Annotated in this window: 36 protein-coding genes and 1 pseudogene; 17 read left to right on the top strand and 20 right to left on the bottom strand. The window is 63.4% G+C overall.

Features of this window, described 5'->3' with window-relative positions; genetic code table 11:
• The coding region (locus tag Q362_RS0114235; protein WP_028319231.1) for a transposase at nucleotides 1–275 on the top strand (275 nt) is incomplete at its 5' end.
• Here the strand turns inward: Q362_RS0114235 and Q362_RS20870 are convergent.
• The 10 genes from Q362_RS20870 to Q362_RS20845 form a co-directional block, all read right to left on the bottom strand.
• On the bottom strand, nucleotides 276–791 hold the full coding sequence (locus Q362_RS20870) for an SDR family NAD(P)-dependent oxidoreductase (protein WP_035216885.1): 516 nt from the start codon (nucleotides 789–791) through the stop codon (nucleotides 276–278).
• Between the two features lie 60 nt (nucleotides 792–851).
• The gene (locus Q362_RS0114225) at nucleotides 852–1,259 is read right to left on the bottom strand and encodes a carboxymuconolactone decarboxylase family protein (protein ID WP_028319230.1); all 408 of its coding nucleotides are present in this window, start codon (nucleotides 1,257–1,259) and stop codon (nucleotides 852–854) included.
• A 285-nt stretch (nucleotides 1,260–1,544) separates the two neighbouring features.
• Nucleotides 1,545–1,748: a hypothetical protein gene (locus tag Q362_RS0114220; protein WP_028319229.1), complete on the bottom strand. Its 204-nt coding sequence runs from the start codon at nucleotides 1,746–1,748 to the stop codon at nucleotides 1,545–1,547.
• Between the two features lie 264 nt (nucleotides 1,749–2,012).
• Nucleotides 2,013–3,266 carry an MFS transporter gene (locus Q362_RS20865; RefSeq protein WP_084312780.1) on the bottom strand — a complete coding sequence of 418 codons (1,254 nt, stop codon included), beginning with the start codon at nucleotides 3,264–3,266 and terminating at the stop codon, nucleotides 2,013–2,015.
• Nucleotides 3,267–3,359: 93 nt separating this feature from the next.
• On the bottom strand, nucleotides 3,360–3,788 hold the full coding sequence (locus tag Q362_RS20860; protein WP_051554351.1) for a MerR family transcriptional regulator: 429 nt from the start codon (nucleotides 3,786–3,788) through the stop codon (nucleotides 3,360–3,362).
• A gap of 92 nt (nucleotides 3,789–3,880) precedes the next feature.
• A complete protein-coding gene (locus tag Q362_RS0114205) occupies nucleotides 3,881–5,578 on the bottom strand; it encodes an ABC1 kinase family protein (protein ID WP_028319228.1) in 1,698 nt (565 codons plus the stop codon).
• 6 nt (nucleotides 5,579–5,584) lie between these two features.
• Nucleotides 5,585–5,893, bottom strand: coding sequence for a phasin family protein (locus Q362_RS0114200; RefSeq protein WP_028319227.1), 309 nt, complete (start codon nucleotides 5,891–5,893; stop codon nucleotides 5,585–5,587).
• A 72-nt stretch (nucleotides 5,894–5,965) separates the two neighbouring features.
• A complete protein-coding gene (locus tag Q362_RS20855; protein ID WP_051554350.1) occupies nucleotides 5,966–6,334 on the bottom strand; it encodes a RapZ C-terminal domain-containing protein in 369 nt (122 codons plus the stop codon).
• Nucleotides 6,335–6,369: 35 nt separating this feature from the next.
• Nucleotides 6,370–8,151 (bottom strand): chloride channel protein, encoded by a 1,782-nt coding sequence (locus Q362_RS20850; protein ID WP_035216861.1) that lies wholly within the window; start codon nucleotides 8,149–8,151, stop codon nucleotides 6,370–6,372.
• Nucleotides 8,136–9,350 carry a deoxyguanosinetriphosphate triphosphohydrolase family protein gene (locus tag Q362_RS20845; RefSeq protein WP_051554349.1) on the bottom strand — a complete coding sequence of 405 codons (1,215 nt, stop codon included), beginning with the start codon at nucleotides 9,348–9,350 and terminating at the stop codon, nucleotides 8,136–8,138. Before Q362_RS20845 ends, Q362_RS20850 begins: the two co-directional genes overlap by 16 nt.
• Nucleotides 9,351–9,586: 236 nt before the next feature.
• On the opposite strand from Q362_RS20845, the gene Q362_RS0114180 reads away from it, so the two are divergent.
• Together Q362_RS0114180 and nifJ are read left to right on the top strand one after the other, a co-directional pair.
• Complete coding sequence (locus tag Q362_RS0114180; RefSeq protein ID WP_028319226.1) at nucleotides 9,587–9,766, top strand: hypothetical protein; 180 nt, start codon at nucleotides 9,587–9,589, stop codon at nucleotides 9,764–9,766.
• A gap of 590 nt (nucleotides 9,767–10,356) precedes the next feature.
• Nucleotides 10,357–13,932, top strand: coding sequence for a pyruvate:ferredoxin (flavodoxin) oxidoreductase (nifJ, locus tag Q362_RS0114175; protein ID WP_028319225.1), 3,576 nt, complete (start codon nucleotides 10,357–10,359; stop codon nucleotides 13,930–13,932).
• Nucleotides 13,933–14,083: 151 nt separating this feature from the next.
• Here nifJ and Q362_RS20840 read toward each other — a convergent pair whose 3' ends face one another.
• Entirely contained in the window at nucleotides 14,084–15,040 is a 957-nt protein-coding gene (locus Q362_RS20840; protein ID WP_035216860.1) for a YkgJ family cysteine cluster protein, read from the bottom strand.
• Nucleotides 15,041–15,337: 297 nt separating this feature from the next.
• Here Q362_RS20840 and Q362_RS0114165 point away from each other — a divergent pair, with 297 nt between their 5' ends.
• Both Q362_RS0114165 and Q362_RS0114160 read left to right on the top strand, forming a co-directional pair.
• On the top strand, nucleotides 15,338–15,535 hold the full coding sequence (locus Q362_RS0114165; protein ID WP_028319224.1) for a hypothetical protein: 198 nt from the start codon (nucleotides 15,338–15,340) through the stop codon (nucleotides 15,533–15,535).
• Between the two features lie 50 nt (nucleotides 15,536–15,585).
• Nucleotides 15,586–16,371, top strand: a complete 786-nt coding sequence (locus Q362_RS0114160; protein ID WP_028319223.1) for a histidinol-phosphatase — start codon at nucleotides 15,586–15,588, stop codon at nucleotides 16,369–16,371.
• A gap of 42 nt (nucleotides 16,372–16,413) precedes the next feature.
• Here Q362_RS0114160 and Q362_RS0114155 read toward each other — a convergent pair whose 3' ends face one another.
• The 5 genes from Q362_RS0114155 to Q362_RS22370 form a co-directional block, all read right to left on the bottom strand.
• The gene (locus Q362_RS0114155; protein WP_028319222.1) at nucleotides 16,414–18,042 is read right to left on the bottom strand and encodes a HEAT repeat domain-containing protein; all 1,629 of its coding nucleotides are present in this window, start codon (nucleotides 18,040–18,042) and stop codon (nucleotides 16,414–16,416) included.
• A 32-nt stretch (nucleotides 18,043–18,074) separates the two neighbouring features.
• Nucleotides 18,075–19,802, bottom strand: coding sequence for an FAD-dependent oxidoreductase (locus Q362_RS0114150; RefSeq protein WP_028319221.1), 1,728 nt, complete (start codon nucleotides 19,800–19,802; stop codon nucleotides 18,075–18,077).
• A 118-nt stretch (nucleotides 19,803–19,920) separates the two neighbouring features.
• The gene (locus Q362_RS0114145; protein ID WP_157470161.1) at nucleotides 19,921–23,328 is read right to left on the bottom strand and encodes a hypothetical protein; all 3,408 of its coding nucleotides are present in this window, start codon (nucleotides 23,326–23,328) and stop codon (nucleotides 19,921–19,923) included.
• Nucleotides 23,329–23,431: 103 nt separating this feature from the next.
• Complete coding sequence (locus Q362_RS20835) at nucleotides 23,432–24,040, bottom strand: response regulator (protein ID WP_084312778.1); 609 nt, start codon at nucleotides 24,038–24,040, stop codon at nucleotides 23,432–23,434.
• Nucleotides 24,016–25,203 (bottom strand): sensor histidine kinase, encoded by a 1,188-nt coding sequence (locus Q362_RS22370; protein WP_169737436.1) that lies wholly within the window; start codon nucleotides 25,201–25,203, stop codon nucleotides 24,016–24,018. Before Q362_RS22370 ends, Q362_RS20835 begins: the two co-directional genes overlap by 25 nt.
• A gap of 367 nt (nucleotides 25,204–25,570) precedes the next feature.
• Here Q362_RS22370 and Q362_RS20825 point away from each other — a divergent pair, with 367 nt between their 5' ends.
• The 10 genes from Q362_RS20825 (at nucleotide 25,571) to Q362_RS0114085 (ending at nucleotide 38,331) form a co-directional block, all read left to right on the top strand.
• Nucleotides 25,571–26,059: a hotdog fold thioesterase gene (locus Q362_RS20825; RefSeq protein ID WP_084312774.1), complete on the top strand. Its 489-nt coding sequence runs from the start codon at nucleotides 25,571–25,573 to the stop codon at nucleotides 26,057–26,059.
• Nucleotides 26,056–27,594, top strand: a complete 1,539-nt coding sequence (locus tag Q362_RS0114125) for a hypothetical protein (RefSeq protein WP_028319219.1) — start codon at nucleotides 26,056–26,058, stop codon at nucleotides 27,592–27,594. The genes Q362_RS20825 and Q362_RS0114125 overlap by 4 nt, the downstream gene beginning before the upstream one ends.
• Nucleotides 27,595–27,945: 351 nt before the next feature.
• Nucleotides 27,946–29,133: an efflux RND transporter periplasmic adaptor subunit gene (locus tag Q362_RS20820; RefSeq protein ID WP_084312772.1), complete on the top strand. Its 1,188-nt coding sequence runs from the start codon at nucleotides 27,946–27,948 to the stop codon at nucleotides 29,131–29,133.
• Nucleotides 29,134–29,139: 6 nt separating this feature from the next.
• Nucleotides 29,140–32,325: an efflux RND transporter permease subunit gene (locus Q362_RS20815; protein ID WP_035216858.1), complete on the top strand. Its 3,186-nt coding sequence runs from the start codon at nucleotides 29,140–29,142 to the stop codon at nucleotides 32,323–32,325.
• On the top strand, nucleotides 32,318–33,817 hold the full coding sequence (locus tag Q362_RS20810; protein WP_084312770.1) for an efflux transporter outer membrane subunit: 1,500 nt from the start codon (nucleotides 32,318–32,320) through the stop codon (nucleotides 33,815–33,817). Before Q362_RS20815 ends, Q362_RS20810 begins: the two co-directional genes overlap by 8 nt.
• Nucleotides 33,818–33,825: 8 nt before the next feature.
• Entirely contained in the window at nucleotides 33,826–34,578 is a 753-nt protein-coding gene (locus Q362_RS0114105; protein WP_245590239.1) for a DUF3313 domain-containing protein, read from the top strand.
• A 220-nt stretch (nucleotides 34,579–34,798) separates the two neighbouring features.
• Nucleotides 34,799–35,482 carry a paraquat-inducible protein A gene (locus Q362_RS0114100; protein ID WP_084312768.1) on the top strand — a complete coding sequence of 228 codons (684 nt, stop codon included), beginning with the start codon at nucleotides 34,799–34,801 and terminating at the stop codon, nucleotides 35,480–35,482.
• On the top strand, nucleotides 35,479–36,108 hold the full coding sequence (locus Q362_RS0114095; RefSeq protein WP_028319216.1) for a paraquat-inducible protein A: 630 nt from the start codon (nucleotides 35,479–35,481) through the stop codon (nucleotides 36,106–36,108). The genes Q362_RS0114100 and Q362_RS0114095 overlap by 4 nt, the downstream gene beginning before the upstream one ends.
• A complete protein-coding gene (locus Q362_RS0114090) occupies nucleotides 36,105–37,736 on the top strand; it encodes a PqiB family protein (protein WP_028319215.1) in 1,632 nt (543 codons plus the stop codon). The genes Q362_RS0114095 and Q362_RS0114090 overlap by 4 nt, the downstream gene beginning before the upstream one ends.
• A complete protein-coding gene (locus Q362_RS0114085; RefSeq protein WP_028319214.1) occupies nucleotides 37,729–38,331 on the top strand; it encodes a PqiC family protein in 603 nt (200 codons plus the stop codon). The genes Q362_RS0114090 and Q362_RS0114085 overlap by 8 nt, the downstream gene beginning before the upstream one ends.
• Before the next feature lie 113 nt (nucleotides 38,332–38,444).
• Here the strand turns inward: Q362_RS0114085 and Q362_RS0114080 are convergent, their stop codons facing one another.
• Entirely contained in the window at nucleotides 38,445–39,110 is a 666-nt protein-coding gene (locus tag Q362_RS0114080; RefSeq protein WP_028319213.1) for an O-methyltransferase, read from the bottom strand.
• 93 nt (nucleotides 39,111–39,203) lie between these two features.
• Here Q362_RS0114080 and Q362_RS0114075 point away from each other — a divergent pair, with 93 nt between their 5' ends.
• Nucleotides 39,204–39,836 carry a TetR/AcrR family transcriptional regulator gene (locus Q362_RS0114075; RefSeq protein WP_028319212.1) on the top strand — a complete coding sequence of 211 codons (633 nt, stop codon included), beginning with the start codon at nucleotides 39,204–39,206 and terminating at the stop codon, nucleotides 39,834–39,836.
• A 218-nt stretch (nucleotides 39,837–40,054) separates the two neighbouring features.
• Here Q362_RS0114075 and Q362_RS0114070 read toward each other — a convergent pair whose 3' ends face one another.
• From Q362_RS0114070 to Q362_RS22945, 3 genes are all read right to left on the bottom strand, one after another.
• Nucleotides 40,055–40,465 carry a type II toxin-antitoxin system VapC family toxin gene (locus Q362_RS0114070; RefSeq protein ID WP_028319211.1) on the bottom strand — a complete coding sequence of 137 codons (411 nt, stop codon included), beginning with the start codon at nucleotides 40,463–40,465 and terminating at the stop codon, nucleotides 40,055–40,057.
• The gene (locus Q362_RS0114065; protein ID WP_028319210.1) at nucleotides 40,462–40,701 is read right to left on the bottom strand and encodes an AbrB/MazE/SpoVT family DNA-binding domain-containing protein; all 240 of its coding nucleotides are present in this window, start codon (nucleotides 40,699–40,701) and stop codon (nucleotides 40,462–40,464) included. The genes Q362_RS0114070 and Q362_RS0114065 overlap by 4 nt, the downstream gene beginning before the upstream one ends.
• Before the next feature lie 257 nt (nucleotides 40,702–40,958).
• Nucleotides 40,959–41,333: a tyrosine-type recombinase/integrase gene (locus Q362_RS22945; RefSeq protein WP_281172893.1), complete on the bottom strand. Its 375-nt coding sequence runs from the start codon at nucleotides 41,331–41,333 to the stop codon at nucleotides 40,959–40,961.
• A gap of 126 nt (nucleotides 41,334–41,459) precedes the next feature.
• Between Q362_RS22945 and Q362_RS25015 the strand changes: the two are divergent.
• Nucleotides 41,460–41,679 (top strand): annotated as a pseudogene (locus tag Q362_RS25015) (IS1380 family transposase); the annotation flags it as partial.

Genomic DNA, 41,679 nt, shown 5'->3' with positions numbered 1-41,679 from the left:
TCTGCCTTGATGCAGCATATGTGGGCAAGGAGGATACTGTACTCTCCAATGGCTTCATCCCCCACATCCGCCCACGAGGCGAAGAGAAAAAATTGATCGAAAGAGATCCTTCGTTCAAGGCACGGCGCTGGGTCGTTGAGTTAGCACATTCATGGTTCAACCGGTTTCGCAAATTGATACCACGATACGAGAAGACAGATCTCTCGTACATTGCACTCAACACATTGGCAGCCGCCATGATTGTCCTGAACAAGGTCATGGTTATTTATGGATAATCACTTGGTCGAGCCGTACACCGCGCTCACCGGCGAGATCTGGCGGCCGACCACCGAACCGAGTGCCACGATGTCGCCGCTCCGCCGCTGCATGAGATAGCGCCCGGCCTGCCGCATCAGGTGGGCCGCGCCCAGGACGTTGGTTCGGTACAGGGCCTCCCACTGGGCCTCGTCGCTGGTCAGCACGCTGCCCGCCAAACCCCGGCCGGCATTGACCACCACAATATCGTATTTGTTGCCGCCATCGGCCCAGGCCAGGGCCTGTGCGAGCAGGGCATCGATTTCCTCCGCCCTGCCGGCGTCGCCGGGCACCACCAGGGCTGTGCCCCCCTGGGCGGCAATGACCGCCGCCACTTCGTCGAGCCGTTCCCGCCGCCGGGCGTTCAGCACCACCGCCGCACCTTCCCCGGCCAAGGCCAGGGCCGTGGCCCGGCCGATGCCGGCGCTGGCGCCGGTGACGATCGCCGTCTTGCCGCCCAGTCTCTTGCCGCCTGCCTGTTGCGTTGCGTTTGCCATGTGCTTGCCTCCGTTCTTTTCCGCAGAAAAAATATTGTGTTTTCTTCCAGAGGTGGGCCGTTATGATTGGCTCCGTTCCGCCTGTCCGGCCTCGTCGCGCTCCCGGAAAACCTCCCTGGCCGCGGACAAGCCGTTGAGGGCGGCGGGAAATCCGGCATACACCGCCATCTGCATGATGACCTCCACCACCTCCTGCCGGCTGCAACCGACGTTGAGCGCGCCGTTGATGTGTACCTTGAGCTGCGGCGCCGCGTTGCCGAGCGCCGTCAACGCCGCCACCACGGCGATCTCGCGCGACTTGAGATCGAGCCCCGGCCGCGAATACACGTCGCCGAAAGGAAACTCGATGAGATACCGGGCAAAATCCGGGGCAATATCGTGCAGTCCCGCCACCACCCGCTCGCCCGCCGCGCCGTCGATCTCGCGCAGTTTGTCCCAGCCGCGTTGATACCGATCCTGATTCTCCATGGCACACCTCCCTGAATATGAACGGGGACATTCGCCCCCTCTTTTCCTGCCCTGCACAGGCGCAGGGCGTTTTTTCGGGGCCATTTCGACGCGCGCAGCGCGGGAAAATGACGGATTCCCCCATCTGGTCGAGTTGTCCACGCCACGCCGCCTCTTCCGGTCCTTCACCCCGTCCTTGGCGGCAGAGAGTCCTTCTTCTCTTTGTGCCAACCTGCAATCCATACGGGTGCGCCGATGCTGCGCAGCAGGCGCCGGAAAAAGCGGCGTGCGCCGGGCAAGGGCAACTCAGCCTTTGACTCTCTTGATGGTGCCGTTTGCGATCATCGTCTGGAATTGGGCCAGGAGGGCTTGTTCCTCTTTATCGATATGGCCATCGGAGTGGGCACACTCCATGATCTGCTGGTATTCCGATGGCGTGACCTCAAGGTCTGCGATGGCATGTTTGATAAGTTTCTTCAGGTCGCCGGCCGACTCGCTCACTTTTTTCATCAATGTGTTCTCCCTGGACTCTGTCCGAAATAAAGTGGTTGGTGAAAAGAGAAAGACAACGCCTCAAATATAACCCATCGTCGGGCTCCGATAAAGAGGGGGGGAATACTTCTCCTTGGCATGTGGCGCCACTTGCGGTTTCCCGAAGCGTCTCCGCCCCTTGGGATGACAGCAGTCTCCATCCTTCCCGATCAGGTCATCGTTGGCAGCACAACTGAGCGCGTTGCGGCGAAAGGCCGCACCGCCCGGCGGATGCCCTGATATTCATTCCGTTTCTCCCCGCTCCTCTTTGTTGCGCCTCTGCCGGACCATCGCGCCCAGCACGGCTCCTGTCCGCGATCCGGACAGGAGCCAGCCGGCCACCAGGGCCGCCGCCATCAGCAGGCTGCCGAGCAGGCAGACCCCTAGCCAGCCGCCTTCGTGCCAGGCCAGGGTTCCGGCCAGCGAACCGCCCGCGCCACCGACGAAGAACGAGACGATGTAGATGGTGTTGATCCGGCTCCTCGCCTCGGGCCGCAGGGCGAAAATTCGCGTCTGGTTGGCCACATGGCCGCCCTGCACGCCGAGATCGAGCAGGGCCGCGCCGCAGGCCAACGCCACCAGGGAGGTACCGCCCAGCCCCATGATCAGCCACGATGCCAAGACGATGCCGCTGCCCACGGCGACAAGCCGGCGCGCGCCCAGACGGGGCGCCATGCGCCCGCTGAAACTGGCGGCCAGGGCGCCGGCCGCGCCGACCAGACCGAAACCGCCGGCAACCTGCGCGCCGAAATTGGCCGGCAGGCTTTCGAGCTGGAAGACCAGGGTGCTCCAGAAGACGCTGAAGGCGGCGAACAGCAGGGCGCCGCTGACGGCGGCCTCGCGCAGAACCGGAAGTTCGCGGAGCAGGCCCGGCAGCGAGGTGAGCAACTCGATATAGGGCGGCCCGTTTTCCGGACGGCTGGCGGGCAGCATGAGGCGCAGCAGCAGCGCGAAGACCAGCATGAGCGCGGCCGCAAAGAAATAGACCGCCCGCCAACCCAGGTACTCGCCGATGCAGCCGCTCACCGTCCGGGCCAGGAGGATGCCGAGGAGCAGGCCACTCATCACGGTGCCGACATTTTTGCTTCGTTCTTCCGGCCCGGACAGGGTGGCGACCAGGGGCACGATGGCCTGGGGCACCACGGACAGGAGCCCGATCAAGAGATTCAGCCCCAGCAGGAGGACGGCCGAGCGAACAGCGCCGGTGACGGCCAGGCTCAGTGCGGCCAACAGCGTCAGCACGACGATGAGCCGGCGGCGTTCAGCCCGGTCCCCCAACGGGGTGATCAGCAACAGCCCAAGGCCGTAGCCGATCTGGGTGAGGGCCGGAATCAGCCCGACCTGCGCGCCGGTGAGGCTGAAATCGCGGGCGATTTCCGCCAAGAGCGGTTGGCTGTAGTACAGATTGGCGACCACCGCCCCGGAGGAGGCGGCCATCAGGGCGAGCAGGGAGCGCGAGACCTGGGGCTCCGTGGCAGCGGGATTTGATGCGGACATATATTTTTCTCCTTGGAGAGGTGTGCGGTACAGGACGGCAACGGAGCGCGCTCCGGAGGGGGAGCGCAGCTTACATGCTTTTTGCGAAAACGTTCACCCGTTGGCCAGAGAAGGCGGCCCGGTTTTCCCGTCAGGCTCGTCCTCCAGACCGGCGACAATGGTTTCCAGGCGGGCGGCGTTCGCCTCGCAGTCTTGTTTGAACGCTTCCAGATGCCTGATTCGTTCATCCGCCGACGCGACGTGCGCCCTGAGGATCTCGATCACCTTCCGCTTGCCCTCGACCACCTTGCCATCGGTGAAATAGAGGTCGATGACCTGGGCGATTTCCTCGAGCGAAAGCCCGAGCCGCTTGAGCATCTGGATTTTCCTGAGCCGGGCCACATCGCGCTCGGTAAAGGTCCTGCTCTTGCCGGCAAGCCGCTGTTCCCGCGGCCCCATCAATCCCAGTTCCTCGTAATACCGGATGCAACGGGTCGTCAACCCGGCCCGTTTTGCGGCTTCGCCAATCTTGAACTGTGTCATGGTCCTTTTTCTGTTTTTAACGTTAACGTTAAGAATATATGCGGCTGAATATGTCGCCTGTCAACCCGCGGGCGGGATGCCGGCGCCGGTCGCTACATCCGGCTATGGCGGAGGATGGAGAGCAGGAGGCGGAATCCCATCAGGCCGGCCACGATGAAGCCGACCAGGCCGATGATGGGGATGCCGCGCCAGAGGGGTGGCAGGCCGGAATGGAGGATGAGGGAGCTGCCGATGATCAGGGCGGCGAGGACAATGGCGAAGCTGATGCGGTTGGACACCTGGTCGAGGGTCACGCTCAACGATTGCAGGCCCTTGTGCTCGAATTCGAGCCGCATCCGGCCGCTACGCAACTGGTGCAGGATGGTGCGCACTTCCTCGGGCAGGTCGCGCAGCAGATTGAGGTAGGAGAGGCCGGTGTCGGTGAGCGCCGAGGCCAGGCGGCCGGGCTGCATCCGGCCCAGGCGGATCTTGCGCATGAACGGCTCGGCCAGGCGGATCAGCTCCAGCCTGGGGTCGAGCATCAGCCCCAGCCCCTCCACCGTGGTCAGGGCCTTGAGCATCTGGTAGAAACTCGGCTTGAACGACAGCTTGTGCCGGGAAACCAGGTCGAGCAGGTCCTGGAGGATCTTGCCGGCTTCCAGGTCCCCCAGGGGGCGATAGAGATACATGTCCATCAGGCCGGCCAGATCCCTGGCCAGGTTGTCCCGGTCGATCTCGCCCAGTTGCACCGTGACCTTGAGCACGCCGGTGACGATGTTCTGCTCGTTGCCGGCCACCAGATCGAGCACCAGGTCGGTGAAATCCTCCCGGTCCCTGAGCGACAGCCGCCCCATCTGGCCGAAATCGATGAAGCAGACCACGTTGTCCGGCAGGATGAAAACGTTGCCCGGATGAGGGTCGGCATGGAAGAAGCCGTGCACGAAGATCTGCTCCATCACCAGATTGGCGCCGCGCTCGGCGATCAGGGAGAGATCGTAGCCCTGCTCGCGCAGCGCCCCGACCCTGGACGACTTGATGCCGAGCACGTACTCCATGACCAGCACCCGGTCGGTGCTCAGCTCCGGATAGACCAGCGGCACATGGATGGCGGGGTTGTCCTCGAACTGGCGGGCAAAGCGCTGGATGTTGGCCAGCTCCACGGAAAAGTCGATCTCCCGGCTCAGGCTGCGGGCGAACTCGTGGACGATGGCCATGGGCTGGTGCCCCTGCACCTCCTCCAGGTACTGCTCCATCAGCTCGGCGATGTGGGCCAGGATCTCCAGGTCGACGGCGATGACGTTCTCGATGCCCGGCCGCTGCACCTTGACCACCACCTCGGCGCCGTCGTCCATCCGGGCCCGGTGCACCTGGCCGATGGAGGCGGCCGCCAGCGGTTCGACATCGAAATAATGAAAAATTTCCTCGGGGTAGCGCCCCAGCTCCTCCTTGAGGATGGTACGCACCTCGTCCACGGAAAAGGGCGGGATGTCGTCCTGGAGCTTGGCCAGTTCGCCAAGGAAATCGGCGGGAATCAGGTCGGGCCGGGTGGAGAGCAGTTGGCCGAGCTTGATGAAGGTCGGCCCCAACTCCTCGAACACCAGCCGCAACCGCTCCGGCCGCGAGAGCCGGGCGATCTGCTCCCGCGGCTTGCGGTTGATCATTTGCAGGCCGGACTCCAGGTACTGATCGATGTGCAGCCGGTCGACCAGGTCGTTGAAGCCGTATTTGAACAGCACCCGCAGGATGCGGTGGTAGCGGTTGAGGTGGCGGTAGGTCCGCCCGATGGCTCCGAGCTTCCTGATGCTGAACATGGGCGATCAGTCGCCGTTGCCCCGATTGATCGCCACCTGCAATTCCTCGATCTTGCGCTGCAACTCGGCGATTTCGTCCTTGGTGGCCAGGTTGAGCTGCCTGATCCGGTCCTCGACCCGCTTGTTGATCCACAGATCGAGCTGGTCCTTGGCCTTCTCCGACCTGCGCAGGAGATCGTCGACAAACTGTTTGCCCTCCTCCTGCGACATCTTGCCCTTTTCAATCAGGTCGCCTTTCAGCTCCTCGATCTTCTCCTTGGTGAGGAACGCGGCGCCGATACCGGCATAAAACACGTTTTTCAACAGTTCCTTCATGGTTGCCTCCACTGTGCATGAAAGGGGAATGCCATTTCTTCCACTATAGGACCTGTACGCCGCCAGCGCACCCTATTCCTTGCCGATATCGCGATGACACACCTCGGGCGCATATCCCTTTGCCGCCAACAGCGTCCGCAGATGCTCCACCACGGCCACCGAACGATGCTTGCCGCCGGTGCAGCCCACAGCCAGGCTGAGCGATGCGCGCCCGCTGGCCGCATATTCGTCGATCAGGAAGAGCAACAGGGGATCGAGCAGGGCCAGAAACCGCTCGCCGGACGCATTGGCGAGCGCATAGTCGGCCACCTCGGGCTCCAGGCCGGTGTGGGGCCGCAGTTCCGGCTCCCAGTGCGGATTGGGCAGGAAGCGGACATCCCACATCAGGTCGGCCTGGGGATGGCCGTGCTTGAAACCGAAGGAAAACAGGGTGATGTTCACGATAGATTCCTTTGCGGCGTGGCCGTCGTCCGCGGTCAGCCGGCCGAGCAGATCATGCGGATGGACTCGGCCCGCTCGTTGATGCCGCGCTTGAGCATCTCGTGGTTGTAGGCGGTGATCACGTCCTGGCGCTTGAGCATGCCGAGCACCCAGGGCTCCGCCAGGCTCTCCACCACCGGAATCTCGTCGATCCCCTTGATGTCGAACAGTTGCATGGCCTCGTAGCAGTTGGTGTCCGGGGTGAGCATGATCACGTCGCGGGCGCAGATGGCACCCACCAGGTGGCAGACGCGCTCCTCCTCGCTGTGAAGGATGGTCTTGACGTCCTGCATCGACACCACGCCCACCATCAGCCCCTTGTCGTTGACCACCGGAAAGTAGAAACTGTTGCGGGCGAAGCGGAACAGTTCGAGCAGGTGATTGATGTTGGCGTTTTCGCTGATGAAATCGACATCCTCGGTGATCGCCTTGCCCACCCGGATCGATTTGAGGATCGCCACCTCGCGGCCCTCGTGGATGTCGATGCCCTCGCGGGTGAAGTCGACGGTGTCCATGGAGTCGCCGTAGAGCCAGGAGGAGGTGACGGTGCCCACCACCGCGGCCACCATCACCGGGATGATGATCATGTAGTTGCCGGTCATCTCGAAAAGGAGAAAGATGGCGGTCAGGGGCGCGTGGGTGGTGGCGGCGAGGAAGGCGCCGATGCCCACCGTGGCGTAGGCCCCGGCGGCGGCGGTGGTTTCGGGGAGAAAGTGGTGGACGATGCCGCCGTAGGCTCCGCCGAGGACCGCGCCGATGAACAGGGCCGGGGCGAAGACGCCGCCGGCGCCGCCCGAACCCAGGGTGAGGGCCGTGGCCAGCGACTTGAGAAAGACCAGCACCATCATCCGCCACACCAGGGTCTCGCCGGCCAGGGCCTTGGCGATGTAGTCGTAGCCGTTGCCCATCACCTGGGGAAAGAAGATGCCGATGCAGCCGACCAGCAGGGCGCCGAGGATGGGTTTGATCTGGTCGTGGAGACGCAGCCGCCGGAACCGGTCGCGGATCAGGTAGAAAAAGCGGATGTGCAGCACCGCCGTCACCCCGACGATCACCGCCATCAGGGTGTAGAGCGGAATCTCGACAAAGGCGTTGACAATGGTGTAGTCCGGAATGGGAAAGGCGGGCACCGTGCCGTAGTAGGCTCGCGACACCACGGTGGACAGCGCCGAGGCGATCACCAGCGCGGAGAAGGAGGAAATCTCGTAGGTACCGAGCAGGACGATCTCCGCGGCGAAGAACATGCCGGCCAGCGGGGCGTTGAAAATGCCGGCGATGCCGCCGGCGCATCCGGCGGCGATGTAGACCTTCATCCGCTTGCCCGAGACCCGGAACCGCTGCCCGACCTGCGAACCGAGGGCGCCGCCGATCTGGGCGATCGGCCCTTCCACCCCGGCCGAATTGCCGCTGCCGATGGTCAGGGCGGTGGCGATGATCTTGATGAAGATGTTGCGGGCCCGGATCACCCCGTTTTCCAGGTTGACCCGGCGCAGAAAGGCCGTGAAGCCGTAGCCGTTGACCCTGCCGGGAAAGGCCAGGGACAGCGGAATGAGCAGGGCCGCGCCGGCCATGGGCAAAAACGGCAGCAACAGCCGCCGCCAGCCGCCCTCGCCGATCCGGAGAACCTCGTGGCCCCAGACGAAAATGATCTCGTGGACGAGATCCACCGCCTCGCGGAAGACGATGATGGCCACCCCGGACATGACGCCGATGCAGGCCGCGATCAGGATCATCCGCGCCCGCTCTCCCGGAAGGAATCGTTTCATTTTGGTAAGCATAGCCGCTCCGGAATGGCGCAGCCGATGGCTGCGGCCTGGCGCAGGAAATAGGCGTCGGTCATGCCGGCCAAGTAGTCGCGCACCATGGCGGCCGGGCTGTGGCTGGCCACATAGGCGGGCGACATCGATCGGAGGAAGCTTCGGTCGATGCCCTCGTGCGCCGCCCGCTGCGCCAGATCGAGGTAATGGGCGAACAATCGCTCGTAGCACTCCTGGATTCTGTCGAAATCGGGCTTGAAGGCCGGGTTGGCGTAGATCCGCCGGTAATTGAACTCCTTGAGCTGGCTAAGCGCCGCCCCCACCTCCTCGCTGAAGCCGATGCAGTCGCTGTCGGCATCGTCCGCGGCCGCCCCGCGGACCTGGGCGCTGCTGGCCAGGAGATCGGTCACCAGGGTGTAGACGATGGTGCCGTTGCTGGCGCCGAGCACGCGACGGCACGGCTCGGGAATCTCGTCGCGGACGACCAGCCCCAGTTCGATGGCATCCTCAAAATCGCGGCCGATATAGGCGATGGTGTCGGCCAGCCGGACCACGCATCCCTCCAGGGTCATCGGCACCAGCGGCAGGGCGGGATCGGCCAGCTTGGCCGCGATCTCCCGGTCATGGCCGGCGAAATCCTTGCGCCGGTCGGGCCGAAGATGCCGGGCATGGACCTCGCCGTCGTGGCAGAGGATGCCGTCCAGCACCTGGAGGGTGAGGTTCCAGCCCGCGCCGCCGCGCTCGAACCGGTCGAGAAACTGCACCGACTGGATGTTGTGCTGAAAGGATGCCAGGCCGTGGCGCCGGCAGATTTTCGACAACATGCGCTCGCCCTCGTGGCCGAAGGGCGGATGGCCGATGTCGTGCCCCAGGGCGACGGCCTCGATCAGGTCTTCGTTCAGCCCGAGGAACCGGCCGATGGTGCGGCCGATGCGCGACACCAGCTGCACGTGCAGCACCCGGTGGCTGATATGGTCGTTGTCCACCAGGGAGAAAACCTGGGTCTTGTCGATGTAGCGGGTGTAGGCCCTGGAGTGGAGGATGCGGTCCGCATCCTGGGCAAAGGCCTGGCGATGGTCGGCCAGCCTTTCCTCGACCCGGCGGACGGCCTGGCGGCTGGCGCAGGCCAAGGGGGCGAGCACGGCTTGTTCGCGCTCGTCCAGCTCCCGCCGCACGGCGTGCAACCAGTCCTGATGATGTCCTGCCTGTCGTTCGATCATACCTCTCTCTCCGGCCGCCTCGCGGAAAGCACGAACATACCAAAAACCCCTGGCGAATAAAACAGATTTCAGCCGGCGCCCAGGCCGCCCGGACCGAAGCCGGGGCCGGTGCCGTGCCGTGAAAATCCGCCCCCTGCCCTTGTCCTGTCCGCGCCGTTTCCTTACTATTGGAAACAAGGCGGAGAGCGACCGCACTCGCCTCCGGATACGAAGACCACAACCAGGGTGCAGGCGCCATGTCAGAACAGAGAAAACATCCCCCCGATCCGGCCAAGGTGGCCCTGCTCCGCTCCCTGCCCGCGGAGATCAAGGCGACCATCACCGGCGAGGAAGCCGAACAATTCATGTACGGCACGGAAATCCCTGAATCGCTGTACGACAAGATCAAGGATTTCCTGGTGGAAATCGACGAATAACCGACCCTTGTCCGGCCCTCCCCTTTTCAGGAAGAGGGCGCCCCCCTGCCGCCGCGGTCCGGGCGGCAGGGTCCTCTTCCCTCCCCGTTTCCCGCCCGTGCCGATCTGAAGGAACGCGGCCTTTTCCCGACCTTGACCGTTGTCGACAACTCGTTGCAAATGGATGGGTTTTTGCCATCGCTTTAGCATTGCATAATGCTATTTTTTGGTTTATCGTGCCCCACCAAAAAGAACTGAATGCCAATTCATTGTCTCGGCCCTGCGCTGGGCCGGAAATGGATGTTTTTCTGTGCAGTTGAGGCGGAACCGCTCTGATCTGGGGCGGGAGATTGAGACAACCGGATGGGAAGCGAATCACCCGTGACGGCAACCGGACCGGCGCCGGACGTCACCTCCAGTTGCAACTGAAACAGACTGTTTGCCCTCCCCCTTCCAGCGAAGCGGTTCATAACCGCGGCAGACCAGATCAGGCTCGACATGCGTTTGTGAAGTTCCGCAGGAGCTTCTTGTCATAGCGTTCATCTTTAACCGTTTCCGGCAGTCAACCACCTGCCGGCGAACACCAACCACCGTGTAAGGAGAATGATCTTATGTCGCGAAAAATGGTCACCATTGACGGAAACCAGGCGTGTACGCATGTCGCGTATGCCACCAGTGAAGTCATCACGATCTACCCCATTACGCCATCCTCCCCGATGGCTGCCGAATCCGACGCCAAGGCCAATGCCAAACAGGAAAACATCTGGGGCTCCATTCCGGTCATCACCCAGATGCAGTCCGAGGCCGGCGTGGCCGGTTCCGTGCACGGTTCGCTGGGCGCCGGCGCGCTGTGCACCACCTTCACCGCATCCCAGGGTCTTCTCCTGCTGATCCCCAACATGTACAAGATCGCCGGCGAGCTGCTGCCCACCGTTTTCCATGTCACCGCCCGCGCCATCGCCTGCCAGGGCCTGTCCATCTTCGGCGACCACGGCGACGTCATGGCCGTCCGCCAGACCGGCTGGGCCATGCTCTGCTCCCAGGACGTGCAGGAATGCCAGGATATGGCGCTGATCTCCACCTCCGCCACCCTGCAGGCCAGCATTCCGTTCCTGCACTTCTTCGACGGTTTCCGGACCTCCCACGAGGTCATGAAGATCGAGCAGCTGACCTTCGACGACATGCGCGCCATGATCGACGAGGACCTGATCATCAAGCACCGCCAGCGCGCCCTGACCCCGGATCGGCCCACCCTCGGCGGTACCGCTCAGAACCCCGACGTGTACTTCATCGGCCGTGAGACCGTGAACAAGTATTACGATGCGATTCCGGGCATCGTCCAGGCCACCATGGATAAATTCGCCGCCCTCACCGGCCGCCAGTATCACCTGTTCGACTACATCGGCGCCCCGGATGCCACCGACGTCGTCGTCATCATGGGTTCCGGCGCCCTGACCGTGGCCTCCACCGTCGAGCACCTGATCGCCGAGGGCAAGAAGGTCGGCCTGGTGATCGTCCGCCTGTTCCGCCCGTTCGACCCGAAGGCCATGGTCAACGCCCTGCCGCCGACCGTCGAGCGCATCACCGTCATGGATCGCACCAAGGAGCCGGGCTCCAACGGCGACCCGCTCTACCTCGATGTCCGCGCCGCCATCACCGAGGCCGCCGAGGCCAACCCCACCATGTTCGTGCCGGTTATCCTCAACGGCCGCTACGGCCTGGGTTCCGCCGAGTTCACCCCGACCATGGTCAAGGCGATCTACGACAACATGGCATCCTTCGCGCCGAAGAAAAAATTCTGCGTCGGCCCGAACGACGACGTCGCCTTCACCAGCCTCGCCTACGACAAATCCTTCAACATCGAAGGCAAGGACGTCTTCCGCGCCCTGTTCTACGGCCTGGGTTCCGACGGCACGGTCGGCGCCAACAAGAACACCATCAAGATCATCGGCGAGGAGACCAGCAACTCGGCCCAGGGTTACTTCGTGTACGACTCCAAGAAGTCCGGCTCCATGACCGTTTCGCACCTGCGCTTCGGCAAGAACCAGATCGTCGCCCCGTACCTGATCAACAAGGCCAACTTCGTCGCCTGTCACAACCCGGCCTTCCTCGACACCTATGACATGCTGGCCAACCTGGAGCAGGGCGGCACCTTCCTGCTGACCACCACCTACTCCAAGGACGAGATCTGGGATCACCTGCCCTCCCTGGTACAGAAGCAGATGATCGAGAAGAAGGTCAAATTCTACATCATCGACGCGGTCAAACTGGCCCTGGCCCTCGGCCTGGGCGCCCGCATCAACATGATCATGCAGACCGCCTTCTTCGTCATCTCCGGCATCATCAGCAAGGACGATGCGATCAAGTCGATCAAGAAGGCCATCAAGAAAACCTACGGCATCAAGGGCGACAAGGTCGTCAACATGAACTACGGTGCGGTTGACGGCGCCATCGAGAACATCGTCGAGGTCAAGGTGCCCAAGAAGGTCACCGGCCACGAGATGCCGCCGATCGTTTCCCCCGAGGCTCCGGACTTCGTCAAGAACGTCACCGCCAAGATGATGGAAGGCCACGGCGAGGACATCCCGGTTTCCCAGTTCCCGAACGATGGCCGCTGGCCGACCGGCACCTCCCAGTGGGAGAAGCGCAACATCGCCGTGCAGGTTTCCTGCTGGGATGCGGACACCTGCATCCAGTGCGGCCGCTGCTCGCTGGTCTGCCCGCATGCCTGCATCCGCATGAAAGTGGCCACGCCCGAGGCGCTCCAGGCAGCCGGTGCCGACGCCTCCTTCAAGACCGCCGACGCGGCCGGCAAGGAGTTCAAGGGCATGAAGTTCACCATGCAGATCTCCACTGCCGACTGCTGTGGCTGTACCCTGTGCGTCACCGTCTGCCCGGCCCGCAAGAAGGATGCCGAAGGCAACAAGACCGAGATCCGCGCCCTGTCCATGGTCATGAACACCGAGGAGGTCAAGCAGGAATCCCAGAAGACCTGGAAGGCCTTCCTGGCCCTGCCCGAGGTCGACGACAGCCTGATCAACGTCGGCACCATCAAGGGCAGCCAGTTCAAACGGCCGCTGTTCGAGTTCTCCGGCGCCTGCGCCGGCTGCGGCGAGACCCCGTACATCAAGCTGGTCACCCAGATGATCGGCGACCGGATGCTGGCCTCCAACGCCACCGGCTGCTCCTCGATCTACTCCGGCAACCTGCCCACCACCCCGTACTGCACGCGCGCCGACGGCCGTGGTCCGGCCTGGTCCAACTCGCTGTTCGAGGATAACGCCGAGCACGGCCTGGGCATGCGCCAGGCGGTCGACAAACTGGCCAGCCAGGCGGTCGAGCTGCTGGAAGCCGCTGTCAAGGAAGGTCTGGTCGCCAAAGAGTTGGCCGACGCCCTGACCAGCGCCCCGCAGAAGGAGCAGGGAGAGATCGAGGCCCAGCGCGCTCGCGTGGCCGAGTTGAAGGCTGCCATCGAAGGCAAGAAGGACGCCGTCGCCAAACGGCTCTACCATGTGGCCGACTACCTGGTGAAGAAGTCCGTCTGGATCATCGGCGGCGACGGTTGGGCCTACGACATCGGTTACGGCGGTGTCGATCACGTGCTGGCCTCCGGCAAGAACGTCAACATCCTGGTGCTGGATACCGAGGTCTACTCCAACACCGGCGGGCAGATGTCCAAGTCCACCCCGCGGGCCGCGGTCGCTCAGTTTGCCGCTGGCGGCAAGAGCATGCCCAAGAAGAACATGGGCCTGATCTTCTCCACCTTCGGCACGGTTTATGTCGCTCGGATCTCGATCGGTGCCAATCCGCAGCAGGCCATCAAGGCCATTCAGGAGGCCGAGGCCTATGACGGTCCGTCCCTGATCATCGCCTACGCCCACTGCATCAACCACGGCATCAACATGGCCATGGGTCTGGAGCAGCAGAAGAAGGCGGTCGAGTGCGGTCACTGGTCGCTGTTCCGCTACAACCCGGCACTCGAGGCCGAAGGCAAGAACCCGATGACCATCGATTCCAAGGAACCGACCATCACCTTTGCCGACTATGCCATGAACGAAAACCGCTACCGGATGCTGAAGCTCTCCAATCCGGCCCATGCGGAAGAGTTGATGGCTCAGTCGCAGAAGGATGTGGAGAAATCCTGGAAACTGCTCAAGGGTTGGGCCAAGGCCCTGGAGACGGAATAAACCGTCCGCGCTTTTGATGTGAAGTGAAAAAGCCCCGCCGGTGCGCACCGGCGGGGCTTTTGTGTTCCTTTCTGCCGACCCGCCACGGCGGCGGCAAAAAAAATGGGGCCGAACAGGCCCCATTCCGTTGTGATGCCGTCAGAATTCCGGCTTATTTCTTCTGGGCGGAGCTCTCCTCGCGCTCCCTGAGCATGCGGTCCCGTTCGGCCTTCAGTTCTTCATACTCTCGCTCGGCAGCCAGCAGCGCTTCGTCCTGCCGTTTTTTGATCTCCCCAACCTTGGCCTTGATCTTCTCTTCCCTGATGGTCAATCCCGGCGCCCCGAACAGGGTGTTGGCTAAATACTTGAAGGAAAACAGCATCAGTTCCACGTCGTCTTCCCTGATTTTGGCCAGAGTCTCCGGATCGATCTCATAGGTTTCCAGAAACGAGCTTTCGAAGATGAATTTGCGGAAGGTGTCGAGGTCGGTGGAGGCCATGAAGAACATCCGCTTGGCGGCCTCGCTCAGGGTGGCCTGAAGACCGAAGGATTTGCGCCGCATGATCAGACGAAGCCATTCCTTGTTCATTTCGTCGCGCAGATCGACCCCCTGATCGGCCCGCCACTCGCCGATGGTCCAGCGCTTGGGCTCCTCGTGTCCCTTGCAGTGCGGTTCCTTGACCAGGAAGAAGAATTTCTCCTCGGCCGCATCGTTGGTGCCGCCTTCGTGAAAATCGGCCATGCCCACCGGGTAGTAGCGGCAGGCCGAGGGCCGGTCCGCATACACCGTGCACCCTTCCGGGGTCACAAAAGGGCAGCCGTTCTTCTCGCCCGCCAGCTTGATCTGCACCCCCGGCATATCGGTCTTTTCCAGATAGGTCGGCTCGGTGTACTCGGTGATGAATTCGTGGGCCGCCATGCCGAGCCGCCGGCGGAGAACGAGGATATCGTACGGGGTGAGAATGATCTTGATGTTGTGGCAGCAGGCCGTGAAGCAGCTGACCCCGGGGTGACAGTCGAACCGGAGATGCGAGGCCAGCGTCAGTTTTTCCGGAAGAATGTTGGACGGATTTTTATCGGTGGACTTGATAAAATCGAGTTCGGCATCACTATATTCGTCAATCGCCATGCGGCACCTCTTGCTGTGCGAGTAAAGTCGGATTCCGCGCCCGTGGCGCGGCCGGATACGGAGCCGGTTATTTTACCATGCCCTCTTTCGGTGTCAAACCTTATCGGAATTCCGCCTCCTTTCTTCCCGGACGCAGACGGAAGGCAACCGGACGGGGCACCACCGGCCAACCGACCGCCGGACCCCTGTCGCCTTTTGCCAAAAAAGTCCTCCTCCGTGGTCGTTATTTTATGTTATTTCCCCCGCAAACCTGCTAAGGAATAATCAGTTCTTTCTCTCCGCCGCCAAGAGTCGTCCATGAAAAAATTTTTCGCCAACCACGTCGACCTCAGCAAGGTCAACACCCTGATTTATCATCTCCCCGATGGCCCCACTTTTTCCGTCGAGATGAACGGTTTTGACGGTTTCATCGATTTTGACATGGAATTCGGCGACATCTGCGATACCTCCGATATCGACGGTGTCCTCCATTTCTTTCCCCGAGGCAACGCCTGAGCCCCGAGCACGTCTCCGTTTCCGCTCCTTCCCTTCCGTTTGCACATCGCATGACGTCCCTGATCGACATCCGCGAAGATGGCCATGTCCATACCCGGCTCTGCAACCATGCCGTCGGCGAGATGGAGGAATATGTCCAGCAGGCGGTCGAGCGCGGCCTGACCACGCTCGTTTTCCTTGAACACCTGGAGACGGAGATCCGCTATCAGCCGCGCAGCTGGCTCGACGATGCGGATTTTGCCCTGTATTTCCGGGAGGGGGAACGGCTGAAACAACAATACCGCGAGGTGATAGACATCAAGCTGGGGGTGGAGACCGGGTACAATCCCGAAGCTGCCGAGGCCATTCGAAGGCGGCTGGCCCGCTACCCGGTCGAGCGCGTCGGCCTGTCCTGCCATTTCCACCGCCACGGCGACGTCCACCTCAACCTGCTCAGCCGGCGACGGCAGAGCCTGGACCAACTGGCGGCCATCGGCGCCGATGCGGTGGTCACCGCCTATTTCGCTGCCCTGACCGAGGCGGTGGCGACCCTGGACTGCGATGTCCTCTGCCACCTCGACGCGGTCCTGCGCCACCTCCCCGGCATCCGGTTCAACGACGACCACCGGCGGCAGATCGGGGAGCTGCTGGACGCCATGCAGGCGCACAGCGTGGCCTTGGAAATCAACACCTCGGGATTCGACTATCGGGGCACGCCCTTTCCCGCCGGCTGGATCGTGACCGAGGCGTTGCGCCGCAACATTCCCCTCCGCGCCGGCTCCGATGCCCATCATCCCGCCGAGGTCGGCCGGCATTTCAAGCGGTTGCCGGACCTTCTCGCCGTCCTCCCGGCGTGAGTCATCCCGTCCCGCACCGGCACCGGTGGCGGGCGCTCCTTTTCAGGGCACCTTGATATACCGTCCCATGGCCGTGCGCAGGGACTCGGCGTTGAACGGCTTGATCAGAATCGAGTTGACGCCGGCGTCGGCCGCCGCCTCGTGGTCCTGGACATCGGACTGGGTGGTGACCATGATCACCGGCAGTTCCTCCAGCGGGTACAGGGCCCGGATTCTTTTGGTCAGCTCGATCCCCGAGATTTCCGGCATGTTGAGATCGGTCAGCACTAGGAGGGGTTTTTCCCTGGCCAGCCATTCCAGCGCCCCGGCGGGAAACTCGAACAGCACCGGATCGAAGCCCAGCTCGTGCAGGGTTGCCTTGTAGATATTGAGGATCATGCGGGAATCGTCGATGGCGCAGATCTTGGCCCGTGCCTTGCTCTCAAGTTCCTCGCCGGAAATCCTGGCCGCGAAATCCTCCCAGCCTTTCTCCCTGAGCAGGGCGATATAGTGGTTTCTTATGTCCCGGTGGGCATGGGGCAGGTAGATCAGCGCCAGTTCCTGGAAAAAATCCTCCCCGGCCAGGCTGAGAAAGATGTTGTCGACCTGGGCGTTGACGATGATCTTGACGATGTGGCGCGCCTCGTCGGTCTGGGGCCGGATCATGTTCTTGATGCCGGCGGCGAGGATTTCGTTGAAGTTCCGGTCGATTGCCCGGGCAGCGGCGGTACAGACATGGTCCTCGCCGTCGGTCAGGCCGGCGGCCAGGGTATAGGCCCCCTTGCGCAGGGGCAGCAGGGCGAGGGCCTCGTAAGCGGCGAAGCGGACATTGGCGTTGCGCGGCACCGTGTTGAGCAGGGAACGGATCGGCATGATCGCGCTGTCGTCGCCGATCTCGCCGAGCACGTTGAGGGTGTGAATCAGCAGGTCGCTGTCCGCCTCCTTGAGATTCTCGATCAACACCGGCACCGCCTTGCTGCCAATGCGCACCAGCTCGTCCTTGGCATAAATGCGCATGTGGGCGTAATGCGACCGGAGCGTGTCGTTCAGCTTCTCCAGGGACACCTGATCCTGCACCTCGGCGAAGATGCCCAGGATGATCAGATCGAGTTCGTTGTCGGTGCCCATCCGTTCGGCCAGCCGGTGCATGGCGGTGTTGGTGCCGATCTGGCCCAGGGCGTGGATGGCGGCGATGATCAATTCCCGGTCGGCGGCATAGAGGTAATCGGTCAGGGTGTTGATCGACTCGGGATCGCCGATCAGGCCCATGTTCTCGATGATCAGCTTGATGGTATCCGTGTTCTGGGTCCGGCCGAGGAGCGCGATCAGGGCGGGGGTCGCCTCCTCGAATTTCAGTTCGCCGGCGGTCTCGATCATCACCCGCTTGTCGGCGATGTCCGGGTTCGCCAGCGACCTGAGCAGAATCTCGGGGTAGGCGATCAGATTGGAAATCAGCGTCTCGCGGATGATCGGCAGGGTGGCGGCCAGATCGGGATGCGCGGTCACCAGATGGCTCAACAGGGGGACGGTGAAGGCCACATCGCCGCGCGACAGCTCGTAGAGCAGCCTGTTCTGCGTCTTCTTGTCGACGGCGCCGAGGTGATCCAGGACCAACCGTGCCTTGAGGGCATCGCCGGTTTGGATATTGGCCTGGATTTCCTCGATCATGTATGCTCCGCTCAGCTCGACCATGCGTCACCCCTGTTGCGCCTATGTTGTGCCGTTTACTTCAATAACCAGTCGACACCCAGCCGGCTGATCACGTTCAAACCCCCGCATAACACCATGCTATCGCATTTGCCGAGGTGGTCAAGGAAGACTTGCACCTCGTACGATCTGGTGCCGGCGTTGCAGAGGATGATGTAGGTTGTATCGGGCGACAGCTCGTCATACCGGCGCCGCACCTGCCCGTACTCCAGGGCCATCCATCTGTCCGCCCCGTATTTCTCGACATAGGGCGCCGAGTCCAGCGGATGGCGGAGGTCGAGCACCGCCCAGGAGGGTTCGATGGACATGTCCTCCATCCAGGCGAGAAAACGGTCGAGATCCACCCGGCGCAAGCGGTTGTCGCACATGTTCTCGGCCACGTAGCCGGCGGCGTTGATCGAATCGATGGCCGAGGAAAACGGCGGGGCATAGGCCATCTCCACCAGGCCGAAATCCTCGATGAGGCCGCCCTTGGCGATCAGGGCCGCCGCCGTGTCCACCCGGGCCGAAATCGAATCGTTCATCATGCCGAAGGCCTGGAGGCCGAGGACGCGCCGCGAACGGCGGTCGAACACCAGTTGCAGGATCACCACCGCCTGGTCGGGGAAGAAATGGGCCCGGTCGGACGGCGAGGTCAGGGCGTAGTCGGCCTCGAAGCCCTCGGCCAGGGCCGCCTCGTAGGTCAGGCCGGTGGCGGCGATGCACCGCTCGAAGGCCTTCATGATGAAGGAACCGCAGATGCCCCTGAACAGGGAGGGGATGCCGGCCATGTTGTCGGCCACCACCCGTCCCTCGCGGTTGGCCAGCGACCCCAGGGGTGCGAAGGTTTCCCGGCCGGTGATCAGGCTGGTCGCCGCGATGCAGTCGCCGGCGGCATAGATGGCGGGGTCCGTGGTCTGCAGCCGCTGGTTGACCCTGATGCCGCCCCAGGGGGCGACGTCGAGGCCGGCGGCCTTGGCCAGTTCGCTGCGCGGCCGCACCCCCGCGGCCACGATCACCAGATCGGCCTCCAGGGTGCGCTGGGCCGTCTTGACGCCGCACACCCTGCCCTGGCCGTCGTCGAGCAGTTCGGCGGCCGATTCCCTGGTGAACACGGCCACGCCCTTGTCTTCGAGATGCTTTTTCAGCATGGCGGCGAAATGCCGGTCCACCAGTTTGGGCAAGAGTTGGGGCGCCAGTTCCAGCAAGGTGGTCTCGATGCCCCACAGGTCGGTGAGGGCCTCGGCCATTTCGATGCCGATGGCGCCGCCGCCGATCACCACCGCCCGGCTGACCTTGCCCTGGGCGATCCGGGCCTTGATCTCGATGGCCTTGTGCAGGTCGGCGATGGTGAACACGCCGTCCAGCTTCATGCCGGCAATGGGGAGTTCAAAGGGTTTGGCACCGGTGGCGAGCATCAGGTAGTCGTAGGGCAGGTGCTGTTCCTCGCCGCTGTCCAGGTTGCGCACCTGCACCTGCTTCTTTTCCCGGTCGATGGCCAGGGCCCGCGTGCGGGTCAGCACCCGCACCCCCTTCGAATACTCGAAGAAACCGGCGTCGCGGACCACATGGAAACTGGTGGCCCGCAGCTCGCTCTCGTCGGAGACGTCGCCGCTGACATAGTACGGAATGCCGCAGCCGCCGTAGGAGATCAGATTGTCCTGATCGACCATGGTCACGTCCCAGTCCGGCCGCAGCCTCTTCAACCGGCTCGCCGCCTTGGGACCGGCGGCGACGGCACCGATAATAACGATTTTCTTGCTCATGACAGGTTTCCTCCTGTGGAATGAAGAACGTCAAGCACCTTGTCCGGTGCGGTTTCTCGCATGCGTGTCGGCCGGCGCACCGGAGGACAACGCCGTGCGCTGTTCTCCGGCCGGGCCGTTATCGTTTCTCCCCGACCACCTCGATTCCCTGACGCAACTGCGCGGGCAGGCCGGCCAGGAAAGCCCCGGCATCGAACGCCGGCTTCTCCCGGCTGCCGCCGAGTTCCGCCTCGACGACCCTGTTTCCCTGCACCACCAGTTGGATCCGGGCCGCCAGTTGCTTGTTCATCGGCAGACCGACGCGGTAGCGCAGCGAGCCATCCGGCAGCATCTCTCCCCGGAGCCCGATTTCGTCGCTGCCGGCCAAGAGATGGACCGGGCCGCACCGCACCCGGCCGTTGTTCCCCTCGCAGACCAGTTCCCGCTCCCTGCAGGACAGCCATTCCCGGGGAAGGCCGGCAAGTGCCAGCAGTTCGTGCAGGGCGCCGGCCGGTTTGAACCTGGCCCGGTCAAGAGACAGCGCCACCGTGAATGTTGGCGGTTGCGCCCCCTGTTCGGCGGCCATACGGGAAAAAGCATCGAACCGCACATCGACCGCTCCCTGCGGTTGCGCCACCAGGCCGAACAGCGGATGCATGCGGCCGAGCAGATCGGTCAGCGCCGGCTTGAGCGCCGCGTCCCTGACCAACTGGCCGTCGGGTGCCAGGGACAGCGCCGTCCGGGAAGGGGCAAGCTCCCAGACCGGTTCCAGGGTGGCCCGGCCGCCGCCCTCGAGCGGGCCGTCTAGGCGGCAGCGCAACCTGCCCAGATTACACTCCACCGGCACAACAAGCGACTTGAAACCGAGCCCCCGCAGACGAAGTGCATCGACGGGCAGTTGGGCCGAGAAGGTCAGCCGCTCCGTCGGCACGGGCCACTGCAGCGGCAGGGAAAGAAGCACATCGCCGGGCCGGCCGCCGCTCACCGAGATCTCCCGGCCGACAAGGGGGGCCAGAAGCGGCATCAGGGCGGCATAGTTGCAGCTCACCCGCCCCTGCAATTCCAGCACCGGGGGATCGGCGGCGGCGATCGAGCCGGCGCCCTCGATGCCAAGCGGGGTCGAGCGCAGGATGAACGAGGGCATTTTCATGACGCCGCCGGCCCAACGCTCGCGGTCGAGCGTGAAATGCAGCATCGGGTGCGGATCGGCAAAGAGCTTTTTCTTGCCGCGTCTTGCGGCAAAGGAGGCCGTGTCCAGAGTCACTTCGATCGATTTGCGGCGTGCGCTCGAATCGATGGCCAGCGCGCCGCGCGTCCTGCCGGCCAGGGTCAGATCCGGGGGGAGCCAGCCGGCGGCCCTGGCAAGTTCGCCGAGCAGAGCCGTCTCGGTGGCGCCCCTGAAGGACAACGAATAGCCGGCGGTCGGCTGGCGCCAATCCCTGATCGCACCGCTCACCTCCAGGGTCGTTCTGGCCGAGGCCCAGTCCAGTTGCCGGACCGTCAGCCGCCGTTGCGCGCCGTCCACCTCGATAACTGGTTGCTCCTGCGTATCGAGATCCCGCCAGTTGTCGACCACGGTCAGTTCGCGGAGTGCCACCTGCCGGTCGGGGCTTTGTTTGTTTTTACCCAGGGCAAAGGTCACCTTCGGCTCCCGCAGGCTGTAGCCCGGACCGGTCACCGCCAGCCGCTCAATCACGCCCTCCATGCTGCCAAGGGCGATCTTCGTTCCCGTGGAGCAAAGGCCGGCGCCGCCAAAGCGGAGCGTTCCCTTCAGGGCCGGAAACGCGGTATCGTCGCGCAGACCCCGGATCAGGCCGCTCAACCGTTCAAGATCGACGTTCCCATTGAGGGTACAATTATTCTCTGCCGCCGCCTGTTGCCGCATATCCTCGGCCCGCAGGGAAACGCTCCCCGGCCAGGCGGCGGCCTCGAGCCGTAACGAGTCGAGCGCCCCGTCCCGGAAAAACGAGGGGGAGACCACGGCCTGCCCGGCAATCTGCAGATCGTGGCCCGGCATCAGGGCTTTTTTCTCCCGAGCGCAGGCGAAATCCCGGATGGCGAGCCGGCTATCCACGCCGATGTTGCCACCGGCCGCCCTGCTGGTGGCGGCCGTCAGTTCCACCTGCCCTTTGGCCTGGGCATTGAGGGCGAAAATCTTGTTCAGCTCCTGTGACATCCGGTCGAGATCGCCGCTGCCCCGCAGAGTGAAACCATCAAGGGCGCCGCTGCCCTGCACCTCGAAAAACGGCGTCTGCACGTGCAGGGCGCTGATGGTCGTGCCGTCGGCACTGTGATCGGCTTCGACCGCGAGGGCCAGCGGCGTGGTCCAGTCGTAGGGGCGGCCGTCATGCAGGAGGTGCAGGTGCTGGGTGCGGCAATCCGCCCGGACGTTCATGGCCTGGCCATTGCCTGCGGCCTTGAGGGAGAAGTCGACTCCGCCCTCGGTAATCACGGTCTGTTCGTGCACCCGCAACAGCCTGGGCACCTGCGCCGCCAGGACCGTCAGATCGATGCTGCCCGTGGCGGTCAGGCTGCCCGCGCCATCGTTGAAGCTGCCGCCGGCGCGCAACCGGACGGGGTCCGAGTCCAATTCCAATGTGGTCAGCCGCCACCCTTGCCCTTGGCGGTGGTCGCCCGCGAAACGGAAGCTGAGTTGATCGAGCCGGGGCCGATCCTCGCCCAACACGCCGCCGGAAAGTTGCACATTGTGCAGGGTGGTTTCGCCCTGGGCCTCGAATTTTTCGATGCCGGCGGCATTCAGGCGCAGGCGGGCGCTGAGGATGCCGCGGCCGCGGGGCGACTGGCTGCGGGATGCGGCCAGGTCGAGAAAATCGGCAATCTCCAGGTCGGCGACGGTCACCTCGGCACTGGCGATCAGCATTTCCGGAAGCGATTGCCCGGCCGAGGGTAGGTTGAGGAAGCCCGAGGCCTGGAAGCGGCCGGACTGTTGCGCGGAGAGGAAGCTGAGATCGTAGTGGAGCGAACCCATGGCGAGGCTGCCGGCGAGCTCGAGCCGGCGGACGAGCCGGCGCGGTGGCGCGGCACCGGAGGCGGCGACGAACTGGCCGTCGGTTGCCTTGAGTCGGACGGTCAGGCGTTCCCACCATGGGGCGAGGCGGGAGTCCCGCCGGTCTTCGTCGCCGGCGGGGGAGGAAGCGGCGGGGGCGCCGTTCGCGGCCGCAGACGGTTCAGGCTTTGGCTGGGGGGGGAACAGGGTCAGGACAGGCTGCTCGACGGCGATATCGCCCAGATAGGCAGGTGCCATCAGCAAAAGCAGCAGCCCCTTGTCGCTGGTCACCCTCGGCGCCTCGACCCGCACCCCGCGCTGCGGATCCTGATAGCGCACCTGCTCGCATCGCAGCCCCTCCAGCCAGCCCAGGGAGCAGGAGCCCATTTCCAGGCTGCCGGGAAGATGCCGGGCGACCAGATCCTGCGCGCGGGTGAGCACGGGCCGTATCCCGAGCAGGGAGGGCAGGAAGGTGAGCACGGCAACCGCCGCACCCATGACAATGACCGCGGCGCGGCCCTGTCTGCTTACATGTTTCACTCTCGCCCCTTGGTGCGCCTGCGCGGATAACTGCCGGATTCCACAGGAGCAACTTGCCGCGAACCGCCGCCATTGTCAACCCCGGAGTGCAGGAGGGACGGGGTCAGGAGGCGGGAGGCCTGATCCGGCCACCCTGGATCATCTCGGCAAGCTCCTCCATCTTGCGTCGGTAGCAGTCGGGACAGATGCCATGGCTCAGGTCGCTGCCGGTGGCCTTGCTGACAAACTGCTCGATGCTGATCCAGCGCACCTCGCCGTTTTCGTCGGGCTCGCTGTCGCGCACCTTCTTGCATTCGCTGCAGATGGACAGCATCGATTCATAGAGCCGGACCTTCTGCCGCAGGCTGCGGCCGGCAAGCGATTTGGCCACGCGCAGCATGAGTTCGTCGTGGTTGTAGGGTTTGAGCAGGTAGTCGTCCGCTCCCAGGCGGAGCGCCTCGATCGCCGAATGCAGTTCGCCGTATCCCGTCAGGATGAAGACGATCTGGTCGGGGCACTTGTTCTTGGCCCGGCGCAGCACCTCCATGCCGTCGATCCCCTCCATGATCAGGTCGGTGACGATCAGGTCGTATTCCTTTTCCAGCCGCGCGCACGCCTCCTCGCCATTGGCGGCCAGTTCGACGGCATAGCCCATGTCCAGGAGATCGAGGCGGAGATTTTCCCGGATCAGCTCTTCATCGTCGACAATCAGAATGGATGTTTGGTGCGGCATGGCTGTTTTCCCTGGTGTTCGCCCCCGATTCCGGCGGGCAGAATCACGGTGAAGGTTGTCCCCTGTCCCGGAGGCGAGGCGACCTCGATGTCGCCGCCATGGGCCTTGACGATGCCGTGGGACACGGACAGGCCGAGTCCGGTTTCCCTGGCGGCGCCCTTGCAGGCGAGGACGGGGTCGAACAGGCAGGCCAGCCGTTCCTCGCCGATGCCGTTGCCGGTATCGGCGAGGACAATCCGGACAGTGTCCCCTGTCCGGTCTGTCCCGATCCGAATCTCGCCGCCGCCCTCGGGCAGGGTTTCGCCGCTGCTCCTGATCAGATGGAGCAGCACCTGCTTGATCTGGCTTTCGCACCCGTGCAGAATCAGGGGATCGCCGCCGAAATCCCTGCGCACCACCGCTTTTCGCTTCCTGAGAGAGGGAGTGAGCAGCAGCAGCACCGAATCGATGGCACGGTGGAGGTCGAAGGGAGCGCGCTCGTCGGAAATCGGCGGATCGGCCCGCTGCAGGTCCCGGATCAAACCGCTCATGCGGTCGCAATTCTCAATCGCCAGCCGCAGCAGGTCGCGGTCGGTCGCTGCGGCCGCCTTTCTCGTCATCCGCTCAAGCACCGAGCGGATCCCGCACAGGGGATTGTTGAACTCATGGGCGAGGGAGGCCGCCAGCGCGCCGATGGCGCCCAGCCGTTCCGCCTGGGCGGGTTGCCGGCGGATCGTCTGCACCCCGGCCGACACTCCGACCGGCTCAAGGCTGTCAGCAACGGCGACAGCGGTGCCGCCGAAAATGAGGAGGCGCACGGTTCCCTGCACGCCGGCCACGCGCTTTCCCTCGTACCAGGGGGTGGCGTGGATCCTGACCCGGACCGGCTTGCCGGTGCCGAGGCCGATATGCAGGACGAGTTCGATGGCGCGCGCGCCGTTCAGCAGCAGATCGACCGCCTGCCGGGCCTGCGCCCGTTCGTCGGCACGGATGAAATCGAGATAATGGCGGCCGGTGATCGCCGCCGGCTCCAAGCCGGGGAACATCCGGCCGGAAGGAAGGAGCGCGGCCACCTGCCCCGTCCGATCCAGGCGGACCATGAGAGTGGGGGCGGCCGTGGGGCGGGGCGGATCGCCAAGCCCCGGTCGTTGCCCTGTTCGCCGTTCCAGTCCGTCCGTGACCATGCGTCCCCCAGCCCTCCATCCCGTGTCCATGGATGCCGGCATGTCCCGCATGCGGCACCGCACCCCGAACAACCTGTTTCTTATAGCAGACATCGCGGTGAACATCACGGAAAAACAACGAAAAAGAAACGACCAATAGACAATCGGCCGTTTTCCGTTGGGGCACAATGATTTTCCGGCACCATCCCACTCCGCTCTTCGGCGCCCTGCTCCGGACCGCCACGACCCGGTGGGCGCCGCCCCGCACAAAGGGACTGCAAAACCCCGTGCCATCGGGTATAGATCGTCCAGGGCCGGCGAAAAACGGAGCCGGCGATTGAAACCCGCGGAGGCGGGGGATCGGCACCGGAGACAACAGGCGGCAGCCATGTGGAAAAAACGACCGGCTCTTGAAGAAATGCAGGCGGCCTGCGCCTCGACCCTGGTGGCGAGCCTGGGAATCGAATTCACGGCCCTGGGCGAGGATTTCGTCGAAGCGCGGATGCCGGTGGACGAGCGGACCATGCAGCCCATGGGATTGCTGCACGGCGGCGCCTCGGCCGCCCTGGCCGAAACCCTGGGCGGTGCCGGCGCCTATCTCAGCGTCGACGAGGGCACGGTCTGCGTCGGCCTGGAGATCAACGCCAACCATGTCCGGCCCGCCGGCCCCGGCTGGGTCGTCGGTCGGGCCACAGCCCTGCATATCGGCCGGACCACCCAGGTCTGGCAGATCCTGATCCGCGACGCGACCGGGCGCCTGGTCTGCGTGTCCCGGCTGACCGTGGCCGTGCGGACACCATCGGACCTGGCCCCGACGGAACCGGCGCTCTTCGGTGGTGCCGCCGAGACAGGATCGACAGGAGGACACCGGGCATGAAGGCGCTTTCCCTCGTCCTGCCCCTCCTCCTCGCGGCGACGGCCGCCTGGGCCGGAGGCATTCCGGCCACCCCGCTCATGACCCTCTACCGGTTCAACGGTGCCCTCGATATCCCCTACTACGACCTCGCCGGCTTCCCCCGCTCCGGCCCGGCCGCGCCGGCCGGCACTTTGGCGCAGGGCACCTCCGTCGTGCCCTGCCTGGCCATACGCGGCGGCCAGCCGCTCACCGACGCCGAGGGCGTGCCCTATGTCGGCTTTCAGGTGATTGTCGATGCCCGGACCGCCACGCCGGCGGCAACGGCGCGGTACGCCCAGGTCGCCAGGGAACGGCAGGCGCTGCGGGTGGCCAACCACCACTGCGATGCCGGCGTCCGCTACGTGCTCGATGTCCGCAACCTGTACGCCATGGACAAACCGCCCGCCTTCGATCCGCCTCGTCCCGCGGCGGCCGCCCACGCCGTGCCGCAACCGCAGGGTGAACTGGACCGCATCGTCCGCGCCTTCCACAACTCCTCCGTCTGCGAGGGCGTCAACCAGCGCCTGACCGGGCGGCCCGCCGCCCTGCAGGCCGCCTGGGACCGTTTCATCGGCGCCTCCCGGCAAACATGGTCCGAGGAATCGCTGCAACGCGCCAGACACCTGGATTACACCATGCGCACCGCCATCTTCGAGGCCCATCTGGACCGCGGCTGCACGCCCTACGGCGCCTGCGAACGCAATATCGTCGCCCTGTCGATCCGCAACCGCGCCCTCGAATCCTGTATCCGCAGCCAGGGCTGCAGCGCGCCCGGCGATTTCCAGGGAGTCGCGACCAAGGTTTCCCAATACAACATCTGGGACGAGTACCTCGCCCAGATTTCCGGGCTGACCTCGTGTTTTTTGCGCACCGACCTGGCCGCCGGGGAGAGCGCCGCCGCCCGGAATGCCCGGAAGCTGCACGACATGTACAGCCAGAATCTCGCCGACGTGCAGCGCATCCTTTTCGGCACCGACCGAGATCTCGCCACCGTCTTCCCGGGCAATGCGCTGGCCGATCTCAAAGGGCTGAAGCACTACTACCATGCGCCGGCAATGGGCAAATGCTTTCCCCAATACGACCGCATCGAGTACATCTCCGGGGCTGTTGCCCGGAGAGGCAACGATTTCGCCCTGATCGCCAATACGCGCATTCAGGTGGGCCAACGAACGGACGGCGGTTATTTCTTCCGCCATCTCATCGTGCGGGAGGAGTCGGCCAAAGATGTGGTCACCATCGCCGACAGCTATCCCGGCTTTGCCATCGACTCCAGACGGATCACCCTCGGGGGGACGCCGAGCCGGTGCGTGCCCTACGGCGTTCCGGGCGGCTGCGCCTTCGACGAGGTCGGCCGTTATCGCCGCACCCCCACCTGGGTCAATGCCGGCAAGCCGCTCGCCGTGGTCTGCCGGGCCGCGAACCGGGGGGAACAGTGCCAGGGAGGAGAACAGATGCAAACGGTGCGGGTCGGCGCGGTCTGCGACACCCAGATGCGGCCCTTCACCGGCATCAAATAAACGGTCCCGGCGCGGACCGGAGCGGCCGTCTCAAAAGACGGCCCACACCGTGCCGCCATTGCCACCGTTTCCCGACAACACTGCAAAAATTGTCCGGACGGGCGAACTTTCCTGGTAAACCGCGAGACTTCTGCTGTATTCTTTTTCAAGACGGTGCAACCAGCGTACATTTCCGGCCGCAACCCCATGGCTTCCGGCGAGTTTTTTTGACGGCAGACGGACCGGACCCGGCGGGCAAAGCCCGATTCCACCACCCGTGCGCATGGGGCCCGCCCCACGGAGGGGCCGGCGACAAACGAACCGTCGACGAACAAGCCAACAAGCCCAGCAGCAACTCGTCGGGAGGAAGCAATGTATAACGCACAACAACCTGCCGCCCGGTCGCGGCAGGACCACCGGATCGCGCATCTGGCGGCCGCCACACTTCTTATCGTTGCGACTTGCTTGACCGGTGGCTGCCGGAAGGAGGAACGGCCAGCCGGAGCCCTGGTTCCGACGGTGGAAACCGTCACCGTTGCCCAGCAGGACGTGCCGGTGAAAAGGGAATGGGTCGGCGTGCTCGACGGCCTGGTCAACGCCACCATCCGGCCCCAGGTCTCGGGCTATCTCGTGCGCCAGAATTACAGAGAGGGCGAGGCGGTGCGCAAGGGCCAGGTCCTGTTCGAGATCGATCCCCGCCCCTTCCAGGCGTCCCTGAACAAGGCCAAGGCCCAGCTTTCCCAGCAGATGGCCCGCCATGAGAACGCCAGGGCCAATCTGGCCCGGGTCCGGCCGCTGGCCGAGAAGAACGCGGTCAGCCAGAAGGATCTCGACGATGCCGTGGGCTTCGAGCTCTCGGCACGCGCCGAGGTCGAGGCGGCGCAGGCGGCGGTGGAGGAGGCGCAGCTCAATCTGGGTTTCACCAGGATCGCCTCGCCGGTGGACGGTATCGCCGGTATTGCCAAGACTCAACTGGGCGATCTGGTGGGGCCGGGCATGCAGGAAGAGTTGACTTCGGTGTCCACCCTCGATCCGATCAAGGTCTACATCAATATCAGCGAACGGGAATACCTGACCGCCGCCGAGGCCGGCGAACAGGGGGAGCAATTGCCCCTGGAGCTGATCCTCGCCGACGGCAGCCTCTATCCCCATGCCGGCCGCTTCGCCGTCATGGACCGGCAGATCGATCCCACCACCGGCACCATGAAGATCGGCGCCCTCTTCGCCAACAAGGGCAACAAACTGCGGCCCGGCCAGTACGGCCGCATCCGGGCCACGGTCCAGGTGCGGCGGGGCGCCCTGCTGGTGCCGCAGCGGGCGGTGACCGAGATCCAGGGCCGGTACATGGTGGCCGTGGTCGGCGCCGACGACACCATCGCCATCCGGCCGGTGCAGGCGGGCGCCCGGATCGGTGCCGACTGGATCATCGACAAGGGCCTCGACCCCGGCGAGCAGGTGGTGGTCGAGGGCATCCAGAAAGTGCGGGCCGGCATGCGCGTGCAACCCAGGCCGTTCGCGCCGGCAGCCCGCCCCGCCGCTGCCGCGCCGGCGAAAGGGTGAGGCGCCATGGCCCGATTCTTCATCAATCGGCCCATTGTGGCCATGGTGCTGTCGCTCCTCATGGTCATCGCCGGCCTCGTCGCCATGACCGGCCTGCCCACCGCCCAATTCCCCGATATCGTCCCTCCGGAGATCAAGGTCTCCGCCAGCTATACCGGCGCCGACGCGCTGACCCTGGAGCAGGCCGTGGCCACCCCCATCGAGCAGGAGATGTCGGGCGTGGACAACATGAACTACATGTACTCCATCAACGCCAACAACGGCGACACCAAGCTGACGGTCAATTTCGACATCAAGACCGACACCAACACCGACCAGTTGCTGGCCCAGATGCGCAAAGGCCAGGCCGAATCGCAACTGCCCGCCGATGTCCGCAATTACGGTGTCAAAGTGGAGAAATCCACTGCTTCTCCCTTGATCATGTTCGGCCTCTATTCGCCGAACGGCACCTACGACAACGTCTTTCTCGCCAATTACTGTTACATCAACATCAACGACCAGATGACCCGACTCAAGGGCATCGCCGGCGTCACCATCTTCGGGGCCGGCAAGTACGCCATGCGGCTCTGGGTCAAACCCGATCAACTGGCCAAGCTCAACATCACCATTCCCGAGATCGTCAACGCGATCAATGCGCAGAACACGGTCAACCCGGCGGGCCAGGTCGGGGCGGAACCGGTGCCGGCCGGCCAGGAATTCACCTACGCGGTTCGGGCCCAGGGCCGGCTCCAGTCCGAGGAGGATTTCGGCCGGGTGGTGCTGCGCGCCAATCCGGACGGCTCCATCGTCCGGGTCAGCGACGTGGCCCGGATCGAGCTGGGGGCCCAGACCTACAGCATAGAAGGCCGCCTCAACGGCAAGCCCAGCGCCGTGATCGCCGTCTACCAGATGCCGGGCAGCAACGCGGTTGAGGCTGCCGACGGCGCCAGGCGGCTGATGGCGGATTTGAAAAAGCGGTTCCCGCCCGACCTCGATTACGTGGTCAGCCTCGACACCACCCTGGCGGTCACCGAGGGCATCAAGGAGATCGAGCACACCCTGTTCGAGGCCCTGGCGCTGGTCATCGTCGTGGTGTTCGTCTTCCTCCAGGGCTGGCGGGCCACCCTGATCCCGCTGCTGGCCGTGCCGGTGTCCCTGGTGGGCACCTTCATGTTCTTTCCCCTGTTCGGTTTTTCGATCAACACCCTGTCGCTCTTCGGCCTGGTGCTGGCCATCGGCCTGGTGGTCGACGACGCCATCGTCGTGGTCGAGGCCGTGGAACACCACATCGAGCAGGGGCTCTCCCCCAAGGAGGCGACCTTCAAGGCCATGGAGGAGGTGTCCGGCCCGGTCATCGCCATTGCCATCATCCTGGCGGCGGTGTTCGTGCCCACGGCCTTCATTCCCGGCATCACCGGGCGGCTCTACCAGCAGTTCGCCCTGACCATCGCCCTGTCGGTGCTCATCTCCGCCGGCAACGCCCTGACCCTGTCGCCCGCCCTCTGTGCCCTGCTGCTCAAGCCCAAGGCCAGGACGCACGGGCCACTGCAGCGATTCTACGACTGGTTCAACCGGCTGTTCGGCCGCGCCACCGACGGCTATGTCGGCCTCTGCCGGATAGCGGTGCGCAAGAGCGCCGTCAGCCTGCTGTTCCTGGCCGGGATGGTGGCGCTGACCGGCGTCTTCGGCACGACGGTGCCCTCCGGATTTCTCCCGGAGGAGGACCAGGGCTATATCTTCGCCGGCATCCAGCTGCCGGACGCCGCCTCCCTGCAGCGGACTCGCGAGGTCGCCGAGCAGGCCGAACAACTGATCATGGCCACGCCGGGAGTGCGGCACTGCACCTCGGTCATCGGCTACTCCATGCTGAGCCAGGTGGCCAACACCTACAGCGCCTTTTTCTTCATCACCCTGGAAGACTGGGCGGCGCGCACGCACCCCGACACCCGCTACGAGACGATCAAGCAGACGATCAACGCGCGGCTGGCCGGGCTCAGCGGCGCCGTCGGCTTCGCCTTCTCGCCGCCGGCCATTCCCGGCATCGGCACCTCGGGCGGGGTCACCTTCGTCCTGGAGGACCGGGCGGGCAAGGATCTCGACTTTCTGGCCACCAATGTGAACACCTTCATCGAGGCCGCCAGGAAGCGACCCGAACTGGCCGGAGTCACCACGACCTTCCGGCCGACCGTTCCCCAGCTGTATGTCGATGTCGACCAGGACAAGGTGCTGAAACAGGGCGTCAACGTCAACGATGTCTACAAGACCCTGCAAAGCTTCATGGGCAGCGGTTTTATCAACTACTTCAACAAGTTCGGCCGACAATGGCAGGTGTTCATCCAGGCGGAGGGGGATTTCCGCACCAACATCGACACCATCGGCCAGTTTTACGTGCGCAACCAGGAGGGCAAGGCCGTGCCGCTCTCGGCCCTGACCACGGTGAAACACATCGCCGGGCCGGAGTTCACCATGCGCTACAACCTCTACCGGTCCGCGCAGATCAACGCCAGCGCCGCCCCTGGCTTCAGTTCCGCCCAGGCGATGCAGGCGCTGGAAGAGGTGTTCGCCGAAACCATGCCCTCGGAGATGGGGTACGACTACATGGGCATGAGCTTCCAGGAATGGCAGGCGCAGCAGGGGGTTTCGCCGGCGGTGATCTTCGGGTTCTCGCTGTTGTGCGTCTTTCTGATCCTGGCCGCCCTGTACGAGAGCTGGTCCCTGCCCTTTTCCGTTCTGCTGGGCACGCCGGTTGCGGTGGCCGGCGCGTTCGCGGCGCTCTTTTTCAGGGGCCAGGAAAACAACGTCTATGCCCAGATCGGGCTGGTGATGCTGATCGGCCTTTCCGCCAAGAACGCCATCCTCATCGTCGAGTTCGCCAAAATGGAATACGAGAAGGGGCGGCCGCTCATCGAGGCCACCCTGGAGGGCGCCCGGCTGCGGCTGCGGCCCATTCTCATGACCTCCTTCGCCTTCATCCTCGGCTGCGTGCCGCTGGCCGTCGCCTCGGGCGCGGGCGCGATCTCACGCCAGGTCATGGGCAACGCGGTCATCGGCGGCATGCTTGCCGCTACCTGCATCGGCATTTTCCTCATTCCGGTGACCTTCTATGTGGTCGGTCGCCTGAGCCGTCCGAAGAAACCTGCGGACGCCGCGGCCGCAAGCGGACCAGCCTTCCCCGGCGGCCGGGACGGCAAAGAGGAGGACCACCATGCGTAAACTCCGGCTTCTTTTCTTCGTGCTGACAATGGTCCTGAGCGGAGCCGGCGGCTGCACCGTCGGCCCCGACTACAAGCGGCCGGAGGTGGCGGTCCCCGCGGATTGGCGCGTGCAGGAACACGAAGCGCGGGAGGTGGCCGACACCGACTGGTGGCTCCAGTTCGGCGATCCGGTGCTCGACGGATTGATCGCCACCGCCTTGCGGGAAAACAAGGACCTGCTCATCGCCGCGGCCCGTATCGAGGAATTCGCGGGCCGCTACGGCATTGTCCGAGCCGACCTCTTTCCCCAGGTGGGCGCCACCGGCGAATACAGCCGGCAGCGGGTGACCGAAACCGGCGACAACAGGTTGGCTGCCAGCTACAAGACGACCACCGACTCCTTTTCCGCCACCCTCAACGCCGGTTGGGAAATCGACCTGTGGGGCCGCATCCGCCGCAGCACCGAGGCCGCCAGGGCGCAACTGCTCGCCAGCGAAGAGGGCAGAAGGGCGGTCATTCTCTCCCTGGTCGGTACGGTCGCCAGCGCCTACATCAACCTCCGCGACCTCGACCGGCAACTCGAAATAAGCCGGAATACCGCCAAAAGCCGGGGGGAATCCTACGCCCTGTTCCAGGAACGGTTCGCCGGCGGCATCATCTCCGATCTCGAACTCAGCCAGAACCGGTCGCAATACGAGGAGGCCCTGGCCGCCATTCCTCCCCTGGAGCAGGCTATCGCCCAGCAGGAAAACGGCCTGAGTGTGCTGCTCGGCCGCAATCCCGGCGCGATCGTCCGGGGAAAGTCCATCGATCAGTTGGCCCTGCCCGCCGTTGTCGCCGGCCTGCCTTCGGATCTGCTCGAACGCCGGCCGGACATCCGCCAGGCCGTACAGAACCTGATCGCGGCCAATGCCCAGATCGGCGTGGCCAAGGCGGCCTATTTCCCCGCCATTTCCCTCACCGGCGCCTTGGGCTCGGCCAGCGGCGACCTCAGCGATCTGTTCAAGGGGCCCTCGCGCATCTGGCAGTACAGCGTCCCGGTGACCATGCCCATTTTCACCGCCGGCAGAATCGCCGGCAGCGTGCGGGAAGCCGAGGCCATCCAGCGGCAGGCCCTGCTCGAATACCAGCAGGCGGTCCAGAACGGCTTCCGCGAAGTCAACGACGCTCTCGCAGCGCAACAGCAAACCGGCAGGCAACTGACCGTGCAGAAGAGCCGGGTCGAATCCCTGCGCCAATATGCCGACATCGCCCGCCTGCGCTACGACAACGGCTACACCGATTACCTGACCGTGCTCGACGCCGAGCGCAACCTCTTCAATGCCGAACTGGCCTATACCCAGACGCAGGGGGCGCTGCACCTGGCCCGGATCGGCTTGTACAAGGCCATGGGAGGCGGTTGGATCGAGAAGGCGGCCGAGGCTTCCCTGCCCCGGCCCGCGGATACGGCACCGGAGGGACGGCGGACAGGTGAAGCCGGTTCGGACAGCCGTTCGGGTTCGGGCAGGTAAGCCCTTTTTTGCAGCAGGCCGCCGTTGCCGCTCTGTCTGGATCAAGAAAAACGCCATTCGATCAATTTTGGGAGACGATGAAAATCATGACCATAAAGCAAATTTTGATGACAGGATTGCTGGTGCTCACCTGCGGCATGCTTGCTGGCTGCGCTTCCGCACCGAAGGGAGCCCCTTCCGGTTTTCTGGGAAATTATCCGCAATTCCAGCCGGGGCCGCCCGACGGGGTCGATCAGATCTCTATCAAGCCGGGGATGGACCTGAGCACATACCGCCGGGTGATGGTCGACGAGGTGCAGTTCTACCTGAAGGAAGGAGCGGCCGCACAGGGCCTTCAAGCCAGCGAGCTGCAAGAACTGGCCGATACCTTTCACCGTGCCGTCTTCGAGGCCCTGGGAACAAACTATCCCCTGGTCACAGAGCCGGGCCCGGATGTGCTGCGCATTCGCCTGGCAATCACCGACATCGAAACGAGCAGACCGGCCATGAACGGCATCGCTACGGTGCTGCCGGTGGGGCTAGCGGTCAGTGTCGCCAAGAAGGCGGCCACCGGCGCCTATACCGGGGTCGGGGGAGCGAGCATGGAGGTTGAATTTCTCGATTCCCTGACCAATGAACGTTTAGCCGCCGCCATCGATACCTTCAACGGTTCGAAAATGAGCGGTTTCAGCAAGCTCGGGGCCACCAAGGAAGCGTTCGAGTTTTGGGCCGAACGGCTGCGGATCACCCTGGACAGGGCTCACGGCGGCACGGCTCGGTAAGCGGGCGGCATTCTCCAACAGGGTATTGGCAGCGCCCCTGCTTTCTGGTACATATTCCCTGCTAAGACCAAGATGTTCCCCGCATGGCGAAGCACCGCCGTGGACCGGCCGCCGCACCGGTCCGCGGGGCGGGCGCCAATGACCATGCCGCATACCCGATAGGCTAAGCCGCCTGCCGAAAACGATCCGTTTTTCTGTTTCCATGACCCCAGATCCCAGCATGCGCGGCCCGCAGTCCCAGCCGCAGCCGCCCGGCCAATCCGGGCCTGCCGGTGCCGATGCGCCGCAGTCCCCCCGGGTTCCGGCCCGCCTCGTCGCCTGCCCCGATTGCGACCTGCTGCACAAACTTACGCCGCACGAGCCGGCCACCCTGCTCTGCAGCCGCTGCGGGGCGGTGCTGCATCGCCACAAACCCGACAGCGTCGCCCGTTCCCTGGCCCTCACCCTGACGGCGCTGATCCTGTTTGTCCTCTCCAACAGCTTTCCGTTCCTGGCGATCAAAAGCGGCGGCCTTGTCCAGGAAACCACGCTGCTCACCGGCATCCGCGAACTGTGGAAGCAGGAATTGCAGGGGCTGTCCTGTCTCGTGCTGTTCACCTGCGTGCTGGTGCCGCTGGTGCAGATGATCGGCCTGCTCTACATCCTGGCGCCGCTGCAGTGGGGCCGGCGGCCGGCCCTCCATGCCGCCCGCGTTTTCCGCCTGGTCCAGGAGGTGGCGCCCTGGGGGATGATGGAGGTGTTCATGATCGGCATCCTGGTCGCCCTGGTCAAACTGGGCCACATGGCGACCATCGTCCCCGGCGTGTCGGTCTTTTCCTTCGGCGTTCTGATCTTCGTCATGGCCGGAGCCTATTCGAGCCTCGATGCGCCCCTGCTCTGGGACCGCCTGGACCTGCGCCGATGAATGTCCGCCCCTCCACCGCCCGGCAACTGGGCCTGGTCAATTGCCACGACTGCCATCTCCTGGTCGACGCGGACCAGGCACGCACCCACGCGCGCTGCCCACGTTGCGGCGCCCGCCTGCACCTGCGCAAGCCCAACAGCCTGGCCCGCACCTGGGCCCTGGTCTGGGCGGCCATCGTCCTCATCGTGCCGGCCAATGTCCTGCCGATCACCGTCACCATCACGCTGGGGGCCAAGCAGGCCGACACCATCATGAGTGGGGTCATCTATTTCATGCAGACCGGCTCCTGGGAGATCGCGGTGGTGATCTTCGTCGCCAGCATCTTCGTGCCGTTCGCCAAACTGTCGATCCTGATCTTTCTCCTGCTGAGCGTGCGGTTCCGCTCCGCCTGGCGGCCGAAGGACCGGACCACCCTCTACCGTCTGACCGAACTGGTCGGCCGCTGGTCCATGGTCGATATCTATGTGGTCACCATCCTGGTGGCCCTGGTCAAGCTCGGCGCCGTCGCCGCCATCGAGGCGGGGCCGGCGGCCGTCTATTTTGCCGCGGTGGTGGTGCTGACCATGTTCGCCGCTGAAAGTTTCGACCCGCGATTGATGTGGGATGTTGTCGAGGAGGATGTATGAGTGACGGCGCACAGCTTGAGCCTCATGCCGCGGCCGCGACCGCGCAGGGCAAACGGCGCTTTTCCATTGTCTGGATCGTGCCCCTGGTGGCCCTGGCGATCGGCGGCTGGCTCGCGTTCAAGGCCATCAGGGAAAAAGGGCCGACCATAACCATCGCCTTTGCCACCGCCGACGGCCTGGAGGCCGGCAAGACCAAGATCAAGTTCAAGGATGTCGAAATCGGCCAGGTCGAGTCCATCGCCCTGAACGACGACGCCTCCACAGTGGTGGTCACCGCCAAGATGGTCAAGGGCAGCGAGCCCTATCTGACCGACCAGGTCAAATTCTGGGTGGTCCGGCCGCGCATCAGCGGCGGTTCGGTTTCCGGCCTGAGCACGATGCTTTCCGGCGCCTACATCGGCATCGACGGCAACAGGGCAGGCTCCCCGAGCCGGCATTTCACCGGCCTGGAAGTGCCGCCGGTGGTGACCGTCGGCCAACCGGGGCGGCATTTCGTCCTCCAGGCCGAGGCGCTGGGCTCCCTCGACATCGGCGCGCCGGTCTATTACCGGCAGATCCAGGTGGGACAGGTGGTGGGCTACGGCTTTGACCGGGAAGGCAAGGCGGTCAACATCAAGATTTTCGTCGAGGCGCCGCACCACGTCCGGGTAACCGAAAACACCCGCTTCTGGAACGCCAGCGGCTTCGATGTCACCCTCAACGCCCAGGGACTCAAGGTCGAGACCCAATCCATGGTCTCGATTCTCACCGGCGGGATCGCCTTCGATCTTCCCGAGGAGACTCAGCCGGGCGAGGCGGCCGGGGAAAACGCCCTCTTTTACCTCTATGCCGATCACAACGCCAGCCAGGAAAAAAAATACACGCTCCGCAACTATTACGTGCTCCTGTTCGACGAATCGGTGCGCGGGCTCAGCATCGGCGCCCCGGTCGAACTCTATGGCATCAAACTGGGTGAAGTGGTCGACCTCAAACTGGAATTCGATGCCGACAAGAGAAAGTTCACGGTCCCGGTGACCGTGGCCGTGGAACCGGAACGGTTGGGCATAACCCAGGTAGAACGGGCCAGGAAAATATTTGAGAACGATCCCGACGCCCTGACCAAGGTGCTGGTGGAGGAGCAGGGATTGCGGGCGCAGTTGCAGAGCGCCAACCTCCTGACCGGCCAGTTGATGGTCAACCTGGTGTTCGTCCCGGACGCCCCCAAGGCGACACTGTCCATGCGCAACGGCGTCCAGGTGATCCCGACCGTTCCGGGGTCCTTCGAGCGGTTGCAGGAAGGGCTGAGCAAAATTGTCGCCAACCTCGAGAAGGTCAAATTCGACCAAGTCAGCGGCGAGCTGCAACACACCCTGAAGGAGGCGAAGAGTGCGGCGGCGGAGATCGGTGGGTTGGCGAAAAAACTGAATGCCGAGACCATGCCCGGTCTGCAGGCGACCCTCGTCGAGTTGCAGAAGACCCTGGTGGAGGTGCAGCAGGGCGTGGGCAAGGACTCGCCCCTGAACTATTCCGCCACCAAGACATTGGAAGAGCTGTCCCTGACCCTGCGCGCCCTGCGCGAACTGGCCAACACCCTGGACAGCCAGCCGCAATCGATTCTGTTTGGCAAGGAGAAGAAAACCGGTGAATAAAGTGCCTTTCATCCTCGTCTGCCTGCTTCTGACCGGACCGGTTCTGCTGCCCCTGGCGGGATGCGGTCCCGCCTCGCCACAGATACATCACAGCCTGTATGCCCCCGACCTTGTGCCGCACCCCGCCCCTTCCTCCGGCCGCATGGCGATCCTGGTCGGGCCGGTGACGATTCCCGACCTGCTCAAGACATCCCAAATCGTGACCGGCGGCGCGGGGGGCCGCTACCAGTTGAGCGACCGGCACCGGTGGGCGGGCGAACTCGACCGCGATCTCGCCCGCGCCATCGGCGAACAACTGGCCGGCAAGCTGGGAACGGAACAGGTGGCCATCTATCCCGTTAGACAGCCCCTGAAGCCGACCCACCAGATCATCCTCGACGTTTTGGCCATGGAAGGGACATTGGGCAAGGAAGCCACCCTGGCCGTCCGCTGGTCCCTGGTCGACCCCGACAGCAGGACGACCCGGCTCACGCGCCGCACCGTACTGCACGAACAGTCTGCCGATAGCAGCTACGACGCCTGGATCGCGGCCCAGCAGCGCAACATCGGCCGGCTTGGCGAAGAAATCGCGGCGGCCATTGCAGGAAGCAAGTGATATTCTGGCGGTATCGGGCCAACACCGCCCCAGCCCCCAAGGAAACGGCTTTTCAACCTTCGACAAGGCTGATGGCGCACCCTTTCCATGTGTACGTGCCCGCGCGGTTGGTTTCACCCAAGTCGCATGGACAGCTCGACATCTTCGGCGAACGGTGTAGATAAGTAGCCCTCTGCGGGCGAGCGCACGCGCGCCAGGTAACTGGGGCTATAGTCGGCGTCGTCGGCGATGATGAGCGCTCCCGGCCTGAGGCGGCTTTCCACCAGGCTCAGGATCGCGGGATAGAGCGCCTTGGCGCCGTCGAGCAGCAGCAGGTCGATGGTTTCGGGGAGATCGATGCCCAGCGTCTGCAGAGCGTCTCCTTCCCTAATTTCCACCAGATCGATAAGCCCGCCGGCCACCATGTTTTCCCGAGCCCGCGCCACCTTGGCGGACTCGAACTCGCTGGTGATCAGACGGCCGCCGCCATTGTCCCGCAAAGCTGCAGCGAGGTGCAGCGTCGAGATGCCGAACGAGGTCCCGAATTCAACAATCGTCCGCGCGCCGCAGCCCCGCGCCAGCATGTAGAGCAACGCGCCTGTCTCGCGCGAAACAGCAAGCGGAACATCCCGCAGTCGTCCGTAAAAATCAAGGTACGCTGTTTTGCTGCGCATCAGGCGCGCCTGCTCTTCTTCGGAGAGATCGGCCATTGCCGCGGTCACTGCCGCCGAGGCAGCATCGTCCTCTGCAAACAGGCGCTCGAGCAGCGGAGCGAGAGGGGCGGTGGTCAAGGTAGTCATATAAGCCTCCGGTTTAAGGTTGATTCCATCTTTATGCCGGAATAAAATACGACGAATTATTCATGTTTACAATTCGCATTGCAGCCCCTGCCCATGACCGACCGCCGAACTATCCAGATTTCCTTACGAAAACAGCCCAAACAAACCCGCTCTACCGAGCTTGTCGCCATAATTCTGGAGGCTGCTGTTCAGGTTTTGGCAAAGGAAGGGGCGCAACGCTTCACCACGGCGCGAGTGGCCGAAAAAGCGGGCATCAGCGTCGGATCGCTCTATCAGTATTTTCCGAACAAAGCGGCGATCCTGTTTAGGCTCCAGAGCGACGAATGGCGGCAAACGACCGAATTGCTGCGCGGCATCCTCGAGGACGTCCGCAAACCGCCGCTTGATCGGTTGCGTACCTTGGTCCACGCCTTCATCCGCTCGGAATGCGAGGAGGCCGGGATACGTGTGGCGCTCAATGACGCCGCCCCGCTCTATCGTGACGCGCCCGAGGCGCAGGAAGCGAAAGCGACAGGAAACCGCATTGTCCGGGCCTTCATGCAGGAGGCATTGCCCCATGCCTCAGAGGCTGCTCGAGCATTGGTTGGCGATTTGATGACCACGACGCTCAGCACGGTGGGGAAACATTTTTCGGAAAGCCCCCGCACCTCCGCTGAGATCGAAGCCTACGCCGACGCCATGGCGGATATGTTCTGCACTTACCTCAAGAGCCACGAACTGGGTTGAGACAAGTCCCAAAGCCGTAAGATTGGAGGGACAGCATACTGAACAATGCGCTGTCCGGATTCATTGGACTGAATGCGAAATGAAAAAAGCATCTACCGATTTCTCGATAGATGCTTGAATGTATTTGTGGCTGGGGGACAGGGATTCGAACCCCGATAAGCGGAGTCAGAGTTAACCCCTCGTCCCTCCTGATTAAACAGCCGCCCACACCCGGAAAGTCATGGCTCTTTGCGTTTTATGGACGCAACCCGTGTCAGGTGTTTTTTATCGTATGAAAAAATCTCAGTGACTTTATGACGATCCATGACCGCCACAATATAGCCATCGATGAAATCGATGTTCCGCTCCATATACTGTTCAATCGCTTTTTCCACTAAGGGGCCGTTAATGACCTCAAGACCAGGCGTGGCCAGGATGGCTTTGACCATCGGCCCGATGGCGCTATTACCCAATTTGTAGAAGGATTCGAGAACCCAGACAACCTCAGCGATGACCATTTCTGTAGTCATCAACCGCTCTTTTCCTCTAGCTGCGAGATCCAGAAGTTTTTCCACTCTGTCGGCTTTGGCCGGATCATCGTTGGTGAGATACCGAATAAAAATATTTGCATCGAGGAAACTCACGTTCATGACATTTCCTCAATAGTCCGGCGGCTAACTGCTTCCTTGGCGGCCTGCCGTTCTTTTTCTGGGTCTCCGGTTCCGGTCACCGAACCGCGAAAGTCCCGAAGGGTTTTCACGGGAACGAGAACGATTTTGTCACCTTCGATGACGAAATCAACCCTGTCGTTGGTGCAAAGACCATATTTTTTACGAATTGAAACTGGAATCGTAACTTGACCTTTGGTGGTTATCGTTGAGATCATTTCCTACCTCCTGTTCAATGGCTTACCATTAAGATATAGTAAGAAATGCCAGATGTCAAGCATCCCACAATGCCTAGTCGCGGAAATGCGGCAAGGTTGGCAACTCTATTGGCAACGGCATACCACACGTTGGTGGGATCCAGGGCGCTGGTCAGCAGGCTCTATTCGACTATGGACTGCGGCGCCAGTCGGAGTTATCATTTTTACTTTATATCATTTAATTTCAATATGTTATACGGAATATATTTGACAATATGTCACGGACGTTTCTTGTCACGAAGCCGTCTTGCCTCATCTCCAACGAAATCGCGGGAAACATTTGTATAGATTTTGTTCGTCATCTCAATACTGGAATGGCCAAGTATTCGCTGCAGCGCATGAGGATTCATACCGTTTTCTGCTGCCAAGGTGGCAAAAGTATGGCGCAAGAGATGATGATTTACCTCACGGGTAAACCCAGCTTTCTTTGCCGCCCTCTTTAGCGGTTTCCATATGGTCGCATAGGGTAACCCTGTTTTTGGATTTACCACCAATGGCCCGTCAACCCTCTCGGACAATACCGACTTCAGCACCTCCTCAAATTGGTCAGACATAAACGGTACCATCCGGTATTTGCTCCCCTTCCCTTTCACCCTGATACCTAGTTCAGTGAAAAAACATCTACAAAATCAACGCAAAGTTAAAATCAACATATTGAAATTTCAGTAAAAATATTGCAATATCCGCCTGTCCTAAAAACTCACTTGGCAGGTGAAATTATGAAGCGGTTTATCCTTGAGCAAAGCAACGACGAATTCTACACCAGCCACTCCGGCTTGGCCTTGGTTGGCGCGTGCATCAATCGCTACAGTGGCCTGGGTCGAACTCTTGGCAGGGTGGCCCAAGGGAGCGATCACATTGCCGAGATCGACGTTATCCGCAGTTACCTCGGTCTGCTGTGTCTTGGGAAGAGCGATTATCAGGCCGTCACCGCCAAGC

This window comes from Desulfobulbus elongatus DSM 2908 (genome assembly GCF_000621145.1).
GTDB lineage: Bacteria > Desulfobacterota > Desulfobulbia > Desulfobulbales > Desulfobulbaceae > Desulfobulbus > Desulfobulbus elongatus.
Note: the sequence above shows the minus strand (reverse complement) of the source record. Positions and strands in the feature narration are given on the sequence as shown.

Coding starts and splice junctions, on each gene's coding strand:
- Q362_RS20870 (WP_035216885.1), bottom strand. CDS start 791: ATGGCAAACGCAACGCAACAGGCAGGCGGCAAGAGACTGGGCGGCAAG.
- Q362_RS0114225 (WP_028319230.1), bottom strand. CDS start 1,259: ATGGAGAATCAGGATCGGTATCAACGCGGCTGGGACAAACTGCGCGAG.
- Q362_RS0114220 (WP_028319229.1), bottom strand. CDS start 1,748: ATGAAAAAAGTGAGCGAGTCGGCCGGCGACCTGAAGAAACTTATCAAA.
- Q362_RS20865 (WP_084312780.1), bottom strand. CDS start 3,266: ATGTCCGCATCAAATCCCGCTGCCACGGAGCCCCAGGTCTCGCGCTCC.
- Q362_RS20860 (WP_051554351.1), bottom strand. CDS start 3,788: ATGACACAGTTCAAGATTGGCGAAGCCGCAAAACGGGCCGGGTTGACG.
- Q362_RS0114205 (WP_028319228.1), bottom strand. CDS start 5,578: ATGTTCAGCATCAGGAAGCTCGGAGCCATCGGGCGGACCTACCGCCAC.
- Q362_RS0114200 (WP_028319227.1), bottom strand. CDS start 5,893: ATGAAGGAACTGTTGAAAAACGTGTTTTATGCCGGTATCGGCGCCGCG.
- Q362_RS20850 (WP_035216861.1), bottom strand. CDS start 8,151: ATGCTTACCAAAATGAAACGATTCCTTCCGGGAGAGCGGGCGCGGATG.
- Q362_RS20845 (WP_051554349.1), bottom strand. CDS start 9,350: ATGATCGAACGACAGGCAGGACATCATCAGGACTGGTTGCACGCCGTG.
- Q362_RS0114180 (WP_028319226.1), top strand. CDS start 9,587: ATGTCAGAACAGAGAAAACATCCCCCCGATCCGGCCAAGGTGGCCCTG.
- nifJ (WP_028319225.1), top strand. CDS start 10,357: ATGTCGCGAAAAATGGTCACCATTGACGGAAACCAGGCGTGTACGCAT.
- Q362_RS20840 (WP_035216860.1), bottom strand. CDS start 15,040: ATGGCGATTGACGAATATAGTGATGCCGAACTCGATTTTATCAAGTCC.
- Q362_RS0114165 (WP_028319224.1), top strand. CDS start 15,338: ATGAAAAAATTTTTCGCCAACCACGTCGACCTCAGCAAGGTCAACACC.
- Q362_RS0114160 (WP_028319223.1), top strand. CDS start 15,586: ATGACGTCCCTGATCGACATCCGCGAAGATGGCCATGTCCATACCCGG.
- Q362_RS0114155 (WP_028319222.1), bottom strand. CDS start 18,042: ATGGTCGAGCTGAGCGGAGCATACATGATCGAGGAAATCCAGGCCAAT.
- Q362_RS0114150 (WP_028319221.1), bottom strand. CDS start 19,802: ATGAGCAAGAAAATCGTTATTATCGGTGCCGTCGCCGCCGGTCCCAAG.
- Q362_RS20835 (WP_084312778.1), bottom strand. CDS start 24,040: ATGCCGCACCAAACATCCATTCTGATTGTCGACGATGAAGAGCTGATC.
- Q362_RS22370 (WP_169737436.1), bottom strand. CDS start 25,203: ATGGTCACGGACGGACTGGAACGGCGAACAGGGCAACGACCGGGGCTT.
- Q362_RS20825 (WP_084312774.1), top strand. CDS start 25,571: ATGTGGAAAAAACGACCGGCTCTTGAAGAAATGCAGGCGGCCTGCGCC.
- Q362_RS0114125 (WP_028319219.1), top strand. CDS start 26,056: ATGAAGGCGCTTTCCCTCGTCCTGCCCCTCCTCCTCGCGGCGACGGCC.
- Q362_RS20820 (WP_084312772.1), top strand. CDS start 27,946: ATGTATAACGCACAACAACCTGCCGCCCGGTCGCGGCAGGACCACCGG.
- Q362_RS20815 (WP_035216858.1), top strand. CDS start 29,140: ATGGCCCGATTCTTCATCAATCGGCCCATTGTGGCCATGGTGCTGTCG.
- Q362_RS20810 (WP_084312770.1), top strand. CDS start 32,318: ATGCGTAAACTCCGGCTTCTTTTCTTCGTGCTGACAATGGTCCTGAGC.
- Q362_RS0114100 (WP_084312768.1), top strand. CDS start 34,799: ATGCGCGGCCCGCAGTCCCAGCCGCAGCCGCCCGGCCAATCCGGGCCT.
- Q362_RS0114095 (WP_028319216.1), top strand. CDS start 35,479: ATGAATGTCCGCCCCTCCACCGCCCGGCAACTGGGCCTGGTCAATTGC.
- Q362_RS0114090 (WP_028319215.1), top strand. CDS start 36,105: ATGAGTGACGGCGCACAGCTTGAGCCTCATGCCGCGGCCGCGACCGCG.
- Q362_RS0114080 (WP_028319213.1), bottom strand. CDS start 39,110: ATGACTACCTTGACCACCGCCCCTCTCGCTCCGCTGCTCGAGCGCCTG.
- Q362_RS0114075 (WP_028319212.1), top strand. CDS start 39,204: ATGACCGACCGCCGAACTATCCAGATTTCCTTACGAAAACAGCCCAAA.
- Q362_RS0114070 (WP_028319211.1), bottom strand. CDS start 40,465: ATGAACGTGAGTTTCCTCGATGCAAATATTTTTATTCGGTATCTCACC.
- Q362_RS0114065 (WP_028319210.1), bottom strand. CDS start 40,701: ATGATCTCAACGATAACCACCAAAGGTCAAGTTACGATTCCAGTTTCA.